Annotated in this window: 44 protein-coding genes (2 of these 44 only partly in view); 22 read left to right on the top strand and 22 right to left on the bottom strand. The window is 72.0% G+C overall.

The window, feature by feature from the left end:
* The 10 genes from ACH4F2_RS29705 to ACH4F2_RS29660 all read right to left on the bottom strand — a co-directional run.
* Window positions 1-4,950, bottom strand: the 5' portion of a protein-coding gene (locus ACH4F2_RS29705) for an SDR family NAD(P)-dependent oxidoreductase (protein ID WP_398135833.1). 1,281 nt of this gene lie to the left of the window's left edge; only the first 4,950 of its 6,231 coding nucleotides appear in the window; the start codon lies at window positions 4,948-4,950; its stop codon lies beyond the left edge, outside the window.
* Complete coding sequence (locus ACH4F2_RS29700) at window positions 4,943-6,328, bottom strand: FAD-dependent monooxygenase (RefSeq protein ID WP_398135832.1); 1,386 nt, start codon at window positions 6,326-6,328, stop codon at window positions 4,943-4,945. Before ACH4F2_RS29700 ends, ACH4F2_RS29705 begins: the two co-directional genes overlap by 8 nt.
* Window positions 6,325-7,089 carry a 2-oxo acid dehydrogenase subunit E2 gene (locus ACH4F2_RS29695; protein ID WP_398135831.1) on the bottom strand — a complete coding sequence of 255 codons (765 nt, stop codon included), beginning with the start codon at window positions 7,087-7,089 and terminating at the stop codon, window positions 6,325-6,327. The genes ACH4F2_RS29700 and ACH4F2_RS29695 overlap by 4 nt, the downstream gene beginning before the upstream one ends.
* On the bottom strand, window positions 7,086-7,358 hold the full coding sequence (locus ACH4F2_RS29690; protein WP_398135830.1) for an acyl carrier protein: 273 nt from the start codon (window positions 7,356-7,358) through the stop codon (window positions 7,086-7,088). The genes ACH4F2_RS29695 and ACH4F2_RS29690 overlap by 4 nt, the downstream gene beginning before the upstream one ends.
* Entirely contained in the window at window positions 7,348-9,243 is a 1,896-nt protein-coding gene (locus ACH4F2_RS29685; RefSeq protein ID WP_398135829.1) for an HAD-IIIC family phosphatase, read from the bottom strand. Before ACH4F2_RS29685 ends, ACH4F2_RS29690 begins: the two co-directional genes overlap by 11 nt.
* Window positions 9,240-10,295: a 3-oxoacyl-[acyl-carrier-protein] synthase III C-terminal domain-containing protein gene (locus ACH4F2_RS29680; protein ID WP_398135828.1), complete on the bottom strand. Its 1,056-nt coding sequence runs from the start codon at window positions 10,293-10,295 to the stop codon at window positions 9,240-9,242. The genes ACH4F2_RS29685 and ACH4F2_RS29680 overlap by 4 nt, the downstream gene beginning before the upstream one ends.
* On the bottom strand, window positions 10,292-10,552 hold the full coding sequence (locus ACH4F2_RS29675; protein ID WP_398135827.1) for an acyl carrier protein: 261 nt from the start codon (window positions 10,550-10,552) through the stop codon (window positions 10,292-10,294). The genes ACH4F2_RS29680 and ACH4F2_RS29675 overlap by 4 nt, the downstream gene beginning before the upstream one ends.
* An 853-nt stretch (window positions 10,553-11,405) precedes the next feature.
* Window positions 11,406-12,290 (bottom strand): 4'-phosphopantetheinyl transferase family protein, encoded by an 885-nt coding sequence (locus ACH4F2_RS29670; protein ID WP_398135826.1) that lies wholly within the window; start codon window positions 12,288-12,290, stop codon window positions 11,406-11,408.
* Window positions 12,287-14,056 (bottom strand): acyl-CoA dehydrogenase, encoded by a 1,770-nt coding sequence (locus ACH4F2_RS29665; RefSeq protein WP_398135825.1) that lies wholly within the window; start codon window positions 14,054-14,056, stop codon window positions 12,287-12,289. Before ACH4F2_RS29665 ends, ACH4F2_RS29670 begins: the two co-directional genes overlap by 4 nt.
* A gap of 107 nt (window positions 14,057-14,163) precedes the next feature.
* Window positions 14,164-14,784, bottom strand: coding sequence for an alpha/beta fold hydrolase (locus tag ACH4F2_RS29660; RefSeq protein WP_398135824.1), 621 nt, complete (start codon window positions 14,782-14,784; stop codon window positions 14,164-14,166).
* Between the two features lie 302 nt (window positions 14,785-15,086).
* On the opposite strand from ACH4F2_RS29660, the gene ACH4F2_RS29655 reads away from it, so the two are divergent.
* Window positions 15,087-15,470, top strand: a complete 384-nt coding sequence (locus ACH4F2_RS29655; protein ID WP_398135823.1) for a DUF6059 family protein — start codon at window positions 15,087-15,089, stop codon at window positions 15,468-15,470.
* Between the two features lie 50 nt (window positions 15,471-15,520).
* Here ACH4F2_RS29655 and ACH4F2_RS29650 read toward each other — a convergent pair whose 3' ends face one another.
* On the bottom strand, window positions 15,521-16,783 hold the full coding sequence (locus tag ACH4F2_RS29650; protein WP_398135822.1) for a sensor histidine kinase: 1,263 nt from the start codon (window positions 16,781-16,783) through the stop codon (window positions 15,521-15,523).
* A 534-nt stretch (window positions 16,784-17,317) separates the two neighbouring features.
* Between ACH4F2_RS29650 and ACH4F2_RS29645 the strand changes: the two genes are divergently transcribed.
* The 6 genes from ACH4F2_RS29645 to ACH4F2_RS29620 all read left to right on the top strand — a co-directional run bounded on the left by ACH4F2_RS29645 (window position 17,318) and on the right by ACH4F2_RS29620 (window position 24,205).
* Window positions 17,318-17,647, top strand: a complete 330-nt coding sequence (locus tag ACH4F2_RS29645; RefSeq protein WP_398135821.1) for a hypothetical protein — start codon at window positions 17,318-17,320, stop codon at window positions 17,645-17,647.
* 42 nt (window positions 17,648-17,689) lie between these two features.
* Window positions 17,690-20,215: a TOMM precursor leader peptide-binding protein gene (locus ACH4F2_RS29640; RefSeq protein WP_398135820.1), complete on the top strand. Its 2,526-nt coding sequence runs from the start codon at window positions 17,690-17,692 to the stop codon at window positions 20,213-20,215.
* A gap of 195 nt (window positions 20,216-20,410) precedes the next feature.
* Window positions 20,411-21,016, top strand: coding sequence for a DNA-binding response regulator (locus ACH4F2_RS29635; protein ID WP_398135819.1), 606 nt, complete (start codon window positions 20,411-20,413; stop codon window positions 21,014-21,016).
* Window positions 21,017-21,167: 151 nt separating this feature from the next.
* On the top strand, window positions 21,168-21,944 hold the full coding sequence (locus tag ACH4F2_RS29630) for a BTAD domain-containing putative transcriptional regulator (RefSeq protein ID WP_398135818.1): 777 nt from the start codon (window positions 21,168-21,170) through the stop codon (window positions 21,942-21,944).
* Window positions 21,945-22,142: 198 nt separating this feature from the next.
* Window positions 22,143-23,906, top strand: coding sequence for a carboxyl transferase domain-containing protein (locus tag ACH4F2_RS29625; RefSeq protein WP_398135817.1), 1,764 nt, complete (start codon window positions 22,143-22,145; stop codon window positions 23,904-23,906).
* A complete protein-coding gene (locus ACH4F2_RS29620) occupies window positions 23,903-24,205 on the top strand; it encodes an acyl-CoA carboxylase epsilon subunit (RefSeq protein ID WP_398135816.1) in 303 nt (100 codons plus the stop codon). Before ACH4F2_RS29625 ends, ACH4F2_RS29620 begins: the two co-directional genes overlap by 4 nt.
* Window positions 24,206-24,381: 176 nt before the next feature.
* Here the strand turns inward: ACH4F2_RS29620 and ACH4F2_RS29615 are convergent, their stop codons facing one another.
* The gene (locus tag ACH4F2_RS29615; protein ID WP_398135815.1) at window positions 24,382-25,473 is read right to left on the bottom strand and encodes an acyltransferase domain-containing protein; all 1,092 of its coding nucleotides are present in this window, start codon (window positions 25,471-25,473) and stop codon (window positions 24,382-24,384) included.
* Window positions 25,474-25,924: 451 nt separating this feature from the next.
* On the opposite strand from ACH4F2_RS29615, the gene ACH4F2_RS29610 reads away from it, so the two are divergent.
* From ACH4F2_RS29610 to ACH4F2_RS29585, 6 genes are all read left to right on the top strand, one after another.
* Window positions 25,925-27,154: a DUF4190 domain-containing protein gene (locus ACH4F2_RS29610; protein ID WP_398135814.1), complete on the top strand. Its 1,230-nt coding sequence runs from the start codon at window positions 25,925-25,927 to the stop codon at window positions 27,152-27,154.
* Between the two features lie 148 nt (window positions 27,155-27,302).
* Window positions 27,303-28,055, top strand: a complete 753-nt coding sequence (locus tag ACH4F2_RS29605) for a GntR family transcriptional regulator (protein WP_398135813.1) — start codon at window positions 27,303-27,305, stop codon at window positions 28,053-28,055.
* 372 nt (window positions 28,056-28,427) lie between these two features.
* Window positions 28,428-28,619 carry an SPOR domain-containing protein gene (locus ACH4F2_RS29600; RefSeq protein ID WP_398135812.1) on the top strand — a complete coding sequence of 64 codons (192 nt, stop codon included), beginning with the start codon at window positions 28,428-28,430 and terminating at the stop codon, window positions 28,617-28,619.
* A 45-nt stretch (window positions 28,620-28,664) separates the two neighbouring features.
* Window positions 28,665-29,087 carry a (deoxy)nucleoside triphosphate pyrophosphohydrolase gene (locus ACH4F2_RS29595; protein ID WP_398135811.1) on the top strand — a complete coding sequence of 141 codons (423 nt, stop codon included), beginning with the start codon at window positions 28,665-28,667 and terminating at the stop codon, window positions 29,085-29,087.
* Between the two features lie 110 nt (window positions 29,088-29,197).
* The gene (locus tag ACH4F2_RS29590) at window positions 29,198-29,650 is read left to right on the top strand and encodes an ATP-binding protein (RefSeq protein WP_398135839.1); all 453 of its coding nucleotides are present in this window, start codon (window positions 29,198-29,200) and stop codon (window positions 29,648-29,650) included.
* A gap of 340 nt (window positions 29,651-29,990) precedes the next feature.
* A complete protein-coding gene (locus ACH4F2_RS29585; protein WP_398135810.1) occupies window positions 29,991-32,642 on the top strand; it encodes a SpoIIE family protein phosphatase in 2,652 nt (883 codons plus the stop codon).
* A 24-nt stretch (window positions 32,643-32,666) separates the two neighbouring features.
* Here ACH4F2_RS29585 and ACH4F2_RS29580 read toward each other — a convergent pair whose 3' ends face one another.
* Window positions 32,667-32,795, bottom strand: a complete 129-nt coding sequence (locus ACH4F2_RS29580; protein ID WP_398135809.1) for a hypothetical protein — start codon at window positions 32,793-32,795, stop codon at window positions 32,667-32,669.
* 181 nt (window positions 32,796-32,976) lie between these two features.
* On the opposite strand from ACH4F2_RS29580, the gene ACH4F2_RS29575 reads away from it, so the two are divergent.
* A complete protein-coding gene (locus ACH4F2_RS29575) occupies window positions 32,977-34,146 on the top strand; it encodes a hypothetical protein (RefSeq protein ID WP_398135838.1) in 1,170 nt (389 codons plus the stop codon).
* Here the strand turns inward: ACH4F2_RS29575 and ACH4F2_RS29570 are convergent.
* The 4 genes from ACH4F2_RS29570 to ACH4F2_RS29555 are packed head-to-tail and all read right to left on the bottom strand — an operon-like array spanning window position 34,143 to window position 38,005.
* Complete coding sequence (locus ACH4F2_RS29570; RefSeq protein ID WP_398135808.1) at window positions 34,143-34,913, bottom strand: succinate dehydrogenase/fumarate reductase iron-sulfur subunit; 771 nt, start codon at window positions 34,911-34,913, stop codon at window positions 34,143-34,145. The two genes, ACH4F2_RS29575 and ACH4F2_RS29570, sit on opposite strands and share 4 nt — an antisense overlap.
* The gene (locus ACH4F2_RS29565) at window positions 34,910-36,850 is read right to left on the bottom strand and encodes a fumarate reductase/succinate dehydrogenase flavoprotein subunit (protein WP_398135807.1); all 1,941 of its coding nucleotides are present in this window, start codon (window positions 36,848-36,850) and stop codon (window positions 34,910-34,912) included. Before ACH4F2_RS29565 ends, ACH4F2_RS29570 begins: the two co-directional genes overlap by 4 nt.
* Window positions 36,850-37,686, bottom strand: coding sequence for a hypothetical protein (locus tag ACH4F2_RS29560; protein WP_398135806.1), 837 nt, complete (start codon window positions 37,684-37,686; stop codon window positions 36,850-36,852). Before ACH4F2_RS29560 ends, ACH4F2_RS29565 begins: the two co-directional genes overlap by 1 nt.
* 28 nt (window positions 37,687-37,714) lie before the next feature.
* Complete coding sequence (locus ACH4F2_RS29555; RefSeq protein WP_398135805.1) at window positions 37,715-38,005, bottom strand: hypothetical protein; 291 nt, start codon at window positions 38,003-38,005, stop codon at window positions 37,715-37,717.
* 326 nt (window positions 38,006-38,331) lie between these two features.
* Here ACH4F2_RS29555 and ACH4F2_RS29550 point away from each other — a divergent pair, with 326 nt between their 5' ends.
* The 7 genes from ACH4F2_RS29550 to ACH4F2_RS29520 all read left to right on the top strand — a co-directional run bounded on the left by ACH4F2_RS29550 (window position 38,332) and on the right by ACH4F2_RS29520 (window position 49,876).
* On the top strand, window positions 38,332-40,608 hold the full coding sequence (locus ACH4F2_RS29550; RefSeq protein ID WP_398135804.1) for an ABC transporter family substrate-binding protein: 2,277 nt from the start codon (window positions 38,332-38,334) through the stop codon (window positions 40,606-40,608).
* A 358-nt stretch (window positions 40,609-40,966) separates the two neighbouring features.
* On the top strand, window positions 40,967-42,874 hold the full coding sequence (typA, locus tag ACH4F2_RS29545; protein ID WP_398135803.1) for a translational GTPase TypA: 1,908 nt from the start codon (window positions 40,967-40,969) through the stop codon (window positions 42,872-42,874).
* A gap of 703 nt (window positions 42,875-43,577) precedes the next feature.
* A complete protein-coding gene (locus tag ACH4F2_RS29540) occupies window positions 43,578-44,621 on the top strand; it encodes an ABC transporter permease (RefSeq protein ID WP_398135802.1) in 1,044 nt (347 codons plus the stop codon).
* Window positions 44,622-44,744: 123 nt separating this feature from the next.
* Window positions 44,745-46,541 carry an ABC transporter substrate-binding protein gene (locus ACH4F2_RS29535; RefSeq protein WP_398135801.1) on the top strand — a complete coding sequence of 599 codons (1,797 nt, stop codon included), beginning with the start codon at window positions 44,745-44,747 and terminating at the stop codon, window positions 46,539-46,541.
* 99 nt (window positions 46,542-46,640) lie between these two features.
* Window positions 46,641-47,618 (top strand): ABC transporter permease, encoded by a 978-nt coding sequence (locus ACH4F2_RS29530; protein ID WP_398135800.1) that lies wholly within the window; start codon window positions 46,641-46,643, stop codon window positions 47,616-47,618.
* 14 nt (window positions 47,619-47,632) lie between these two features.
* Complete coding sequence (locus tag ACH4F2_RS29525) at window positions 47,633-48,694, top strand: ABC transporter ATP-binding protein (protein ID WP_398135799.1); 1,062 nt, start codon at window positions 47,633-47,635, stop codon at window positions 48,692-48,694.
* A 60-nt stretch (window positions 48,695-48,754) separates the two neighbouring features.
* Window positions 48,755-49,876 (top strand): ABC transporter ATP-binding protein, encoded by a 1,122-nt coding sequence (locus ACH4F2_RS29520; protein WP_398135798.1) that lies wholly within the window; start codon window positions 48,755-48,757, stop codon window positions 49,874-49,876.
* Between the two features lie 143 nt (window positions 49,877-50,019).
* Here the strand turns inward: ACH4F2_RS29520 and ACH4F2_RS29515 are convergent, their stop codons facing one another.
* The 5 genes from ACH4F2_RS29515 to ACH4F2_RS29495 form a co-directional block, all read right to left on the bottom strand.
* Window positions 50,020-51,060 (bottom strand): ABC transporter ATP-binding protein, encoded by a 1,041-nt coding sequence (locus tag ACH4F2_RS29515; RefSeq protein ID WP_398135797.1) that lies wholly within the window; start codon window positions 51,058-51,060, stop codon window positions 50,020-50,022.
* Between the two features lie 25 nt (window positions 51,061-51,085).
* Window positions 51,086-52,123 (bottom strand): ABC transporter ATP-binding protein, encoded by a 1,038-nt coding sequence (locus ACH4F2_RS29510; RefSeq protein ID WP_398135796.1) that lies wholly within the window; start codon window positions 52,121-52,123, stop codon window positions 51,086-51,088.
* A 46-nt stretch (window positions 52,124-52,169) separates the two neighbouring features.
* The gene (locus ACH4F2_RS29505) at window positions 52,170-53,150 is read right to left on the bottom strand and encodes an ABC transporter permease (RefSeq protein ID WP_398135795.1); all 981 of its coding nucleotides are present in this window, start codon (window positions 53,148-53,150) and stop codon (window positions 52,170-52,172) included.
* Between the two features lie 102 nt (window positions 53,151-53,252).
* A complete protein-coding gene (locus ACH4F2_RS29500; RefSeq protein ID WP_398135794.1) occupies window positions 53,253-55,013 on the bottom strand; it encodes an ABC transporter substrate-binding protein in 1,761 nt (586 codons plus the stop codon).
* A gap of 77 nt (window positions 55,014-55,090) precedes the next feature.
* Window positions 55,091-56,119 carry an ABC transporter permease gene (locus ACH4F2_RS29495; protein WP_398135793.1) on the bottom strand — a complete coding sequence of 343 codons (1,029 nt, stop codon included), beginning with the start codon at window positions 56,117-56,119 and terminating at the stop codon, window positions 55,091-55,093.
* A gap of 516 nt (window positions 56,120-56,635) precedes the next feature.
* Here ACH4F2_RS29495 and ACH4F2_RS29490 point away from each other — a divergent pair.
* On the top strand, window positions 56,636-57,671 hold the 5' portion of the coding sequence (locus ACH4F2_RS29490; protein ID WP_398135792.1) for an ABC transporter substrate-binding protein. The gene runs 593 nt beyond the window's last position; the window shows 1,036 of its 1,629 coding nt (coding positions 1-1,036); its start codon is at window positions 56,636-56,638; its stop codon lies off the right edge, out of view.

Below are 57,671 nucleotides of genomic sequence, written 5' to 3'. Positions count from 1 at the left end.
GATCCGCGCGAAGCGGGCCGGGCGGCGGGTGATCAGACCGGCCACGTCGACGGCCGCGAAGCTGGTGCCCTTGGCGAAGCTGCGCAGGCCGAGGGTGCGCGAGGCGTAGATGTCCCGCTTGCCGACCTCGATGAACCGGCCGTCCTCGGCGAGCACGGCCAGGCCCTGCTCGATCGCCGCGCCCGCCAGCGAGTTGAGGACCACGTCCACGCCCCGCCCGCCGGTGATCCGCCGTACCTCGTCGGCCCAGGACAGGTCGCGGGAGTTCAGGACGTGCTCGATGCCCATCTCCCGCAGCGCCGCCCGCTTGGCCTCGGTGCCGGCCGTGGCGACGACGTGGGCGCCCAGGGCGCGGGCCACGCCGACCGCGGCCAGGCCCAGTCCGCCGGCCGCGGAGTGGATCAGTACCGTCTCCCCGGCCTCCAGCGCCGCCTTCTCGGCCAGGGAGTACCAGGCGGTGGCGGTGACCAGCGGCAGGGCGGCGGCCTGGGCGGGCGTCAGCTGCTCCGGAAGCGGCCTGACGTGCTCGGCGCGCGCCGTCAGGTGCGAGGCGAGGGCGCCGAACCCGCAGGCCACCACCCGGTCGCCGACGGCGGTCCCGGTCACCCCGGGGCCCACCGCGGTGACCGTGCCGGCGCACTCGCCGCCCAGCAGCCCGGCACCGGCGGAGTCGTCCGGGTAGGTGCCCATGGCCTTCATGACGTCGATGAAGTTGACGGCGGCCGCCTCGACCGCCACCTCGACCTGGCCGGCGGCCGGCGCGCTGCGGGCCAGTGGACGGAACACCATCCCCTCCCACAGGCCCGACGCGTCCGGGCGCAGCCGGAACGGCTGGGCCGCCCCCGTCCACGGCAGCCGTGCCGTGACCGGGTCCTCCTCCTCGCCGCGCACCAGCCGGCCCACCAGGCGCCGGTCGCCGCGCAGCACGGTCTGGTCCTCGGTGTCCGCTGACAGCAGCAGCGCGGTGAGCGGTCGGGTCCAGTCGCCGGCCGCGGTGCGCACGTCCACCAGCGACGCGGCGAGCTCCGGGTGTTCGCGGCGCAGCACCCGGCCGAAGCCCCAGTACAGCGCGGCCCCCGGATCGGGTGACTCGTCGGCGGACACCCCCTGCGCCCCGTCGGTGACCACCACGGTCCGCGGTGGCACCGGCAGCGCGGTGGCCGCCCGGACCAGGTCGGCGAGTCCGAGCAGCCCGGCCCGCTGGTCCGCGAGGCCACGCCCGGCGCCGGGTGCGAGGAAGACCAGCCCGTCCGGGGTGCCGCCCTCCCGCAGCCTCTCCGCCGCGTCCGGCCCGGCGGGCAGCACCGTGGCGGTGGCGCCTTCGGCGGTGAGCGCGGCGGCCAGTTCCCGACCGGTGCCGGCGGCGTCGTACAGCACCCAGTGGCCGGTGCGCACGGCGGGCGCCGCGGGTGTCTCGTCGGCGGCCCGGAACTCCAGCCGGTGCAGCCGCGCCGGGTCCACCCGCTGCTCGTCGCCCGCCTCGATGGTCTGGAACCGCAGGCCCGTCATGCCCAGTACGGGCCGGCCCTCGTCGTCGTGGCAGACCAGGTCGAAGGTGTCGTCGCCGGTGCGGTGCGCGTGCGCCGAGACGGCGGTGACGACCGCGTCCGGGCCCAGCGCGAGGTCGACGCGGGCCACGGCGGTCGGCACCACCGTGGCGCCGCCCGGCACCAGGGCGAGGGTGACCTGGAGCGCGGCGTCCCACAGCGCGGGGTGCAATTCGCCGGGGCGCACCCCGGCCAGGCAGGAGTCCGGCAGCCGTACGGTCCCGGCCGCCCGGTCGCCGGCCACGCGCAGTGCGGTCACGCCGCGGAAGGCGGGCCCGTAGTTCAGTCCGCGGGCCGCGCAGTCGGCGTAGAAGGTGTCGGCGTCCAGTTCCCGGGCGTCCGCGGGCAGCCCGGGCGGGGCCGGCAGGTCCCGGCCGCCGGCGCCCACGCGGGCGGTGGCGTGCCGGGTCCAGGCGTCCGCGCCCTCGGGCAGCGAGGTGAGGGTGAAGCCCGCCGAGTCGGCGCCGTCCTCACGCCACAGGGCACCGACGCGGACCGGCTCGTCGGTGAGCGTCAGATCGCTGCGGAACCGTACGGAGTGCAGGGCTTCGGGGTTCTGACCGGTGCGGGCCCGGGCGGCGGCCACCGCCAGCGCCAGCATCGCCGCGCCGGGCAGCACCACGGCGTCGTACACCCGGTGGTCGCGCAGCCAGGGCAGGTCGTGCGGGGACAGTTCGGTACGGCCCTCGTGGACGTCCTGCTCGGTGGCGGACGGGGTGAAGGCGAAGGCCAGGCCGCCGCCCGGCGCCGCGCTGCGCCGGGGCACGTCGGGCAGCCAGAAACGGGACCGCTGCCACGGGTACGGCGGCACGGCCGCCCCCGGCCGGGCGGGCAGCGCACCGAACGGAGTCAGGCCCTCCGTGTAGGCGCGGCCCAGCGCGCGGGTGAAGTCGGTGAGCGCGCCCTCCTCGCGGCGCAGACTGGGCAGCACCGCCACGGGTGTCTGTCGGGCGGCCGCCAGCTGCTCCACGGCCGGCGTCAGCACGGGGTGCGGGCTGATCTCCACGACGTGGGTGACCCCGGCGTCCAGCAGCGCGGACAGGGCGTCCGCGAACATCACGGGCCGGCGCAGGTTGGCGGCCCAGTAGGCGGCGTCCAGTTCCTCGCCGCCGACCTCCCGGCCGACCACCGTGGACATCATCGGCACGGCGCCGCGGCGGGGCCGCACGGGCGCGAGCACCTCGACCAGCTCGTCGGTGAGCTCGTCCATGTGGTGGCAGTGCGAGGCGTAGTCGACGTTGACCAGACGGCAGAACGTGCCGTCCGCCTCCAGCAGCTCCCGCAGCATCAGCACCGCGTCCGTGTCGCCCGACAGCACACAGGAGGACGGGCCGTTGTTCACGGCCAGGGACACGCTGTCCTCGAAGCCCTCCAGGGCCTTCTGCGCCTCCGCCACCCCGAGGTCGACGGCGAGCATCCGCCCCCGGCCCGCGGTGCGCTTGGCGAGCCGGCTGCGCAGCGCGATGATCCGCGCCCCGTCCTCGTAGGACAGGTGCCCGGCGATGGTCGCGGCCGTCACCTCGCCCTGGCTGTGCCCGACCACGACGTCCGGTGCGACGCCGGCGGCCCGCCACAGCTCCGCGATGCCCAGGGACATCGCCCACAGGGTCGGCTGGAGCATCTCGACGTGCTCCAGCCACTCGTCGCCCGCCGTGCCGGAGACGATGGCCTCCAGGTCCCACGGGAAGTGCGGGTCCAGAGCCCGGGCACAGCGCCGGATCACCTGTGCGAACAGCGGGGACTCGGCGTACAGCCGCCGGCCCATGCCGGCCCACTGCGAGCCCTGCCCGGGCAGCACGAAGGCGACCCGGCCGCGCTCCTTGGCCCGGCCCGTGACCACCCCCGGGATCTCCGCGCCGGGGTCGGCGGCGAACAGGCCCAGCCGGTCCCGCAGTCCGGCCACGTCAGAGGCGGTGACCGCGGCGCGCGCCGGGAAGTGGTCGCGCTCGTTGCCGAGCGACCCGGCCAGGCGTACGACACCGTCGGCGTCCTGGGGCAGCGCGGCGAGCACGTCCTCGGCGCGGCGGCGCAGCGCGGCGTCGCTGTGCGCGGTCAGCGGCAGCAGCAGCGCGCCGGGCGCGGGCACCGAGGGGGGCTCGTGCAGGGGCGGGGTGCGCAGCACCACATGGGCGTTGGTGCCGCCCCAGCCGAAGGAGTTGACGCCCGCGTACAGGGTGCCGTCGGCCGGCAGGTCGACCGGCTCGGTGGCGACCTTCAGATTGTGCTCCGCGAACGGGATCCTCGGGTTGGGCTCCTCGGCGTGCAGGCTGCGCGGGATGTGCCGGTGCCGCAGCGCCAGCACGGTCTTGACCAGCCCGGCCAGTCCGGCCGCCGCCTCCAGGTGACCGATGTTGCTCTTGGCGGAGCCGATGAGCAGCGGCCCGGAGCCGGCGGGGCGCGCCCGGCCCAGGGCGCTGCCCAGCGCCTCGGTCTCGATCGGGTCGCCGCGCAGGGTGCCGGTGCCGTGCGCCTCGACGTAGGCGAGCCGGTCCAGGGGGACGCCCGCCCGCTCGTACACCCGGCGCAGGAGGTCCGCCTGCGCCTCGATGTTGGGCGAGACCAGGCTGTGCCCGCCGCCGTCGTTGTTGACGGCGCTGTCCACGATGACGCCGTGGACGCGGTCGCCGTCGGCGATCGCCCGGTCCAGCCGCTTGAGCCAGACCCCGACCGCCCCCTCGCCGCGCACGAAGCCGTTGGCCTGGGCGGAGAACGCCCGGCAGTGGCCGTCGGGAGACAGGCCGCCGAAGTGGGTCAGCCCGATGGAGTTGTCGGGCGCCAGGATCAGGTTGACGCCGCCGACGAAGGCACCGTCGAGGTCGCCGGAGCGCAGCGCGCCCGCGGCCAGGTCCAGCGCGACCAGGCCCGAGGAGCAGCCCGTCGCCACGACCATGCTGGGGCCCCGCAGCCCGAGGAAGTACGAGATGCGGGCCGCGATGATGTCCAGGGCGCTGCCGACGGCGGTGTGCTGGGTGGTCGGGACGCCCCGCTCCTTGCGGTTGGACTGGTAGTCGTGCCACAGCGCGCCCACGTACACGCCGGTGCGGCTGCCGCGGACGGCGGCGGCCGGCACACCGGCGTGCTCCAGGGTCAGCCAGCCGATCTCCAGCATCAGCCGCTGCTGCGGATCGAGGTCCTCCGCCTCGCGCGGCGAGATGCCGAAGAAGCCCGGGTCGAACTGGTCGACGTCGTCCAGGAGCGCGGCCACCGAGGGGATCTTCCTGGCCGGGTCGAGCTGCGCGGAGGTGTCCCAGCGCTCCGGCGGCACCGGACGCACCGCCTCCGCGCCGTCGGTCAGCAGCCGCCAGTACGCGTCGATGTCCGGCGCGCCCGGGAAACGGCCCGCCATGCCGATCACCGCGATGGGCACCGGCGTCCGTCCGGTGGACAGGGACTCGTCAGTCATGCGTGCTCACCTCGAACGTGCTCGCGGCGGACGTGCTCGGGCCGGTCGTGCTCGGGCCGGTCGTGCTCGGGCCGGTCGTGCTCGGGTCTGCGGCGTCGGCCGCGCGCGGCCCGCCGGTGCGGGCGAGGGCCAGGTCGGCGTCGTCGATGGCGTGCTGGGCGTTGATGACCTTGTTGAAGACCCGGTACTTGCCGGGGAAGGCGTTGAGCAGGCGGAAGCGGAGCCGGCGCAGCCGCACCCCGCGCGGGTCGCCGACCGCGAGCGCCGCCTCCTGCATCCGCTGGAAGCGGGTGACGTGCGTCTTGTGCGCGCGCCGCGCCGCCACGAAGTCGGCCAGCTCGGCCCGGGTGACGACCCGTTCCGGGCCGCCGCGGGCGAGGGCGCGGGACAGGACCGGGACCAGTGCGATCGAGTCCTGCATGGCGAGGTTGACCCCCTGGCCGAGGATCGGCGTCGCGGTGTGCGAGGCGTCCCCGATCAGCAGCAGGCCGTCGCGCGCCCACTCCTCCATCTCCGCGGTGAAGATCTCCAGGAAGCCGGTGTCGTCCCAGGACCGCAGGTGCTCGTCGACGAGCGGCGCGAGCTGCGGGGAGATCCGCATGATGCCCTGCTTGAAGGCGTCGAAGCCGGCGGCGCGCAGCTCGCCCAGCCCCCGCTTGGGCAGGTTGTGGCCCACGCGCAGCGTGTCCGGGAAGGTCGGCAGGATCACCAGGTGCTTGTCCCGCTCGACGACGAGCTGGGCGGCGCTGCCCCACTCCGGCGGCCGGGGCAGCTTGAACGACAGGAAGTCGCGGGCCATCGGCTGGATGTCGGCGGCGAGTCCGGACGCCTTGCGGACCTTGGAGAAGCGTCCGTCGGCGCCGATGACGATCCGGGCGCGCACCGGTACCCGCTCCTCGCGGCCCCGGCCGAGGACCGCGCCGCGTATCCCGCCGCCCTCCTCGATGAGCGAGGAGAAGCTCCAGCCTTTCAGGTAGACGTAGCCCTGGAGGTCCTCCGCGGCCCGGTTGAAGATGCGGATCAGGGAGGGCTGCGGAATGTCGATGGGCAGCGGCTGGTCCTTGAACCGGCGGTAGTCGACGTGCAGTACCGGGCGGCCCTCGGCGACCGTGGTGACCGAGGTGGTCTCCAGGAAGCCGTGCGCGCGCAGGGCCGGGCCGAAACCCAGCCGGTTCAGCGAGGTCACCGACGGCGCGGCGATGGTCTCCCCGCGGAAGCTGCGCTCCAGGTCGGTCTGCTTCTCCACCAGGACGGTACGGATGCCGCGGCGGGCCAGCAGCGTGGCGAGCAGGGAGCCGGCCGGGCCGCCCCCGATGACGAGGACGTCGGTCTCGGCCGGCGCGCGGCCGGCCACGGGCGGGTTGGTGTGATCGGTCATGCCGGCTCCCAGTTCTCCAGCCGGCTCTTCACGCCGGCGAGGATTTCGGCGGCCATCGCGCCGTCGATGACGCGGTGGTCGAAGACGAGCGAGAGGGTCAGGACGGGCGCGACGACCACGCTGCCCGCACGTACGGCGGCGGCGTCGGCGATGTGGCCGACGCCGAACCCGAGCGTCCCGGAGATCAGCGGCAGGATCGCCCCGACCGGCTCGTGGCCGATCGAGGTGACCGCGAAGGTGCCCTGCAGCAGGGCCCGCCGCCCCGGGTCACGGGACATGACCCGGTACAGCAGCCGGAACGCGGGCAGCGGCAGCCGCTGGAGCCGGCGCACCCGCGCGAACGGCCCGTCCGGGTCCTCCACCCGGGCCTTCTTGTAGACGTCGATGGTGCTCTGCACCCCGTGCACGTCCATGTCCTGGACGTCCGGCACCGTGCCGGAGACCACGCAGCGCTGCCCGTCGACGGTCTTGTCGAACAGGACCTTGGCGTGCACGGACGGCGACACGCTGAGCCGCGGCGCGCGGCCGCCGCGGAACACGGCGCGCGCCTCGGGGTACTTGCCGAGGACGTCGGCGGCGGCCTTCACCACGTAACTGACGTAGGAGGCGGGCCGCTCGGCCGCGGCCCGCGCGGCCCGCAGCGCGGTGGCGTCCACGTCCGCCATGAGGTACACGTGCGCGGTGCGGCGCGTTTCCTCCAGGAAGACGTACGTCCCCCGCCGCGCCGCGGGCAGCGGGACGGTGGCCATCGGGGTGCTCACGGTGCCTGCTCCCCGGCGGCGGCCACCACCGCGCCGATGTCGCCCGCGGTCTCGGCCGCGGCGAACCGCTCGTAGTCGAGCGGGGCACCGGTCTCGCGCTCCAGGGCGACCAGGACGCGCAGCGCGTTGACGGAGTCCCAGCCCTCGACGGCGGACAGCGGGGTGTCCGCGCCGAGCGCGTCCTCGTCGGCGTCCAGCAGCCGGGCGATCGTCTCGACGACCGTCCGCTCGGCCGCGTCCAGGGCGGATGCTGTTCCCTCAGGGGGCATGGAAGGTTCCTTCGCCGGGGCCGATGCGCACCCATGCGGGCAGCTCGGCGAGTTGGGTGAGGTCGTGCCGGAAGTCGCCGCCCTGGCCGGTGAAGCCGAGCGAGGGGTAGAACTCCGCGAACCGCGCGTTCTTCGCCGTCGGCACGTGGCGCCCGCGTACGGCGGGGGCGCCCGCCTCCCGCGCGGCCCGCAGGACGAGCCCGACGATCGCGTCCTCCACGGACCGGGAGAACACCCGGCAGGAGAGCACGAAGTTCTCGATCAGCCAGGCGCCGTCCGGTTCGCGGACCAGGGTCAGCGCGGCGGCCAGGCCGTTGTCGCCGAACGCGTCGGTGACCCGGACGCCGTAGCAGCCGGCCGAGCCGTCCGCCACCGCCCGGGCCAGCTCGTCCGCGCCGTAGCGGATGCCGGTCAGGTTGAACTGGTTGGTCTTGCCGAAGAGCTGGGCGATCCGCGCGCCGTTGAGCGGGCCGTGGGCCTCCACGGTGATCGTGGTGCCCAGCTCGCGCAGGTAGTCCTCGACGTCGGTGACCGTCTCGCGCAGCCGCTCCCGCTCGGCGCGGGCCCGGTACATCGCCCCCCGGCCGCGGTCCTCCTCGGTCAGCCGCAGCTGGTTGAACCGGCCGGAGGAGGCGAGCGCGGAGGCGTAACCGGCCGGATCGGCCGGCAGGTCCACGACGGTCACCTCGGGACGCTGACGGGCCATCAGCCCGCGCTCGGCCGGATTGTCGTCGACGAAGACCATCGCGTCGGTGCCGATGTTCAGCTCGGCGGCGATGTCCGCGACGTTGCCGGGCTTGGCGTCCCAGTTGGCGCGGAACGCGGCGAAGTCCCCGGTGCGCAGCAGCATCTCGGGGTGCGTGTCGATCGCCTCGCGGGCCACGGCCTCGTCGTTCTTCGAGCACACGGCGAGAAGCACGCCCTGCCGCGACAGGTCCTTGGCCAGACGCTGCAGCTCGCTGTGGCCCGACCCGGGGAACGCACCGCCGATCTTCAGCGCGCCCACGCCGTCGTCACCGACGACCCCGCCCCACAGGGTGTGGTCCAGGTCGAGCACCAGGCACTTGGCGGACCGGCCCAGCCGGGCCAGCACCACGCGGGCGACCTCACGGGCGTAGGCGTCCAGGAACTGGGGGCCGTAGGCGTGCGCGGCGATGTGCCGCATGCGGTCGGTGGCCGCCCACCGGGCGCCGGCCCGTTCGGCGAGCGCGTCCGCGGACAGCACCACGGTGCCCGGGCGTCCGGCGAGGTCGAGCACGGCCGCGTTCATGCGCTGCCAGGCCGCCTCGACGCGCGCCCGGGTGGCGTAGTCGACGAACCGCTCGCGCCGGGCGGCGCTCAACGGCACGGTGTTCAGCACCGCGAGGGTGCCGAGATGACGCTCGTACGCCTGGAGCCAGGACGCCAGTTCGGCGGGGAACGCGGCACAGCGCGCCACCACCTCGTCGGCGTCCAGCGGGTCGGTGACCTTCTCGAAGACGGCGGTGTCGTCCAGGAGGCAGGCGGTCACGGCCGGCCGGTGCTCCCTCAGCGTCGGCGCGCCGGCCAGGATCTCCATCCGCCACTGGTTGAAGCCGGTGGCCGCCGTGTCGGGCTGGACGCCCTCGGCCAGCAGCGCGGCCGTCAGCAGGGGCGGTACGGGATCGGTGGTGGAGGAGCCGAGCAGCGCCAGGGGTACGGGGGTGAACGCCCCGGACTCCGCGAGTGCCGTGCGCGCCGCCCGGCCGCCGAGCAGCGCGCCGGCCGCCTCCCGGTCGAGGGGGTCGCCGAGTGCGGCCAGGACGGTGCGCACCCGGTGGGCCGAGCCGCCGAGTTCCCCGGCGCGTTTCAGGGCGCGCAGTTCCGTCAGGTCGCCGGCGGCCGGGCGGGCGGGGGCCGTGGTCATCGCACGGCTCCGTTCCGGTGGCGCAGGGCCAGGCCCGACAGGATCCACTTGGAGGACTCGACGTTCGCCACCAGCAGCCGGCCGCCGGTCCCGAGGCCGGACCGGATGCGCTGCATGGCCCGGTTGAGCTGGACGAAGGGCACGGCGTTGCCGTTGTTGCCGGTGTCCGCGACACAGTTGACGGCCTGCTCGGGCCGGACCCCCAGGCGCTTGCGGATGCCGTCGGTCATCACACCGTTGAGCTGGGGCAGCAGCACGTGCTCGACCTCGTCCAGCCGCCAGCCGGTCTCGGCCGCCAGCTCCTTGAAGATGGTCTCGGCGTGCTCCGGCACGTGGTGCTCGATGGCCTTGTAGTCCTCCTCGCCCCACGGTTCGCGCACCGGACCGTCGGGCCCGTCCGTCACCGGCGCGCCCTCGGTGCCGAACCAGCGGGCGACCTGCGCGGGCGAGCGGCCCATGCCGGTGGTCCGCAGGAAGAGGTGCTCGACCAGCAGCCCCGGCCCGTCCGGGTCGGCGTCGACGACGACCGCGCCGGCGCCGTCCCCGAACAGGGCGAAGTTGATCAGCTCGGCCGGTGACATGCCGGCGATCTCGCCGCTGGAGGGGAAGAGCTTCAGGCAGGTGTCGGCGCCGATCACCAGCCCCCGGCGCAGCCCGGAGGCCAGCAGCGCGCGGGCGGTGTAGAGGCCGGTGAGGGCGCCGGCGCAGCCCGACATCAGCTGGAAGGTGGGTACGTCGTTGAGGCCGATGCGGTCGGCGACCAGGTTCACGGTGGCCGGCATCAGGTGGTCGGGGGAGGCCGTCGTCAGCACCAGGAAGTCGAGGGACGCCACGTCGGTGCCGGCGTCGGCGAGCGCGGCGGTGGCCGCGGCCACCGCGAGGTCCGAGGTGCTCTTGGGGACGGAGGGCGGGGAGTCCGTCCGGCAGAAGTACCGGGAGCGGTTCCCGGTCATCATGTCCAGCCACTTCTCGTGCAGGCCGAAGCGCTCGGCCATGTCGCGGTTGGTGACCGGCTCGCCGGGGAGGACCTCGCTGAATCCGCTGAGCCTCATGCCGCCACCTCCGCGAGGACGGTGTTGACCAGGTCGAGCAGGGCGCGCGGTGTGTCCGCGGCGGCGATCCGGTCCCGGTCCAGCTCCACGCCGTACTCCCGCTGGATGCGGCCGGTGGTCTGGAGCAGCATCAACGAGTCGCACTCCAGGTCCTCGAAGACGACGTCGAGGGCCCGGGTGTCGATGACGCTCGCGGACCCGTGGTCCTGGAACTCGAGCATGATCGCGCCGAGTTCCCGGAGGGTGAGTTGTGCCATGGTCGGTTACCCCTTCGCAGGCGGCGGTTCGTCCGTTCGGCGTGGTCGGGTCGTGCCGGTGCGGCCCTGTCGTCCGTACCGCTCCTGCGGCGGCCCGGTGGGCCCGGCGGGCGCGGTGGATCCGGTGGGCCGGCGGGCCCGGTGGCGCGTGGTGCGGGGGCGGTCGCCGGATGCCGGGATGCTCCTCGCGGAGCACCTGCGCGCGCGGTGGAAAGTGACGAGTGCGGTCCGAACACGGTCCAGGGGCCGGGACAGTGGGCTTGTGGCCTCTGTCCCGGCCCGGGCGCCTCCGATGGACGCCGCCCCAGGTCCCGAAGCGGTCTCATCGGCAAGTCCACAGTGGCGGTGCGGGCTTGACACGACCTCGAGCCGGGGTGGAAGGGGCGGGAAGGGCGCGCGGGCCGGCTCGACGGCGCGGATTCCCCGCCACGGACGGGCGCGCGGGGGAGCCGCCCGGACGGCAGGACGGGGGCAGGCGGGTGGTGTCCGCGGCGGCAGGACGGGGCAGGGGGGTGTCCGGGCGGGGAGCGGGGCTCGCCGGCGGTGTCCCGGGCGGCCGTTGCCGTACGGGGCGGCCTGCGTGCGCCGCTGTCGGCACCGTTGCCGTACAAGAGCGGCCTGTACCCGCGGGTGCCGGCGCCGTTGCCGTACGGCCTGCCCCCGCCGGTGCCGTTGCCGGCCTGCCCGGTTCCGCGCCGGGGCCGACGCTGCACGACTCGGGCGGGGCCGACACCGTACGACTCGGCAGGGTCCGACACCGTACGGCTCGGCTTCGGCGGAGTCACCGCGCACGGAACCGGCCCCGTGCCGCCTCGGCGGGCGTCACGGGGCCGTCCGGGGTGTGCGCTGCGGCTCAGTGGTCCAGGGAGCCGATGGCCGCCAGGATCTGACGGTTCAGGGCCGTGCCGGCGCGGGTGTCCGGCTGGGCCGAGCGCCGGGTGTCCTGCAGCGCGATCGCCGCGAGATGGCCCGTGGGCAGGTCGAACGTGGCGAACCGCCAGGTGTCGTCGGTGACGGGCGTACCGTCGGACCGTTCGAGCAGGATCGTTTCGGCTGTCGTGCTCCCGTCGGCTCCCGCCGGCCCCGCGCCCGCCCCCGTGCGGAATCCGAACTCGGTGAACGGAAACCGCAGCCCCTGCCCCAGGGCCTTGCTGTACGCCTCCTTCAGCGTCCACAGCGACAGCAGCAGCCCGTTGCGCTCCTCGTCCGCCGTCGCCGCCAGCCGCAGCCGTTCCGGTGCCGTGCACATCAGGGTCTCCACGTCCCGCCCGCTCAGCCGCCGCCTGTGCGGCTCGGCGTCGATGCCGATCAGCCCCAGCGAGGTGATCCCGCACATCAGCAGGTCGCCGGTGTGGCTCAGGCTGACGTCGATCTGGTCGTGACCGCGCAGGTGCACCCGCCCGTTGAGCCCGTAGCTGAGCTCCAGGGAGTTCGGCTCCGTGCCCAGCGCCACCGCCGCGCTGTGCCGGATCAGCAGCCGGGTGGCCAGGAACCGGTCACGCAGCTGCTCGCCGTTCAGCTTGCTGTAGCGCGCCCAGTCCCGCCCGAGCAGGAAGCGTCGTTCGGCCTCCGGCGGCAGCAGCGGGCGCCAGTCGGCGAGCGAGGCGTGCACCAGGCCCACGCCGGAGGTGTCCAGGTCGTGCAGGAGCCGGGCCCAGGGCCCGGAGGGCCCGTCGACCCGGCTCGGCGGCGACAGGGGCGGCCGGGGCGGCCGGGGGCCGCCACCCAGCGGGCTCATCCCGCGCACCCGGAGCGCAGCAGGTCCAGGCTGTGCGGGACGCGGACCCGCTCCAGCACCTCGTCGCACAGCCGGCCCTCGATCGAGCGCGGCAGCGCCGGCACGGACCTGCCCACCCGGCGCAGCAGCCGGTGCAGGGCGAGCGCCGCCCACGCCGGGTCGGTGAGGAAGGCGTCGCCTCCCGCGCCCGCGTTCAGCCACACGCCGACGCAGGCCGCCGCGGCCAGTACCAGCGCGTACCGCTCGCTGAGCGGGAAGCTGTGGGTGTCCAGCAGTAAGCCGCCCGCGGAGGCGGTGAGCCTGCCCGCCTCCTCACGGATCCCGGCGGCCTCGGCGCACAGCCCGGCGACCAGTTCCCGCATCAGCTCCGCGTGGTCCTGCCCGGTGAGCGCGTCGGGCAGCCGGAGCGCGGCGTGGGCGAGGTAGTCGAGCAGTCCGTCGCCGCCACCGAACACGGCGAGCCGCTCGCCGTCCATGGGCGGCAGCGGCACCTCGAGCCGGAACAGATCGGCGGGGGTCGGGGCCGCGGCGGGCGCGCCGGGCGCCAGCGCCGGCAGGTAGGGCGCGATCACCGACTGGCAGATGGCGCTGCTGACGTGCCCGAACGTGATCGTGGACAGGTCCCGCAGGTGCTTGCGGAAGACGGCGTTGTGGCCCTGGTCGGCGTGGAACGCGTCGCCCATCACGGCCGACAGGTCGTACAGGGCCTCACTGACGATCTTGGGCACGATGTACTTGGTGACCGCCGTGAGCACGTCGCACTGGTCGGGCAGCAGATGCACCGAACGGCTCGCCGTCAGCGAGAGGCAGTCGGCGACCAGCAGGTCGACGAAGGTGCCGGCGATCGCCGAACGGGTGGACGCGTCCCCGGCCGGCCCGCCGAACTCCCGCTCCTGCGCGGCGCGGACGGCCGCCCGCAGCGCGGTGTCGGCGAGCCCGATGGTCATGGACGGGAGGACGGCGTGCACGGCCGGGTAGGCGCGCAGGCTCAGCGCGACGCCGTCGCCCCACGTGCCGACCAGCGACTCGCCCGGCAACGGGCAGTCGAGGAACTCCAGGCCGGCCGCCTGCACGCCCCGCACCCCGGTGGTCCGGTGCCGGCCGAGGGCACGCACGCGCGCGGGCGGCACCATGGCCGGGTCGAACATCAGGATCGAGTAGTCGGTGTCCCCGTCACCGGTGCGCACGAAGCCGATGACGAGTTCCGCCGTGTGCGCGTTGTTGATGGCGTTCTTGCGGCCGTTGAGCCGCAGCATGCCGTCGTCGCTCCAGGCGGCGGTGTACTCCTGGGAGTGGAACGCGGACTCGTGCTCGAAGCGCTGGCAGGCCACTCCCACCGTTCCGCCCCGAAGGATCACCGAGGCCATCCGGCCGCACTGGCGCGCGTCGCCGTTCAGCCAGACCATCTGGGCGCCCAGGAAGGGGGTGAAGCCGTGGCTGAAGGCCAGGGCCGGGTCGCGCCGGAAGACCGGCCGCATCACCAGGCCGAGCAGGTCGGCACCGGCCATCCGCCCGCCGAGAGACTCGGGCACCAGCTCGGCGGGCAGACCGAGGCTCTGGAACCGCCGGACGCCGACCGCCGAGGTCTGACCCGCGCGGTCCGCCTCGAGGACCGCGTCGAACCCCATCGGGTTGTCGGGGTGCCACGGATCGCCCAGGCCGTCCTCGATCTCGTCGAGGCGCGCACGTAGCCGGGTCAGCCGGTCGGGCCGCCATTGTGTGTCGCCGCCGGTGACGGCGGCGATGATGTCGTCGTGTTCCTGCATGGTCACCCCAGGGCGGTCGCGTAGGACAGTCCCTCGCACGGTGACCCCATGGGCTGGAGGCCGCCTCGACCGGGAGTCGAGGCGGCGCCCACGGCCGGTCGGCGGCATCAGGCCCGCCGCCGTGGCCGCGTCACCCCGTCCACCAGCCAGCGCCGTACCGCGCGGCTCGACGGCTCGGTGCCGCCCCCGGCCGGGAAGGCGCGGAACTCGCTGTGCGCCAGGGCGAGCCTGAGCAGGGCCAGGTCCTGCGGCGGGGTGAGCGGATCGTCGGCCGCGTAGGCGACGCGCACCAGCCCGTTCAGCGCGTAGAGCGTCTCCGGACGCAGCGCCAGAGCGCCGAGCACCTCGGGCAGCAGGTCCCGGCGCCCGGCCCCGGTCATCCGTACGAGGGAGTCCAGATCGGCCTTCGGCAGGGACAGCAGCAGCTCCGGTTCGTCGAACAGCCGGGCCACCGGCGCGCCGACGAGCTGGACGACCCGGATCCGGTCGTCCCGGGCGGCGGCGTCCAGCGCGAGCCGCCCGCCGAGGCCGAAGCCGATCACGTGGACGTGCTCGGTCAAGGCGGCCCGGGCGCAGTCGTCGACGATCCGGGAGAGCGTCGCCTCGAAACGGCCGGGGCACAAGGGCGCCGCGGCCGGCGCGGTGGCGACCACGGCGTGTCCGCGGCGCACCAGCCGGGTCAGCAACGGTACGTACCGGTGCGGCCCGCCGAGGCTTCCCGTGATCACGACGACCAAGGGCCTCGGTCGTCGCCGGTCCAGTCCTCCGCTCCACCACACCGGCCTCTGGCCCGCCATCAGTCCCTGGCCACGTGACCGGTAACAGGGCTGGTCATCACTTACTCCTCCCACGGCGGCACGACGGCCCGCGGATCCCGGAAACCGGGCACGAGTGTTCCCGTAGCGGCTCGAGAGCCGCTGAAGCCGGAGGCGGGGGAGGGCGGCGTCCGCGTCGAGCCCGGTTCGAGCCGGACGTGAGCGCACCGGGGAACGCTCACGGGAGGGGGCGGGCTCGGCAGAAGGAGACGGGTGTGGGACGCGGACGAGGCCGTGGGGTGGTGCGCCGGGCGGTGCGCGCCGTGCAGGCCGTCTACCGGGCGCTGGTCGTCTACGGAGCGTGCTGGGTGCCGCTTCCGGAAGAGGAGCTGCGACGGTTCCTGGACGGCGGGTACGCGGGCGCCGGTCAGCGCGGCGCGGACGGCGTACCGTCCGACGGGCACGGGCACGGGCACGGGCACGGGGACGAGCACGAGGACGGGCACGGGCACGAGGACGGGCACGGGCACCGGACGGGGTGGTCCGCGCGCGGCGTGCGGTTGACGGGACCCGGCCCCGGGCATCCGGAACGGTTGCGGCGGGACATCCCGCTCACTCCCCTGGAGCGGCGGCTGCGGCGGGAGCTGGACGCGCGCTGAGCGGGGCAGGCCGGACGGCCGGACGGCCGGACGGTCGGCCGGTCGGACGGTCAGACGGTCAGCCGGGGTGAGGCCTCCCGGGGTTCCGCCGCGTCCGCGACCGGCACCGCGTCCGCCGGCACCCGGACGACCAGCCGGAAGACCCCCGCCTCGTCGCCCTTGCCGCGCCCCACGCGCAGCCCGCCCCCGACCGTGGCGACCCGGGCGGCCAGGTTGCCGAGCCCCGTGCCGCTGGACGCGGTGCTCGCCGGCATCGAACTGCCCGCGCCGACGCCGTCGTTGACCATCTCCAGCTCGACGAACGCCTCCTTGCCGTCCATCGACGTGGTGATCGAGCAGGTGCTGGACTGGCTGTGCCGCAGCATGTTGGTCACGCCCTCGCGCAGCACCGTCGCCAGGATGGTGTTGGCAGTGGAGGACAGGCCGGTGACGGACACGTCGATACGGGCGTCTATGCCGGCCGCCTTCAGGACGGAGCGGGCCGACTCCGCCTCCACCAGCAGCGACATGTCCCGGTAGCCGCGCGCCACTTCGCGCACGTCGGCCAGCGCCTGCCGGGCGATCGTGAGCACCTCGGCGACCTCGTCCCGGGCCCGCTGCGGGTTGCTGTCGATCAGCCGGGCGATCAGCTCGTTCTTCAGCGTGATGGAGGAGAGGCTGTAACCGAGCAGGTCGTGCAGGTCGCGGGCGAACCTCAGCCGTTCCCGGGCCACCGCCATGCGGGCCAGCTCGTCACGGGACGCGTGGATCGCCGCGGCCAGGGCGGCGAGCCGGGCCACCGCGAAGAGGACCAGCCCGGTGAGCGCCGTCGACACACCCATGTACGCGACGTTCACGGCACCGAGTGACTGGAATGCCGAGATCACCACGACGGCGGCCGTGGTCAGACCGAACAGGGCCCAGCCGGTGCCCCGCGGCAGCAGGAGCAGTAATGATCCGGCGAGGAAGCCGGCCATGCCGCCCCACTGCCAGCCGAAGGCGACGAGCGGGGTGAAGGTCAGCACGGCCTGCAGCACGAGGCTCCACGGCAGCACGCGGGCGCGGAGCGCCGCCGTGTGCGGTGCGGAGTGGAGGTACTGCAGGACTGCGAGCACCGGCGGTACTCCCACGCACGTCATGAGTTCCGCGCCGCCGGGAGCGGAGTCCAGCACGTTCACCAACTGCATGAGCAGGTAGCCCGCGAAGACCACGACGACGAGTACCGAGGCGATGGCCGGGCTGGGGGCCGCGGAACTGACCGCGGACAGGTCCGGGGCGGCGGAACCGGTTCGCTTCGGCGGAACTCTGCGTTTGCGTTCGGCCTTCTGCGACACCAGACCTCCAGTTGTCCTGGATCCCCCGAACCGGCGTCCGAATCATAACGGAGGTGAGCATCCTGTGGAGGGTGCGCACATGGCTTCCCGAGAGATGCCTGATTTCCAGTAAAAGGTCCTGCTCACCGGTCCGGTTGACACGGGAATATGGCGACCAGTGAAGAATTCACATCCCCACACGTGAGCCGATAACTGGCTCGGGGCCAGCGGGATTGCGTTAACTCATGCCCAGCACAGAGGCGCAGCACCTTCGCAGCACCGAGCGCAGCACAGATCGCAGCACCGATCGCAAGGACAGGCCGGCGCCCCCGGACGGCCCGGCGCGGAGGAAGTAATTCCGACACCGCGTCCAGGGCCCCCGCTCCTCGGCGCCGCCCAGGCGGCCGGCGGCACTCCGTACGACGCCCGGCCCGCCGGCCGGCGGTACGACCGCGCGCCGGCGTGCGACAGCCGGGACGCAGCGCACAGCACGTCCTATGCAGCACCGACGACGTCCGGCGCCCGTGCGCGCCGTGCGAACCCAAGGGAGTCACCATGAACCAGTCCGCTTTCGCCGACCGGCAGTTCGACTCGTTCCTCGGCACCCCCGACGACGAGCTCAGGTTCGCCGAGCTGATGACCCACGCGTTCCTCGACCCGGCGACCGCCGAGCGCTACGCCACCTCGCCCTCCTCGGTCCTGGCCGAGTTCGGACTCGCGGTCGGCGCCGGCGCCCGGACGCCGGCCCTGCCGCGGCCCGCCGGGGAGGGCGTCGTGCGCGAGGACTTCTCCGGACTGGGGGACGCGGGCGTGTGCCTGCTGACGCTGTGCATCGCCGACACGGAGTACGGCACGGTCACCGGAACGGCCGCCGCGACCCGCTGAACCCGCTGAACCACACGACGACAGGGGGAGAGAGCATTGCGAGTGGGGTTCAGAAGACACGTACGCGCCGAGGTCGTCCCGGGCGAGGGCACGTACGTCGTGTCCGAACGGGGCATCGTCGCCTTCGAGGACGACCGCGTGGAAGTGATCGCTCCGCTGCTGGACGGCACGAGGGACTTCCGTACGCTGGTCGCCGACGCGGCACCCCGGTGCTCCGCGCTGGACGTGGCGATGGCCATCGGCCGGCTGAGCGAGGCCGAACTGCTCAGCGGCGTCCCCGGGCCACCGATGACCGGACCGGCCGGCGGGCCCGGCGGGGAGCCGGCCCCCGCGGACACCGGCCAGAGCCTGAGCCCGGGCCTGAGACCGAGCCCGAGCCGGATCCCGAACGCGCACCCGAGTCCGGTCCTGAGCGGGATCGCGAACGCGCCCCTGAGTCCGGCCCTGAGCGGGATCGCGAACGCGCACCCGAGTCCGACCCTGAGCCGGATCCCGAACGCGCACCCCAGTCCGGTCCTGAGCCCGAACCCGAACCGGAACCAGAACCAGAACCAGAACCCGAGCCAGAACGCGAGTCCGAGCGGCCCGCCCCAGAACCCCGCCGCACCCCACCGGCCGGGTCCCGCCGGGCCGGCCCAGGCCGGGTGTGCCGCCGAGGCCTACTGGGAACTGGCGGGAGCGCCCGGACCGTCGAGTTCCCTCGTGGTACGGGTCGAGGCGCTGGGCGGGGCCGACGCGGGGGCCGCCGCCCGGGCGTGCGCCGCCTCCGGCCTGACCGTGACCGACGACGCCGCGGACGCCGGTCTGACCCTGGTCGTCTGCGACGACTACCTCGACCCGGCGCTGCGTGCGCTGGACGAGCGGCAGCGTGCGGCAGGCCACCCCTGGCTGCTGGCCAAGCCGCACGGCACCACCCCCTGGGTCGGCCCCCTCTTCCGGCCCGGCGCGTCGGCCTGCTGGCAGTGCCTGGCCCACCGGATGGCCGGTCACCGGGCCACCGAGGCCCACCTGCGTGCCCGCCTCGGCCGCTCCGTACCGCACCCGCCGGCCGAGACGTCCGCGAGCCTCATGATCGGCCACCAACTGGCGGTCGCCGAGGGACTGAAGTGGCTGGCCGGCCACCGCTATCCGGGCCAGGACGGCGTGCTGACCTTCGACACCATCGACTTCACCAGCCGGCTGCACCCGCTGCGCGCACGACCGCAGTGCCCGGGCTGCGGCGACCCCGCGCTGGTGGCCCGCCGGGTGCTCCGCCCGGTGACGCCGGTCTCGCGGCCGAAGGCCGAGCGCACCGGCAACGGGCACCGGGCCGTCACCGCGGAACAGACCCTGCGCACCTACGAGCACCTGATCAGCCCGATCACCGGAGTGGTCAAGGCGGTCGAACGCGACCCGCGCGGTCCCGCCGAGTTCAACTCCTTCCGCGCCGGACACAACCACGCCCGCGGCGCCCACGGTCTGACCGGTGCCGCCTCGCGGCTGCGCGGCGAGAGCGGCGGCAAGGGGATGACCGAACTCGACGCGCGGGTCAGCGCGTTGTGCGAGTCCCTGGAACGGCACTCGGGCACCTTCCAGGGCGGGGAGCCCGTCGTACGGGCGAGCTGGCACCAGGTGGCGGACCGCGCCGTGCACCCCGCCGACTGCCTGCTCCACCACCCGCGCCAGGGCGTCACCCCCTTCGACGAGGACGCCCCCGCCGACTGGACACCCGTGTGGTCCCTGACCCGCGGTGAGCAGCGTCTGCTGCCCACGGCACTGCTGTACTACGACGCGCCGCGCACCCCCGGGCTCGGCTGCGTCCGGGCCGATTCCAACGGCAACGCGGGCGGCACCAGCCTGGAGGACGCCGTCGTCCAGGGCTTCCTGGAACTCGTGGAGCGCGACGCGGTCGCCCTGTGGTGGTACAACCGCACCCGGCAGCCCGGCGTCGACCTCGACTCCTTCGAGGAGCCCTGGACCGACCGGATCCGTGCCGTGCACGCCGCACTGGGGCGTGAGGTGTGGGCCCTCGACGTCACCTCGGACTTCGGGATCCCCGCCTTCGCGGCGGTCACCCGGCGCGTCGGCGGTGCCACCGAGGACGTCCTGTTCGGCTTCGGCGCCCACTTCGACCCGTCCGTGGCGCTGTGCCGCGCACTGGCGGAGATGAACCAGATGATGCCGGCCGTCGTCGGCGCCGGGCCCGGTGGGAGCGGCTACGGGTGCCCGGACGAGCGGCTGACCGAGTGGTGGCGCACCGCGACCGTGGCCGGGCACCCCTATCTGCTGCCGGACCCCGCCACCCCGCCCCGTACCCGTGCCGACTACCGCTACACGCCCCGCGCCGACCTGCTGGACGACGTCACGGCCATCCGCGCGGCCGTCGCCGAACGGGGCATGGAACTGCTCGTCCTCGACCAGACCCGGCCGGACATCGGCCTCCCGGTGGTCAAGACGATCGTGCCCGGAATGCGGCACTTCTGGGCCAGGTTCGCGCCCGGACGGCTGTACGACGTCCCCGTCGCGCTCGGCCGGCTCGCCGAGCCGACACCGTACGAGCGGCTCAATCCGGTGCCGATGTTCCTGTAGGCGTCGTGTGGATTTCTCGTAAGCGCCGGACGAATGTTCCAGCGCGTCCGGTATGTCCCGCCAACTGTTCAAAATCGCGGCAATACGGGGAACCCGACTGTCCACGAGCCCCTCTCGTCATCGGTTCCGGCACGTACTGTGGCTTCCGGCCAACTCCGTGCGGGGGCGCGGACGGCCGGAGGGGGGACACGACTCGTGATCAGGATCCTGATTGCGGAAGACATGTGCATGCTGCGGCGGGCGCTGGTGGAACTCATCTCCATGCAGCCCGACATCGAGGTCGTCGCCGAACTGGAGTCGGGCGCGGACATCGTCCGCGAGGCGGAGGCCCGCAAGCCGGACGTGGCCGTCCTGGACATCGAACTCCCGGTCCTGGACGGCCTGTCCGCGGCCCAGGAGATGCACGAACGCGGCCTGGCCACCCAGGTGCTGATCCTCACCAGCCTCGGCCGGCCCAACCATCTGCGCCGGGCCCTGGACGCGAACGTCCGGGGCTTCATGCTCAAGGACGCCGGACCGGACCGGCTGGCCGACGCCATCCGGTCCGTCGCACGAGGAGACCGGGTCTTCGACCCGCAGCTGACGCTCGCCGCCCTGGACCACGTGGAGTGCCCGCTCACGCCGCGCGAGACGGACGTGCTGCGGCTCGCCGCGTCCGGCGACGACGTCGGCGACATCGCCAAGAGCCTGCACCTGTCCGTGGGCACGGTGCGCAACTACCTGACGACGGTCGTCTACAAGCTCGGCGCCCGCAACCGCGTCGACGCGATCCGCATCGCCCGCTCGTCGGGCTGGCTCTGAGCACCGGCGGGTGAATCCCTCACGGTGCGGCCGTGAGGGATTCACCCGTGATCCGGGTTCCGCTCACTGGCCCGCCGTGTCCGCCGCGTGCGACGGTCGGTACGCCAGGGGACCACCGGTCCACGGGGCGACCGTCCAGGGAGGGACACCCTTGAAGCTCACCGTGCTGGGCCCGTTCTCCGCCGCCATCGACGGTGCACCGATCGTCCCCACGGCGGCCAAGCCGCGCCAGATACTCGCCCTGCTGGCGGTGCAGGCCGGTCAGGTCGTCACCGTCCCCTCCGTCATCGAGGAGGTCTGGGGCGCCGCCGCCTCCCCGAAGGCCCACGTCAGCGTGCAGACGTACGTCCTGCGGCTGCGTACGTTCATCGGCCGCGCCCTGGGCGACCCGGCCGCCGCCCGCGAGGTGCTGGTGACCCGGCCGGGCGGTTACGCACTGCTGACCGGACCCGACACCGTGGACGCGCACGTGTACGACCGGCTGTGCGCCGAGGCGCAGACCGCGGTGGAGCGGGGCGACGACGCCCGCGGGGCCCGGCTGTTCCGGACGGCGCTCGAGCTGTGGCACGGCGAGGCCTTCGCCGGCGTGCGCACGGGTGCCGTGCTGGGCCTGGAGGCCATGCGGCTGGAACAGAGCCGGACCGGCGTACTGGAACGCCGTATCGCCGCGGAGCTGCGGCTCGGCGCCCACGAGCGGCTGCTGCCCGAACTCGCCTCTCTCACCACGGGCCACCCGCACCACGAGGCCCTGCAGGCGCTGTACATGACGGCGCTGGACCGCTCCGGCCGGCCGGGGGGAGCCCTCGCCGTCTACGACGTCCTTTGCCACCGCCTCGACGAACGGTTCGGCCTGCTGCCCTCGCTGGAACTGCGCCGCCTGGCGGACGACGTGCGCACCCGGGCGACGGCGACGGCCGCCCGCGCGTAGCGCACTCTCCGGATGCCCCCGGGGCGTGTCTCGAGCGTTCCCCTAACGTCCCTCCAGCGACCCGCTGTGTGCTGGGTGGTGCCGGTCCCGCGCGGTGGGAGCCCTCGGCCCCGAGCCGGCGCAACCCCACGGGAGACCGGCCGGGCAGTACCGCGGCCGACCCGCGGAGAACCGCCGACAGGAAGGTGAGCGGGGGACATGAGCGTCTACGAGGTGGAACGGCCCGCGCCGGGTCCGGCCGAGGCAGCGGCGTCCGTGCCCGGTGCGGCCGGGGTGCCGGCGTCCGTGCCCGGTGCGGCCGGGGTGCCGGCGTCCGCGCCCGGTCCGGCCGAGGCAGCGGTGTCCGCGCCCGGTCCGGCCCGAGCGGTGGCCACCGGCGCCGGGCAAGGGCCGCCCGGGCCGTCCGTCCCGCCCGACCTGCGTGAACTGACCGGCCGGCTCGCCGCACTGAAGGCGCTCGCCGCCGCCGGGCCCGGTGAGGCGGCCACGCAGGCCCAGCACCGGCGGGGCAGGCTCACCGTCAGGGAGCGGCTGGACCTCCTCTTCGACGAGGGCACGTTCCGCGAGATCGAGACCCTGCGCCGGCACCGGGCCACGGGATTCGGGCTGGAGGACCGCAGGCCCCACACCGACGGCGTGGTGACCGGCTGGGGCCTGGTGGAGGGGCGGCGGGTCTTCGCGTACGCCCACGACTTCCGGATCTTCGGCGGCGCCCTCGGCGAGGCCCACGCGCAGAAGATCCACAAGGTGATGGACCTCGCCGAGACGGCCGGCGCACCCCTGGTGAGCCTCAACGACGGTGCCGGCGCCCGCATCCAGGAGGGCATCTCCGCCCTCGCCGGGTACGGCGGGATCTTCCAGCGCAACGTCCGCTCCTCCGGTGTCGTACCGCAGATCAGCGTCATGCTCGGCCCGTGCGCCGGCGGCGCCGCCTACTCGCCCTCGCTCACCGACTTCGTGTTCATGGTGCGTTCCACCTCGCAGATGTTCGTGACCGGCCCCGACGTGGTGCGGGCCGTGACCGGTGAGGAGGTCACCCACGAGGAACTGGGCGGCGCCGAGGTGCACGCGGCCCGCTCCGGGGTCGCCGCGTTCGTCCACGACGACGAGGAGAGCTGCCTCGCCGAGGTACGCCACCTGCTGACGCTGCTGCCGTCCAACAACCGCGAACTCCCCCCGGAGACGGAGCCCGACGACCCCGTGGACCGGCGCTGCGAGGCGCTGCTCGACCAGGTGCCCGCGGAGCCCCGCCGCAGCTACGACATCCGTCCGGTGGTCGCGGAGATCGTCGACGACGGCGACTTCACCGAGGTGCACGAGCTGTGGGCGCCGAACGTGGTCTGCGCACTGGCCCGCCTGGGCGGCCAGACCGTGGGTGTCGTGGCCAACCAGCCGTCGGTGTCCGCCGGCGTGCTCGACATCGACGCCTCCCAGAAGGCCGCCCGGTTCGTGCAGTTCTGCGACGCGTTCAACATCCCGCTGGTCACCCTCGTCGACGTACCCGGGTTCCTGCCGGGCGTGGGCCAGGAGCACGACGGCATCATCCGGCACGGCGCGAAGCTGCTGTACGCCTACTGCAACGCCACCGTGCCCCGCGTCCAGGTGATCCTGCGCAAGGCGTACGGCGGTGCGTACATCGTGCTCGACTCCCGCTCCATCGGCTGCGACCTGTCCTTCGCCTGGCCCGGCAACGAGATCGCCGTCATGGGCGCCGAAGGCGCCGCGGGTGTGGTCTTCCGCAAGAAGATCGCCGCCGCCGACGACCCGGAGGCGACCCGGACGCGACTCATCGAGGAGTACCGCGCCGAACTCATGCACCCCTACTACGCCGCCGAACGCGGCCTCGTGGACGACGTCATCGACCCCGCCGACACGCGCAGGGTGCTCATCGACGCGCTGGCCATGCTGCGCGCGAAGCACCGTGCGGGCCCGGCCCGCAAGCATGGGAACCAGCCACAATGACCCCACGGACGACCACTTCCACGCCCTCGCCGACGGCCGCACGGACCGCTCTGGCGCCCTTCCCGCTCCCCCCGGCCGTCGCGGTCGCCGACGCCTCGGCCGCCGAGCAGCTCCCGAAGCCGCTGCTGGTCTTCCGCGGGGACCCCACCCCGGACGAGGTCGCCGCGGTCACCGCAGCCATCCTGGCGGTCCTGCCCCGCCGCGCCCCCACGCCCCCGGTCCCGGCCCGCGCCCGCGCCCGCCGGGCCCGCTGGACCCCGTCCGAGGTACCGACGGCGTCCTGGCAACGGGCGAGCTAGAAGCCCGCCCCGGGCCGTACGGCCCCTCAGAACCCGTGCCCCGGTCGACATCCCCCGCGACCGGGGCACGATCACGCCCGGGCGAGCCCGCCGGGCCGGTGCCCGCGTGTCCGGGCGAGGCGGCCGTCCCGGCCGCCTCGCCCGGAGGTGTCGCGCCCGCGCCGGGCAGAGCGCGCTCACGGCGAGAAGCGAGCGGGCCCGGACGAGTCCGGGACGTGGCCGGCACCGGTGCGGGCGGCGGCGGGGACACGGGCGGGGTCGGCGGCCGGCAGGAGGCGGCGGGCGGCCTCGGCCAGCTGGGCGCGGTCGTGTTCCGCTCCCGCCCGCACCGCGCTCAGCGGGACGACCGTGCCGGCGCCCCGGGCGACGGCGGGGTGGCGACGGGCGATGGCCGACAGCCCCTGCCCGGGCCCGGCCTCCACCACGAGGAACGGCCCGGGCCCCAGTGGGCCGTCCGCACCGAGGAGATGACCGAGCGCCGCACCGAAGTGCACCGGCCGGGAGGGCTGCATGGCCCAGAACCGCGGATCGCGCACGAGGGGTTCGCCCAGCTCCCGCCCGGTGTACCCGGACACCACCGGGGTGTGCGGCGGGCGCAGCGAGATCCGCCGGTAGGCGGGTACGGTCGCCGCGCAGGCGTCCGCCACCGACGGGCTGTGGTACCCGGCGGTGGCCTTGGCCGGCATCCAGGGCGTGCCGTCCTCGGTGAGCCGGGCGGTGACCTCGCCCAGGTCCGGGTCGGGGCCGGCCAGCATGACCTGGGTGGGCGCGTTCACGGCGGCCACCACGACCCGGGGAGTGAGCCGCCCGGCGACCTGGGCCGCGCTCGCCGCCACCGCGACCATGCCGCCGGGCGGCGCCCCGGCCAGGGACTCCACCCGCGCGGCGAGTACGTCCACGGCGTCGTCCAGGCTCATGATCCCGGCGAGCACGGCGGCCGCGTACTCACCGGCGCTGTGCCCGAGATACGCGGCCGGCCGCACCCCCCACGAGGCGAGCAGCGTGCCCAGCGCCACGTCCAGGCCGAACAGCAGGGGCTGCGCGCGCCGCACGTCGTCCAGCGGGACGGCCGGCGTGTCGCCGAGCCAGTCCGCCCTGACCCGGGCGCCCTCGTCGCCGAGCCGCCCGAACACCTCGTCCAGCACCCGGGTGAACACCGGCTCGGTGCCGTACAGCCCGCGCAGCATGCCCGGGTACTGCGAGCCCTGGCCCGGCAGCAGCACGACCACCGGCGGGGCGGCGGACTCCCGTTCCGGGACGGCGCTCACCGGGCCCCGCCCCCGCGCGGAACCACGGCACTGTCGGGGCTGCCGTCGCCGCGGGCCTCCACGGCTGCGGGTGTCGCTGCGTCGGTGGCTGTCATCACCAAAGTCCTCTCCCTGCGGAGTGCGGATCGCGGATCGCGGGTCGTGGGTCGCGGAGTGTTCCGCACCGGAGGGTTACGGCAGCGGATAGCGCTGAGGTGGAGAAGCTCTGAAGAACCGTCCGGCCGACGGGGCCCGCCCGCCGCCGAGAACACAGCGCCGCCGCTCGTGGGGGCCGCCCAGCGGGCGGCGGGACCGTTGCCCGCCCGGACCGCCGCGCTCGTCGTCCGCATACCGCCCCCGTCCGGCGCGCGCTTAGCATGCGCTCTGTGAGCGGCCGGCCCCCGTCGGGCCCGGCCCGCCCCCCGTCCCGCGGCGCCTTCGCGTCACCGCCCGAAACAGGAGCACGGTACACGTGTCCATACCGCCGCCGCCCGGCCCTCAAGAGCCCCGTTACGAGGGCCAGTTCCCACCGGGCCCGTTCCCACCGGGCCAGTTCCCGCCCGGGCAGCACCCGCAGGGGCCGTACCCGCCGCAGGGACCGTACCCCCCGCACCAGCCCTACCCGGGTGCCTGGGGGCAGCCCTACGGGACGTACCCCCGGCAGCCGCCCGTCAACGGTGTCGCCATCGCCGCGTTCGTGCTGGGCGTCTTCTGCTTCGTGCCGGCGGTCGGGCTCGTGCTGGGGCTGATCGCGCTGGCCCGGATCAGGAAGAGGGGCGAGCGGGGCAAGGGGTTCGCCGTGGCCGGATCCGTGCTGTCCTCCGTGGGGCTGGCCCTGTGGGTGGTCTCCCTCTCCACGGGCGCCGCCGGCGACTTCTGGGACGGCCTGCGGGACGCCGCGAGGGGCGAGGGCACCGCCTACGCGCTCTCGGTGGGCCAGTGCTTCACCTCCCCCAGCGGTTCCCTGCGGGGGGTGACGTACGACGTCGACGAGGTGCCCTGCGATCAGGAGCACGACGGCGAGGTGTTCGCCTCCTTCGAGCTGCCGGGCGGGGCCTTCCCCGGAGAGGACGCGATCGCCCGGACCGCCGACGAGCGGTGCTACGCGCTCCACGACGGCTACGCCATGGACAGCTGGGCCCTGCCCGCCGACGTCGACGTGTACTACCTGACGCCGACCTCGCAGAGCTGGCGCTCGGGCGACCGGGAGGTCACCTGCCTGTTCGGGAACACGGACGAGCGGGGCTCGCTGACCGGCTCGCTGCGCAACGACGGGACGACGCTCGACGCCCATCAGTTCACGTACCTGAAGGCGGCCGGTGTCCTGAACACGGCCATGGACTCGGTGCCCACGTCCGAGAACTACGAGGACGACCCGATCGTCCACCAGGCGTGGGCGGGCCGCGTGGCGCGCGCACTCACCGAGCAGAGCGGGATACTGCGCCAGCACTCCTGGCCCGCCGGCGCCGCGCAGCCGGTCGCCGAGCTGGCCGGGAACCTGGACAAGGCGCAGAAGGAGTGGGCCCGGGCGGAGGTGGCCACCGAAGCCGACCTCTACTACACGCATCTCGACGCGGGGTGGGGCTTCCTGGACGCAGACAGGATGGTCACCACGCGCGAGGCGCTGGGCCTGCCCACGACGCCGCCCGCCCACGAGCAGTACGACGACGGCACGGGAGAGGTACCCGACAGGGAGGTGTGACGTTCGGCCGCAGCGGGGAGAAAGGGCCTGCGTAATGCCTCCCGGCGCCCCACGTCATCACATCGAGTGATTCTCTGGCCTTTGCTTGCCTGGTACAACCTGCGGTTGCCACGCTGTTGCTGTCTGTACAGCCTGATGGGAGCGGCCAGTGACTTTCGGTGAGCAGCCGGCGTATCTGCGTGTCGCGGGTGATCTCCGCAAGAAGATCGCCGACGGCCTGCTGCCGCCCCACACCCGCCTCCCGTCCCAGGCGCGGATCCGCGAGGAGTACGGCGTCTCGGACACCGTCGCCCTGGAGGCGCGCAAGGTGCTGATGGCGGAGGGGCTGGTCGAGGGCCGCTCCGGTTCCGGGACGTACGTGCGCGAGCGGCCCGTGCCCCGGCGCATCGCCCGCTCCGGCTTCCGGCCGGCCGGCGGCGCCACCCCCTTCCGGCAGGAGCAGGCCGACGGCGAGGCGCGCGGCACGTGGGAGTCGCGCAGTGAGCAGGCCGAGGCGAGCGGCGTCGTCGCCGAGCGGCTCGGGATCAAGGCGGGGGACCGTGTGATGTGCACGCGGTACGTCTTCCGGGAGGGCGGCGAGGCCATGATGCTCTCCACCTCCTGGGAGCCGCTGGACCTCACCGGCCGCACGCCGGTGATGCTCCCCGAGGAGGGGCCGCTCGGCGGCATGGGCGTCGTGGAGCGGATGGCCGCCATCGACGTCGTCGTCGACAACGTCACGGAGGAGGTCGGCGCCCGCCCCGGCCTCGCCGAGGAACTGCTCGCCCTGGGCGGCGTCCCGGGGCACGTGGTCCTGGACATCCAGCGCACGTTCTACGCCTCGGGCCGGGCGGTCGAGACGGCCGACGTGGTCGTTCCGGCCGACCGGTACCGGGCGGCGTACCACCTGCCCGTCAAGTAGCGGCGCCGCCGGGGGAGTTCACCCTTCCCCGGTGGTGTGAGATGGCGCACGCCTCCAGTGCGCCTCCCGCGCCCCCTTTCCCGTGCCCGTACGGGTTTCCGTACCCCGCGCCGCCGTCCGCGCTGCGCCGGCATCCGGTCGTTCCCGCAGGTCGTCCCGTCGCTCCCGGCGCGCCTCCGGCCGGAAGCACCGGCGTGCGGAGGCGGCGCGTTTCGCGTCGTGCGCCCCGTCGTTCTGGCTGGTTGCGTACCTCTTTGTGTAAAGCCGTATTCGCTGCGTGAAGGTTAGGCGTAGGCTCCGGCATATGCGGACTGGGGTTTCCTCGGCGGGCGGGGCGCGGCGCAGGCCGTGGACGGGAAGTGGAGGGGCGCGATGAACGACGGCACGGTCACCCTGCCCTGGCTGGTCTTCCGGCAGGACGACAACGGCAATCGCTACCGAGTGGGCAGGTACGCGACCCGGGCCGAGGCCCAGAGGATCGCGGACACCCTCGACGGCCGCGGCCACAAGCAGCTCTACTGGATCGAGAAACTCGGCGTGAACGGCACCGGCGTGGCGGACTGACCGCACCGGCAGGACCGGTCGGTGCACCCGCGTAGGCTCCGGCGCATGACGGAACGGATCGTGGTGGGCGCCGCCCTGACCGACGGCGGACGCCTGCTCGCCGCACGCCGCAGCGCGCCGGCCGAGCTGGCCGGACGGTGGGAGCTGCCCGGCGGCAAGGTGGAGGCGGGTGAGACGCCCGAGGCGGCTCTCGTGCGGGAACTGCGCGAGGAACTCGGCGTGACGGCCGAACCCGGAGAGCGCGTCCCGGGGCAGTGGCCGCTGAGACCCCCGTTCGTCCTGCACGTGTGGACCGCGCGCCTACTCCCCGGCTCCGCCGGCCCCGAGCCCCTCGAGGACCACGACGCCCTGCGCTGGCTCACTCCCGCCGAGATCTGGGACGTGCCCTGGCTCGACCAGGACGTGCCGGCCGTCGAGCGGGCCCTCACCCACCTGGGGCTGGAGGCGACGGACGCGCGGGGCGCGTGAGCGGTGGGCCGCGAGCGCCCCTGTACGCCGTTGGTGCCACAGTGCGCCCCTCCGGGCGATACCCGGACTCGCATATCGGGTATGTGCCAATTAACCCCATGAAACCGGACATGGGTGGGGGGTTGTCGGCCGGGGAAGTGATCGGCGTGATCGACAGCGAAGGCGGCTGTGCCGAATGGGTCTTCCCCGCGGCACCGAACGCCGTGCGGACCGCCCGCTCCCTCGTCCGCCGCACACTGCACGGCTGGGACCTCGACAGCGTCGGCGACATCGCCGCCCTGCTGGTCAGCGAGTTGGTCACCAACGCCCTCCGGCACGCGACCGGCCCCATCGGCGTCCGCCTGGTGCGCCGCCCCGCAGGACCGGACGCCGGCCTCCTGGTCGAGGTCTCCGACCCGCTTCCGGAGCTGCCGCACGAGCGCGTCGCCCACCCCGGCGACGAGGGCGGACGAGGCCTGCAACTGGTGGCCTCCTCCGCGAGCCGCTGGGGAACCCGGCCCGGGGAGGTGGGCAAGACGGTGTGGTTCGAACTCGCCGTGCCGGACGGACCGGGTGGCTGGTGACACACCGCTCCCGGCGCACCGCGACCGGGTGGCTGATGACACACCGCTCCCGGCGCACCGCTCCCGACGTACCCGTTCCCGCCGTGCCGAAATGTCCCGACAACGGGCCCCGTCCCGCCGGTCAACCGGTTCAGGCCAGTGGCAGTTGTGGAACTACGTGATTCGATGCCGTGTCCGCTGGTTAGAAGACTGGAAGTGTTGTCACGGTCCGGACCGAAAACCATCGGGACCGTGCTGTGATCGTGAACACCGTGTTGTGCGGCACCGTAGTGCTGGATACTGCGGGCAGCCGCCCCCGGTGACCGGTGCCGGACGCGGTGAGCTGGAGGGGACGGTTCGCGTGAGCGAGATACCAGCGAGGGCCTCGGAGCCCGAGGGCCCGTCGGGCGGCCCGTCGGACGGCGCGCCGTTCGGTGACGCGGTGTGGCAGAGCAGCCCACCCGGCTCCATCTACGACTACATCAAGGTCGCGTCCTTCTCCATCGGCCCCGACGGGCTCGTCGACCAGTGGAGCCTGCGCGCGGAGCAGCTGCTCGGCATCCGGGCCGAACACGCCGTGGGCACCGACCCCATCGAGGCCTTCGTCGACCCGGACCTGCGGGAGCGGGGCCAGCGCAAGATGGCCGAGATCCTCGACGGACGGGAATGGACCGGCGTGGTCCCCTTCCGCGTGCCGGACGACGGCGCCGACGGCGGGCAGCGCCGGCGCGGACAGCGCGGGCTGGCCGAGGTCTACGTCATGCCGACCCGCACGGAGGACGGGGAGAAGGCCGCCGTCTGCATCGTCGTCGACGTCCGCGTCCTGCGCAGCATCGAGACCGACCTCGCCGCCTCGCAGGCCATATTCGGCCAGTCTCCGTTCGGCTTCCTCCTGATCGACCCCGAGCTGCGGGTGCGCCGCGCCAACCAGCGGTTCGCCTCCGTCTTCGGCGGCACACCCGACGACCACCGCGGCAAGGGCGTCCACGACTACCTGCCGCGCGCCGAGGGCGACCGGGTCTCCGCGACCCTGCGCCGGGTGCTGGAGACCGGCGAATCCATCACCGACATGCACGTCACCGGCTTCGCACCCGGCACCGAGGAACGCCGCCACTGGTCCGTCAACCTCTACCGCGTGCACAGCGGTTCCGGCCGCCCCATCGGCGTCGCCTGGCTCGGCACCGACATCACCGCCCGCCGCGAGGCCGCCCGCGAGGCCGCCGCCGCCCGGCGCAACCTCGCCCTCCTCAACGAGGCGGGCGCCCGCATCGGCAACTCCCTCGACCTGGAGACCACCGCCCGCGAACTCCTCGGCGTCGTCGTCCCCGGCTTCTGCGACCTTGCCACCGTCGACCTCTACCAGGGCCTGCTGGTGGGCGACGAGACCCCGCCGGGCCTCGCCGACGGCAGCGCGGAACTGCGCCGCGTCGCCTTCTCCAGCGCCGTCTCCGACGTGCCGTTCCACGGCACCGGCGAGCGGGTCAAGCTCGGTGCCGTCCACCACTACCCGTTCAACTCGCCCTGCGCCGACGCCCTGCGCACCGCCCGCCCGCGCACCGTCCCCGCCGAGGACGGCGGCCTCGTGCAGTCCACGCTCGCCGTGCCGATGGTCGCCCACGACACGGTCGTCGGACTCGTGCAGTTCGCCCGGACCAAGGGCAGCGAACCGTTCGGGGACCGCGACCGCGACCTCGCCGTGGAACTGGCCGCGCGAGCCGCCGTCTGCATCGACAACGCACGCCTCTACCGGCGTGAGCACGAGCGCGCGCTGATACTGCAGCGCTCCCTGCTCCCGCCCGGCGACCCCGAGGCATCCGGCCTCGACATCGCCTGCCGCTACCTGCCCGGCAACGCGGCCACCGGCCGGCCCAGCGAGGTCGGCGGCGACTGGTTCGACGTCATCGAACTGCCCGGACACCGCACGGCGTTGGTCGTCGGCGACGTCATGGGCCGCGGCCTGCGCGCCGCCGTCGCGATGGGCGAGCTGCGCACGGCCGTCCGCACCCTGGCCGGACTCGACATCGAACCGGCCGAAGTGCTCTCCCAGCTGGACGAGATCGCCCGCGGCCTCGGCGCCCCCGGAGGCGTCCAGCAGGCGACCCGGGCCGCCCGCCGCCCCCGCGAGGCGGACCTCTCCGAGGTCTACCTGGCGACCTGCATCTACGCCGTCTACGACGCGGTGACCAGGCGCTGCACCTTCGCCAACGCGGGCCACCTGCCCCCCGTACTGGTGGAGCCCGGCGAGTCCGCGCTGATGCTGGACGTGCCGCCGGGCCTGCCGCTCGGCGTCGGCGGGGAGCCCTTCGAGGAGGTGGAGGTCGAGCTGCCCGAAGGCTCCCTGCTCGCCCTCTACACGGACGGACTGGTCGAGAGCCGCGACCACCCCCTCGACGAGGGCCTCCAGGCCTTCGTGGGCGCGCTCACCGACCCGCCCGCCCCGGCGCCCGGCCGGCACCCCGCGACGACGGCGCCGCACGCCGGCACCCAGCGGGACCTTGAGGACGTCTGCGACCAGGTCCTCAACACCCTCGACAGCCACCACGCCGAGGACGACATCGCCCTGCTGATGGCCCGCGTCCAGGGCCTGCCCAGCGAGTCCGTCGGCGACTGGACCCTGCCGCGCGAGCCGCGCAGCGTCGGCCGGGCCCGCGAGCTGGCCCGCGCCAGGCTGCTCGACTGGGACATGGAAGAGCTGGTCGACACGACGGAACTGCTCGTCAGCGAGCTGGTCACCAACGCCCTGAGGTACGGCGAGGGCGAGATCAGACTCCGCCTCCTGCTCGATCGCACCCTGGTCTGCGAGGTCTGGGACTCCGGCCTGGTCCAGCCCCGCCGACGCCGCGCCCGCGACACCGACGAGGGCGGTCGCGGCCTGCAACTGGTCGGCCTGCTCAGCGCGGCCTGGGGCTCACGCCGTACGCCGCGCGGCAAGACGGTCTGGTTCGAACTGCCGCTGCCGGGCGCCGACACCCAGCTGACGGACCCGGCGGAGGCCCTGCTGAGCCTGTTCTGACGGGCACCGGCGCGCCCCTCCGCGTCACCTTCCGGGGCGGGCGGGTGTCGTACGGGTCCGGGCGCGCCGGACCCGGCGCACGTGACCGTATCCGGCCAGCAGCAGGGCCGCCCCGGCCGTGACAAGGGGCGGCACCAGGTCGGCGGAGATCACGGCGCCGCGCTCCCGACCGCAACCGGAACACCGGTTCGAGTCGTCCACGCTGGCAACACCGGCCACGGCCGGTCCCGGCTGACGCATGGCATCACATCCGGAGCGTACGAGCGCGAACGGGCCACCGCGACCGGGGACGGCCGACAGGGAGGGGAACGCCGTGGACCACACCGAACCGAGCATGGACCCGGACACGGAACCGAGAACCACCGGCCGGCCGGCCGCCCACGGCGAGGAGCCCCCACAGGGGCGGCCCGCGTCCGACGACGACAGCCGTACGGGGGGTGCGGAACGGAGCCCGGACGCCGGAGGCGAAGCCGAGGCCACCGGACACACCCGCCGGCGCCGTCGGATCCGCCGCGTCCGCCGGACGGCCCTGACCGTCCTCCTCGTCCTGCTCCTCCCCCTCCTCACCGCCGAGACCGCCCTGCGCGTCAACTACATGGGCGACCCCGCCGACGGCACCCACACCAGGAACCGCGACGCCATGTGGCTCGGCCACGCCTGGGTCGACGGCCGCAAGGACGACGCGGACCTCGCCGCCTTCGCCCGCCGCGTCGAGACCACCGGCATCCGCGACCTGTACGTCCACACCGGCCCGATGGAGCACGACGGCACCCTGCCCGCGTCCCTGTACCCGAAGGCCCGCTGGCTGATCGACGCCGTCCACCGCGAGCTGCCCGGCGTCCGCGTCCAGGCCTTCCTCGGTGACGTCCTCGCCACCGAGAGCGCCGACGGCATGCGCCTGGAGCGGGCCGCCACCCGCGCCGCCGTCGTCCGCAGCGCCGGCCAGGTCCTGGACGTGGGCTACGACGGCGTCCACCTCGACCTGGAACCCCTGCGCTCCGGCGACCGGAACTACCTCTCGCTCCTCGACGACCTGCGCGAGACGACCCGCGCCCGCGAGGCGCGGCTGTCCGTGGCCGCCCACCAGATCGACCCGCTCCCGGCCCTCCACTCCGTCTTCGGCGTCTTCACCGAGAACCCCAAGTGGTGGTCGCAGGAGTTCTTCGGCCAGGTCGCCCGCCGCGTCGACCAGATCGCCGTGATGACGTACGACACCGCGCAGCCGCTGGAGGGCACCTACGGCGGCTACGTCGCCCAGCAGACCTCACTGGCCCTGGAGGTCACCCCGCCCACCACCCACCTGCTGATTGGCCTGCCCTTCTACCACGAGAGCAACTTCGACCACTGGGGCCACGCCGAGACCGTCGCCGCCGCCGTCCGCGGCGCCCGCCTCGGCCTCTCCCGGACGGACGCCGGCCGGGAGCTGTTCGGTCTCGCCCCGTACATCGACTTCGCGGCGACGGAGACGAACTGGAAGGAGTACCGGGAGGGCTGGGTCCGCTAGGACGACCGGCGCCTGATCTTCGACCCCAGCCACACCAGCGGGTCGTACTTGCGGTCCACGGCCCGCTCCTTCAACGGGATCAGCGCGTTGTCCGTGATCCTGATGCCCTCGGGGCAGACCTCCGTACAGCACTTGGTGATGTTGCAGTAGCCGAGGCCGTGCTCGTCCTGGGCCGTGCGCCCCCGGTCCAGGCCGGTGTCGCCGGCCGCGTCCAGCGGGTGCATGTCCAGTTCGGCGACGCGCATGAGGAAGCGCGGCCCCGCGAACGCCGGCTTGTTCTCCTCGTGGTCGCGGACGACATGGCAGGTGTCCTGGCACAGGAAGCACTCGATGCACTTGCGGAACTCCTGCGAGCGGTCCACGTCCTCCTGCGTCATCCGGTACTCGCCGGGCCCGAGGTCGGCGGGCGGGACGAAGGCCGGGACCTCGCGGGCCTTGGTGTAGTTGAAGCCGACGTCCGTCACCAGGTCGCGGACGACCGGGAAGGCCCGCAGGGGCGTGACGGTGACCGTCTCCTCGGGGGCGAAGACGGACATGCGGGTCATGCACAGCAGCCGCGGCCGCCCGTTGATCTCCGCGGAGCACGAACCGCACTTGCCCGCCTTGCAGTTCCAGCGCACGGCGAGGTCGGGGGCCTGGGTGGCCTGGAGGCGGTGGATGATGTCGAGGACCACCTCGCCCTCGTTCACCTCGACGCGGAAGTCCTCCAGGCCGCCGCCCTCGACGTCGCCCCGCCACACCTTGAAGCGGGCCTCGTAGCCGCTCATTCGGAAAGCTCCTCCTCGGCGAGGTACTTGGCCAGCTCGTCCTTCTCGAAGAGGGCGAGCAGGTCGGGCCGGACGGGCTCGGTGGTCTGCCGTTCCAGAGTGATCCGGCCGGGCCCGGGATCCGCCGCCGGACCGCCACCCGGGCCGGCCAGCGTGCACAGCAGGTTGGCCGGGCGCCACCGGCGGTCCATCGACGGATGGTCCTCACGGGTGTGCCCGCCGCGCGACTCGGTGCGTTCCAGCGCGGCCCGCGCCACGCACTCGCTGACCAGCAGCATGTTGCGCAGGTCCAGGGCGAGGTGCCAGCCCGGGTTGAACTGCCGGTGCCCCTCCACGCCGGCTCGGCGGGCCCGTAGCCGCAGCTCCGCGAGCTTCTCCAGGGCCTGCTTCATCTCCGGCTCGCGGCGGATGATGCCGACCAGGTCGTTCATCGTCTGCTGGAGTTCCTGGTGGAGGGTGTACGGGTTCTCCGGCGGACCGTCGGCGGGCTGCCCGGACTCCGCCTCGGCCAGGAACGGACGCAGCGCCTCCGCGGCGGCGGCGTCGACCTGTTCGTCGTCCACCCGGGGCCGCGCCCCGCCCTCCCGCCCCGCCGCGTACTCGGCGGCGTGCCGGCCCGCCCGGCGCCCGAAGACCAGCAGGTCGGACAGCGAGTTGCCGCCGAGCCGGTTGGAGCCGTGCATGCCGCCGGCCACCTCACCGGCCGCGAACAGCCCCGGCACCCCGCGTGCGGCGGCCGTGTCGGAGTCGACGGCGATGCCGCCCATCACGTAGTGGCAGGTGGGGCCGACCTCCATCGGCTCGGCCGTGATGTCGACGTCGGCCAGCTCCTTGAACTGGTGGTACATCGAGGGCAGCCGGCGCTGGATCACCTCGGCGGGCATCCGCGTCGAGACGTCGAGGAAGACGCCGCCGTGCGGGGAGCCCCGGCCCTCCTTCACCTCGGCGTTGATCGCGCGCGCGACCTCGTCGCGGGGGAGCAGCTCCGGGGGCCGGCGGTTGTGGTCCGGGTCGTCGTACCAGCGGTCGGCCTCCTCCTCCGTCACCGCGTACTTGTCCTTGAAGACGTCGGGCACGTAGTCGAACATGAACCGCCTGCCGTCGGAGTTCCGGAGCACCCCGCCGTCGCCGCGCACCGACTCCGTGACGAGGATGCCCTTCACCGACGGCGGCCAGACCATGCCCGTCGGGTGGAACTGCACGAACTCCATGTTCAGCAGCGGCGCCCCGGCCAGCAGCGCCAGGGCGTGGCCGTCCCCGGTGTACTCCCACGAGTTCGACGTCACCTTGAAGGACTTGCCGATGCCGCCGGTGGCGATCACCACCGAGGGCGCCTCCAGGACGAAGAACCGGCCGCTCTCCCGCTCGTAGCCGAAGACGCCCGACACCTGGCCGCCCTCCTTGAGCACGCGGGTGACCGTGCACTCCTGGAAGACCCTGAGGCGGGACTCGTAGTCGCCGGTCTCCGCGAAGTCCTCCTGCTGGAGCGAGACCACCTTCTGCTGGAGGGTGCGGATCAGCTCCAGGCCCGTACGGTCGCCGACGTGCGCGAGGCGCGGGTACTCGTGGCCGCCGAAGTTGCGCTGCGAGATCCGGCCGTCCTTCGTACGGTCGAACAGCGCGCCCCAGGTCTCCAGCTCCCACACCCGCTGCGGGGCCTCCTGGGCGTGCAGCTCGGCCATCCGCCACTGGTTGAGGAACTTGCCGCCGCGCATGGTGTCGCGGAAGTGGACCTGCCAGTTGTCGCCGGAGTTGGCGTTGCCCATGGCGGCCGCGATGCCGCCCTCGGCCATCACGGTGTGCGCCTTGCCGAACAGCGACTTGCAGATCACGGCCGTACGGGCACCCCGCTCGCGGGCCTCGATCGCGGCGCGCAGCCCGGCGCCGCCCGCGCCCACCACGACGACGTCCCATTCCTGCCGGTCGACCACGGACATCAGAACAACCTCGGATCGTCGAAGGCACCGGACGCGACGAGATACACGTAGAAGTCGGCGAGCGCCACGCTCACCAGGGAGGCCCAGGCGAGCTGCATGTGCCGGGCGTTGAGCTTCCCGACCAGCTGCCACATCCGGTAGCGCACGGGGTGCCGCGAGAAGTGCTTGAGCTTGCCGCCGACGATGTGCCGGCAGGAGTGGCAGGACAGGGTGTACGCCCAGATCAGCACGATGTTGGCCAGGAAGACGAGGGTGCCCAGGCCCATGTGGCCCCACGCGTAGTCCTCGTCGCGGAAGGCGAGCACGGTGTCGTAGGTGAGGATCAGCGCGACCAGGAGCGCGGCGTAGAAGAAGTACCGGTGGAGGTTCTGCAGGACGAGCGGGAAGCGGGTCTCACCGGTGTACTTCTTGTGCGGCTCGGCCACCGCGCAGGCCGGCGGGGACGCCCAGAAGCCCCGGTAGTAGGCCTTGCGGTAGTAGTAGCAGGTCAGGCGGAAGCCGAGCGGGAAGATCAGGATGATGATCGCGGGGGAGAGGCCCCACCAGCTGCCGAAGAGCTCCCAGTTGGGCCCGGAGCGCATCGGCTCGCAGTTCTCCGCCAGACAGGGCGAGTAGAAGGGCGAGACGTAGGGAGCCGCGTAGTAGTCCGCGTTCGCGAAGGCCCGCCAGGTCGAGTAGACGACGAAGGCGAGCAGGCCCGCGGCGGTGGCGGCGGGTGCCAGCCACCAGCGGTCGGTGCGCAGGTGCGGGGCGCGGATGGCGGCGCGCGTCGGGGTGTGGACACCGGCGCCTTCGGGATGGGGTTCGGTGGCTGGCGGTTCCGTACCAGTGGCCACTGGGCGACTCCGGTCGGTCGGGTCGGGTTCAGGGTGCGCGTCGGTCGCGGGCGCCGAGGCCCTCGTCGTCCGAGTCCGTCCACAGCGAGCCGTCGTACGGCGTGTCGGGGATCGTGACGAGGTCCGGACGCCTGGGCGCGTCCGGTACCGCTGCCGCCGCCCGCAGCAGCGCGACGCTCTCGCGCAGGTGGTCGGCGTCGGTGCGGACCCGGCGGACCTCCAGGCCGCCGCTGCCCAGCCGCTGCTCCAGCCGGGTCACCGACCGGGACAGGTCGTCGAGACTGCGTTGGATCGATGCCAGGTCGTCGTGCACGGACATGACGTGACCTCACTTCCGTCGGACACGGCACGCGTCCGGCCTTGGGTGGCGACGTTCATGCGCCTGAGAGTGTCGCGCGTCACACCTGTCGCTGGGAAGGGATGTGCGGCGATTGGCCGGGGCGTGTCGGTGCATCGCGGGTGGCGTTGGGCCGCACGGGTGGGCTTGAGCACCGCTGTCGTCGTGTCTCCCGGCGTCGCCGAACCGTTTCCCCTTCAGTGGCCGCATACCGGTCCGTATACAAATGATCAACGCCAAATATCGTGTATGAGGCAAAAGCCGCACAGAGTGACCGTCACGCCCGCGGCCTTCCGGAGGTAGCAGAGATGTCCCACGTCGGCGTCGGACCGCGCGCGGTCATGCGCTCGGTCGCCTTCCTCACCGCGGGCGTGCTCGCGGTCCCCGCGCTGGCCGGCTGCAGCTCCGAGGACCCGTCGGGCAAGCCGCTCGCCGGGCAGGACATCGCCTCCGCGGACCGCGCCCGGATCTCCGACGGCGGCACCCTGCGCTGGGCAGTGGACTCCGTACCGGACACGCTGAACGCCTTCCAGTCCGACGCCGACGCCACCACGGCCCGCGTCGCGCAGGCCGTGCTGCCGTCGATGTACCGGATGGACGAGTCCGGCCGCCCGGTGCGCAACCCCGAGTACCTGGAGTCGGCGAAGGTCGTCGACACCGAGCCCAAGCAGGTCGTCGTCTACAAGCTCAACCAGCAGGCCGTCTGGAGCGACGGCCGGGAGATCGGCGCCGCCGACTTCGCCGCCCAGTGGCGTGCCCTGTCCGGCAAGGACAGCGCCTACTGGACCGCCCGCAACGCCGGCTACGACCGGATCGAGAAGATCGAGCGCGGCGCCGGCGACCTGGAGGTCAAGGTCACCTTCGGCCGGCCCTACGCCGACTGGCAGTCCCTGTTCACGCCGCTGTACCCGAAGAGCGTCACGGGCACCCCCGACGCCTTCAACGACGGCGCGCGGCGCAAGCTGGAGATCACCGCCGGCCCCTTCGCCCCGGACGAGGTCGACACCGAGAAGGACGAGATCGTCCTCACCCGCAACCCGCGCTGGTGGGGCGACCCGCCCAAGCTGACCCGGGTCGTCCTGCGCGCCGTACCGCGCGACAAGCGGGTCTCCGAACTCGTCGCCGGCAAGCTCGACCTGGCCGAGGTCGACCCGGACACGGCCGAGCAGGTCGCGCTGGCCGCCGGGCCCGGGGACGCCGGCACCGGCACCCCGCTCATGGGCCCGGAGGGCACCCCGGCCGCGGGCCCGGCCGGCTCACCGTTTTGGGGCACGCGGGGCGGGGCCGCCGCTCAGGCACTGCGGTCGTGGGCGATCGCCCACGGCTCCGACGAGGAGGCCGCCGAGGAGGAGGTCCTCGCCCGGGAGAAGCGGCGCAAGGCCCTGGCCAAGTTCGAACGCCGGCAGAAGGCCCTCAGCGGCTTCGAGCTCCGCAAGTCGCTGGAGCCCGCCTACACCCAGCTCGCCCTGAACGGCGCCGACGGCCCCCTCGCCGACGAACGCGTCCGCAGGGCCGTGGCCCGCGCCCTGGACCGCGAGAAGCTGGCCCGGGCGGTGCTGGAGCCGCTGGGCCTGCCCGCCGAGCCCGTGGGCAGCCACCTCGCGCTGTCCGGCCAGGCCGCCTACGCCGACGGCAGTGGCGCGCTCGGCGACCAGGACGTCAAGGAGGCCCGGGCCCTCCTCGCGGACGCCGGGTGGGTGCCCGGCGGCCCGGTGAAGGAGCAGGAGGACGGCGAGGAGGCGGCCGGGGCCGAGAAGTCCGAGGACGGCGAGGACGAGCAGCCCTCCGAGGGCGGCGACGACGGAACGTACATCGTCGGCGAGGACGGCGGGGACCGCTCCGAGGACGGCGAGGGCACCGAGGAGGACGAGAAGAACCCGGACGGCGAGGAGGACGGGGGCGGCACCGACCAGGAGAGCGGCGAGAAGCACAGCAGCGGCAGGAACACCGCCCGGGGCGGCGCCCCCGGCGCCTACGCCCCCAAGGGCACCGCCGCCCCGGCGGCGGCCCCGCTCGCGAAGGACGGCAAGGCGCTCACCCTGAGCTTCGTGCTCCCCTCGGGCCCCGGCTCCGAGACCCTGCGCACCGTGGCCGACCGCATCTCGGCCATGCTGGAGGAGATCGGTATCGGCACCGACATCACCAAGGTCCCGGACAAGAGCTACTTCAAGGACCACATCGCCTCCGGCGAGTACGACCTCGCGCTCTACTCCTGGCCCGCCTCCGCCTTCCCCGCCACCGACGCCCGCCCCATCTACGCCAAGCCCGTCCCGGCCGCCGACGGCTCCCTGAACGTCGCGCAGAACTACACCCGGGTCGGCACCGACCAGGTCGACCAGCTCTTCGACCAGGCCATGGGCACGCTGGACCCGAAGAAGGCCCGGGACCTGCTCCGCAAGGCCGACTCGCGGATCTGGGCGGCGGCCGGCTCCGTCCCGCTCTACCAGCGCCCCCAGCTCGTGGCGGCCCGGAAGAACCTCGCCAACGCGGGCGCCTTCGGTCTCGGGAGCCCGGTCCACGAGGACATGGGCTTCCTGGAGAAGGGCGCCCGGGGCTCCCGCCCGTCGGCGTCTCCCTCCTCCTGACCGGTGTCCCGGAGGTCCCGACGGGGTGTCTTTACCGTCCTGGCCGGGTGTCCCGGACGTCCTGGCCGGGTGTCCTGGACCGTCTTGGCCGGGTGTCCCGGACCGATCTGGCCGGATTTCCCGGACGTCCTGGCCGGGCGTCCCGAACCCTCCCCACCTGGTGATCCGGAACGTCCCGACGAGGAGTCCCGTACCGCCGTGACCCGGTGTCCCCGGCCCCCGCGCGCAGCACCCGGCACGCCCCAGTCCCCGGGGCCCCGTACCATTGGGTGAGGCCGTGGCATGTACCGCCCGGCAGGCCCGCGTGACAAGGACGTACGCGAGGGCCGACCTCACACCCTCCGGGAGTACGCCTCATATGGCCACGCGCCACGACATCCGCAACGTCGCCATCGTCGCCCACGTCGACCACGGCAAGACCACCATCGTCGACGGAATGCTCAAGCAGGCCGGTGCCTTCGCCGCGCACCAGCTCGACTCTGTCGACGACCGCATGATGGACTCGAACGACCTGGAGCGTGAGAAGGGCATCACGATCCTCGCCAAGAACACCGCGGTGAAGTACCACCCGAAGGACGGCGGGGACCCGATCACGATCAACATCATCGACACCCCCGGCCACGCCGACTTCGGTGGCGAGGTCGAGCGCGGTCTGTCGATGGTCGACGGCGTGGTCCTGCTCGTGGACGCCTCCGAGGGCCCGCTGCCGCAGACCCGCTTCGTGCTGCGCAAGGCCCTCAGCCAGCGGCTGCCGATCATCCTCTGCATCAACAAGACGGACCGTCCGGACGCCCGGATCGACGAGGTCGTCAACGAGACGTACGACCTCTTCCTCGACCTGGACGCCGACGAGGAGCAGATCGAGTTCCCGATCGTCTACGCGTGCGGCCGGGACGGCGTCGCCTCCCTGACCAAGCCCGACGACGGCACGGTCCCGTCCGACTCCACCAGCCTGGAGCCGTTCTTCTCGACGATCCTGGACTACATCCCGGCCCCGACCTACGACGAGGCCGCCCCGCTCCAGGCGCACGTGACCAACCTGGACGCCGACAACTTCCTCGGCCGTATCGCCCTGCTCCGCGTCCACCAGGGCGAGCTGAAGAAGGGCCAGACGGTCGCCTGGATGAAGCGCGACGGGTCCGTCAGCAACGTCCGCATCTCCGAGCTGATGATGACCGAGGCGCTCACCCGCAAGCCCGCCGAGAAGGCCGGCCCCGGCGACATCTGCGCCGTCGCCGGTATCCCGGACATCATGATCGGCGAGACCCTGGCCGACCAGGAGAACCCGGTCCCGCTGCCGCTGATCACGGTGGACGAGCCCGCGATCTCCATGACCATCGGCACCAACACCTCCCCGCTGGTCGGCCGCGGCGCCACCGGCAAGGGCGCCGACAACAAGGCGGTCGTCAAGGACCGCAAGGTCACCGCCCGCCAGGTCAAGGACCGCCTGGACCGCGAGCTGATCGGCAACGTCTCGCTCCGTGTCCTGGACACCGAGCGTCCCGACGCCTGGGAGGTGCAGGGCCGCGGTGAGCTGGCGCTGGCCATCCTGGTCGAGCAGATGCGCCGCGAGGGCTTCGAGCTGACCATCGGCAAGCCGCAGGTCGTCACCAAGGAGGTCGACGGCAAGACGCACGAGCCCGTCGAGCGCATGACGATCGACGTGCCCGAGGAGCACATGGGCGCGGTCACGCAGCTCATGGGCGTGCGCAAGGGCCGGATGGACAACATGTCCAACCACGGCTCCGGCTGGGTCCGCATGGAGTTCGTGGTCCCCTCCCGCGGTCTGATCGGCTTCCGCACGGAGTTCCTGACCCAGACCCGCGGCACCGGAATCGCGCACTCCATCCACGAGGGCCACGAGCCCTGGTTCGGCACCCTGACGACCCGTAACAACGGCTCGCTGGTCGCCGACCGCTCCGGTGCCGTCACCGCGTTCGCGATGACGAACCTCCAGGAGCGCGGCGTGCTCTTCACGGAGCCCGGCACCGAGGTGTACGAGGGCATGATCGTCGGCGAGAACTCCCGCGCCGACGACATGGACGTGAACATCACCAAGGAGAAGAAGCTCACCAACATGCGGTCGTCCTCGGCCGACTCGTTCGAGGCGATCGTCCCGCCGCGCAAGCTCTCGCTGGAGCAGTCGCTGGAGTTCTGCCGCGACGACGAGTGCGTCGAGGTGACCCCGGAGGCCGTTCGCATCCGCAAGGTGAACCTGGACGCCCGCGAGCGCGCCCGCGCCGCGAGCCGCGCCAAGCACGGCTGATCGACCGGCGGCCGGCACGCACAGCCGGCCCGCAGCGAGGCCCGGGTGCCCCCATCATGGGGGCACCCGGGCTTTTTTCAACCCGTTTTCCGGGGCCCGGACATCTCTCCGGAGCCCTCTGAGTGCCCTCCGGTGTCCGAAACACGGAGATCGACGCCCGATAGCCATGTAACACGTCCGTTTCGCGGCCTTCTCGTCCCGAACAGTTTGTCCAGATTTTGGAAGATCTTCCTTTCAGCTGTGACTGAATTGAGATTTAAAGACGGTGGTCGGTCCTTCTGGTCATGGCAGATAGTTAGCCGCGTAGCGCTCGGGTCAATGGGTCTCGCGCTGTGGGGACAGCGCCCGACTCACGAGCACCAAGGGGGTGTCTGACCTTCCGTCAGGGGTGTCGGAAGGCAGATGTGTGCCCCCTCCTGTCGGTGAGCACGTGGAGTCATGAGGAGGAGCCCCATGCGCGGTGTCACGAACACCAGGTGGGTCACACGGTCCGTCGCCCCCAACTTCGCCCCGTCGGGCGGCGATCGACTCTGAGGAGCGGGCCGGGCCGCTGACGTCCGGGCATCCGGCTACGCGCGTCCGGCTGCGGGTTTCCCGCGTTCCCCGGGCTCTCCCGACGCTTCTTCATGATCCGTTCCGTGATCGCGCACACCCTGCGCCGGTCACCGGTTCGGCACACCCACACCTGTGAAATGGGCGAACTGTGACAAGTCCAATCGACATTGAGGGCGGCGGAACGCCGGCCGCCGTCGACGGCGCACCGGAGCCGGCTCGAAAGAGCGAGACCAGCAGTCTCGAGGGCCGTTCTCCCGGGCAGTTGATGTGGCTGCGCTTCAAGCGCGACCGGACCGGAGTCGTCTGCGCCTGGATCGTGGTCTGCTACTTCCTGATCGCCGCGCTGGCACCGGTGATCGCCAAGCTGTACGGGAAGAACCCGTACACCCTGTACGGGCAGGACCCCGAGTACGCGACCGACACTCCCGTCCTGGACGAGTTCGGGCTGCCGCTCGGCTACTTCGGCGGTGTCTCCGGGGACCACTGGTTCGGCGTGGAGCCGCAGTTCGGCCGCGACGTCTTCACCATGCTCCTGTACGGCATGCGCACCTCGCTGTACATGGCGCTGGGCGTCACCACACTGCTGATGCTGACCGGTGTCCTCATCGGCCTGGTCGGCGGCTACTTCGGCGGCCGGACCGACTACTTCCTCGGCCGGTTCACCGACTTCTTCCTCTCCTTCCCGCAGCAGCTCTTCTTCATCGCCTTCATGCCGGTGGTGACCTCGTTCTTCGTGGACCCTCGGGACGAGACGCCCACCTACTTCCGGGCACTGGCCATCCTGATCGTGCTGTGGCTGCTCGGCTGGATGGGCATGGCCCGGCTGGTGCGGTCCACCGTGCTGTCCCTGCGGGAGCGGGAGTTCGTCGAGGCCGCGAGGGTCGCCGGCGCCTCGCCCTGGCGGATCATCCGCAAGGAGATCCTGCCGAACGTGGTCTCGCCGATCCTGATCCAGTTCACGTACCTGCTCCCCAGCACGATCCTCGGCATCGCGTTCCTCTCCTTCGCCGGCGTCGGCTTCGTCGAGCCGACCCCCGACTGGGGGCGCATGTTCGCCACCGGTGCCAAGGTCGCCGAGCAGGACCCGGCGTTCATGTTCTTCCCGGGTGTGGCGCTGGTGGTCTTCGTCCTGTGTTTCAACCTCCTCGGAGACTCCGTGCGGGATGCCCTCGACCCCAAGTCAGGACGGTAGGAGGGGTCCATCGGTGGGGGGACTGCCGCCCCTGCGCCGGCCCACCGGCCGCGTCAGGCAGTGCACAGCAGTGCTCAGCAGTGCTCAGTGGATAACAAACCCGACAGGCAGGTGCATCACCACATGAAGTCGTTCAACTCTCGCACTGCGCGCGCCGTCATGGTCGCTCTCGCGGCGGGCTCGCTGGTCCTCACCGGATGCTCGGAGAACAAGGGCGGCGGCGACTCCGGCAAGGACTCGAAGAAGGACCAGAAGGAAGCCAAGGTCCAGTCCAACGCCGTCACCTACGCCGACGCCGCCGCGTCCACCGGACCGGCCAAGGCCGTCCCCGGTGCCAAGCCCGGCGGCACCGTCATGGTCTACCAGGAGCAGGGCCTGTCCCACCTGGACCCCGGACAGATCTACGTCTCCGATGCCGGCCAGGTCGCCAACCTGCTCTTCCGCGGCCTGACCAACTTCCAGGAGGACGGCAAGGGCAACGTCTCCGTCGTCGGCGACCTCGCCACCGACTCCGGCAAGTCCTCCAACGGCGGCAAGACCTGGACGTTCACGCTCAAGGACGGCATCAAGGACCAGAACGGCAACCCGATCACGTCCGCGGACATACGGCACACCGTCGAGCGCCAGTACGCGAAGTTCATCTTCGACGGCCCGACCTACCTCCAGACCTGGCTGAGCGGCCCCAAGTACCGCGACGCGCTGCCCGACGGCGGCTACGGCGACAAGCACCTGCCGGACACCGTCCTCCAGACGCCGGACGACAAGACCGTCGTCTTCCACTTCGACACCGCCCGTCCCGACCTGCCGCAGACGCTGGCCATGCCGGGCTACACCGTCGTGCCCGAGGAGACCGACACCAAGGAGAAGTACGACAAGGCCCCGGTCGCCACCGGCCCGTACAAGATCGCGGACTACAAGGTCGGCAAGTCCATGAAGCTCGTCAAGAACGAGAACTGGGACCCGAAGACCGACGCGGTGCGCCATCAGTACCTGGACGGCTACGACTTCGACTTCGGTGTCACGGAGTCGACCCAGACCAAGCGCCTGATCGCCGACCAGGGCGACGCCAAGAACGCCATCATGCTCACCGGCGGCGTCGAGGCCACCCAGATCCAGGACGTCATCACCGACCCGGCCGTCAACAAGCGCACGATCAAGGGCTACCAGCCCTACGTCATGACGCTGACGTTCAACCTGGACCGGGTGAAGAACAAGACGGTCCGCGACGCCATCACCCACGCGGTCAACTCCAAGTCGCTCATCGCCGGTGAGGGCGGCGCGTACGGCGGCGACGTCGCGCCCAACCTGTTCGCCCCGACCCTGCCGGGATACGAGGCCGACTACGACCCGTACGGCCGGCTGAAGACGCCGTCCGGGAACATCGAGAAGGCCAAGGAACTCCTCAAGGACGTCCCCGCCGCCGAGAAGAAGCTCGTCTTCGCCTACCGCAACAGCGAGCAGGGGCAGAAGCGGAAGGTCGCCATCGAGGACGCGCTGGGCAAGGTCGGCCTGGAGGTCGTCTCCAAGGAGATCGACGCGGCCAGCTTCTACGAGCAGATCGGCAAGCTCAAGAACCCGTACGACATCTACATCACGGGCTGGGGCCAGGACTGGCCGTCCCCGGGCACGGTCGTCACGCCGATCTACGACGGTGACCAGGTCGCCGACGGCGCGCCGAACTACTCGCACATGAACGACCCCAAGGTCCAGGAACTCATCAAGAAGGCCCTCACCCAGCAGCCGACCGAGGCCGCGGCGACCTGGAAGGAAGCCCACCGCTACATCCTGGAGAAGGTCAACCCGGGCGCTCCGCTCTGGTACACGAAGACGTTCCAGCTGTACGGCTCGAACATCGGCGGCGCGCGCTACAGCACCGAGGCCAGCTACATCGACGTCAACGGCCTGTTCCTCAAGTCGTAACTCTCTACGGCTGACTGCGGGGGTGCGCACCAGGCGGAGCGCACCCCCAGGGTTCCGTGAAAATTCCCGACCACCTCCGCAGAGAGCAGCCATCCCGCCATGCTTCAGTTCATCATCCGACGCGCGGTCGGTGCCGTCGTCACCCTGTTCCTGATCGGTGCCGCGACGTTCTTCCTCTTCGTCGCCGCCCCGTCCGACTACGCCTCCCTGGCCTGCGGCAAGGACTGCTCGGGCGCCAGACTGGAGGAGATCCGCGAGGTCCTGGGGCTCAACCTGCCGATCGCCCAGCAGTTCTGGGACTTCATGTCCGGCATCGTCATGGGACGTGACTTCCCCACCGGTCACTGCTCCGCCCCGTGCCTCGGACAGTCCTTCTACTCGGGCGAGATGGTCTGGACCGTCATCAAGGACCGCTTCCCGCTCACCCTGTCGCTGACCGTCGGCGCCACGATCGTCTTCCTGATCGTCGGCCTCGGTACGGGCATGCTCGCCGCCTTCCGGCGCGGCTCCCACGTGGACAAGGTGGCCACCGGCGCCTCGATGGTGCTGAGCTCCTTCCAGATCTACTTCCTCGGCCCGATCGCCCTGGCCGTCCTCGTCTACGGCACGGGCGTCATGGAGGACCCCAAGTACGTCCCCATCACCGAGGACCCGGTCGGCTGGCTGGTCGGCCTGTCCATCCCGATGGTCGTGATGGCCACCATCTTCACCGCCCAGTACACCCGTATGTCGCGCTCCTCGCTGGTCGAGCAGCTGGCGGAGGACCATGTGCGCACCGCCCGGGCCAAGGGCATGTCGCAGAAGTACGTCTTCTTCCGCTACGCCTGGCGCGGCTCGCTCATCCCCATCGTCACCATCCTCGGCATCGACCTCTCCAGCCTGCTCGGCGGGGCCGTCGTCACCGAGCTGACCTTCTCCCTGCAGGGCATCGGCCGGCTCGCCGTGGACGGCGCGGTCAACAAGGACCTGCCGCTGACCATGGGCGTCATGCTGGTCGGGGCCTTCATGATCCTGATGCTGAACATCCTCGTCGACATCGCGTACGCCTGGATCGACCCGCGCGTCCGGCTTTCCTAGGAAGAGGGCATCGAGTGACCACACTGACCAAGACCGAGGGCGCGCCGCCGCCCACCGGGCCCGAGGGCTTCCTGTCGGTCAGGGACCTGAGCGTGCGGTTCGCCACGGAGGACGGTGTCGTCAAGGCGGTCGACGGTCTCTCGTTCGACGTCGAGCGGGGCCGGACCCTGGGCATCGTGGGTGAGTCCGGGTCCGGCAAGTCCGTGACCAACCTGACGATCCTGGGCCTGCACAACCCGCGGACGACCACGGTCGACGGCGAGATCGTCTTCGACGGCAAGGAACTCGTCACCGCCACCGAGCGGGAACTGGAACAACTGCGCGGCAACCGGATCGCCATGATCTTCCAGGACCCGCTGACGGCCATGTCCCCGTACTACACGGTGGGCCGGCAGATCGCCGAGCCGTACCGCAAGCACACCGGCTCCTCCAAGCAGGAGGCCTGGAACCGTGCGGTGGAGATGCTGGGCAAGGTCGGCATCCCCAACCCGGCCCAGCGCGCCAAGGACTACCCGCACCAGTTCTCCGGCGGTATGCGCCAGCGCGCGATGATCGCGATGGCGCTGGTCTGCGACCCCGACCTCCTCATCGCCGACGAGCCGACGACCGCGCTGGACGTGACGGTGCAGGCGCAGATCCTCGACCTGCTCAAGGACCTCCAGCAGGAGTTCGGCTCGGCGATCGTCTTCATCACCCACGACCTCGGTGTCATCGCCGACGTGGCCGACGACATCATGGTGATGTACGCGGGCGGCGCGGTGGAGCGGGGCAGCACCGACCAGGTGCTCAGGGCGCCACGGCACCCGTACACCTGGGGCCTGCTGAACTCGATGCCCCGCCTGGATTCCGACCTCAGCGCCGCGCTCGCGCCGATCCCCGGCACCCCGCCGTCGCTGCTCACCCCGCCGTCCGGCTGCCGTTTCCACCCCCGCTGCACCTTCCAGGACCGGGTCGGCGGCAACCGCTGCGTCACGGAGCGGCCGCTGCTGGGCTCGGACCGGTCCTCCGCGTGCCATCTGACGGCGGAGCAGAAGCGGACCGTCTTCATCGAAGAGATCAGGCCCCGACTGGGGTAGGGCCGGCCGGCCGACGGGCCGCACGCCCACAAGGAGGACCTGCCGCATGAAAGAGGAGCCATGAAAGAAGACCTCGTCCTCCCCGCCCCGCGCGAGGCCGCGGCCGGTGGATCAGGGGAACCGCTGCTGGTGGCGGAGGGCCTGACCAAGCACTTCCCGGTCAAGGGCGGTTTCCCCGTCCGGCGGACCGTCGGCCAGGTCCAGGCCGTCGACGGCATCGACCTGACCGTGCACCCGGGCGAGAGCCTGGGTCTGGTGGGGGAGTCGGGGTGCGGCAAGTCGACGACCGGCCGGCTGATCACCCGCCTGCTGGAGCCGACCGCCGGCAAGATCACGTACCGGGGCCGGGACATCTCCCATGCCAAGCGCAAGGGGCTCGCGCCGATCCGGTCCGAGATCCAGATGATCTTCCAGGACCCGTACTCCTCGCTGAACCCCCGGCAGACGGTCGGCAAGATCATCTCCGGCCCGATGGAGATCAACGGCATCAACCCGGCCGGCGGCCGGGAGAAGCGCGTCCGCGAGCTGCTGGAGATCGTGGGTCTCAACCCCGAGCACTTCAACCGCTTCCCGCACGAGTTCTCCGGCGGCCAGCGCCAGCGCATCGGTGTGGCACGGGCGTTGGCCCTGGAGCCCAAGCTGATCGTGGCCGACGAGCCGGTCTCCGCGCTCGACGTGTCCATCCAGGCCCAGGTGGTGAACCTGCTCCAGAAGGTGCAGAGGGAACTGGGCATCGCGTTCCTGTTCATCGCCCACGACCTGGCCGTGGTGCGGCACTTCTCACAGCGCGTCGCGGTCATGTACCTCGGCAAGGTGATCGAGGTCGGCGACCGGGACTCGATCTACACCCGCCCGCGTCACCCCTACACCCACGCCCTGCTGTCCGCCGTGCCCGAGGTGAACCTGACGGACGGCGAGACCGGACGGCGCGAACGCATCCGCCTGGCCGGCGACGTGCCGTCCCCGATCAATCCGCCGTCGGGCTGCCGCTTCCGCACCCGGTGCTGGAAGGCGCAGGACAAGTGCGCGAGCGAGGTGCCCCCGCTGGTCCGGATCGACGGCAACCGCGACGGCCATCTCACGGCCTGCCACTTCCCGGAGGAGCCGACGATCGCCGACCGCGGGGAGGACATCGTCCTCGACCCGGCGCTGACCGCGCTGGAGGAACCGGACAAGGACTGATCCGAGCCGGCAGCGAACAGACCGAGGGCCCGCGCCTGGGGAGGCGCGGGCCCTCGGTTTCCCTGGAGCGGACGTTCCGGGCTCGGGTCAATGGGCCGAAGAAGGTCCGTTCCGCGGGCGGTGCCGACAGAAAAGGGGTGTTGTCAGGCAGCCGCCTCGGGGCTCTTGGTGAGACGGGGCGAGGGTACGTCATCCGTCTCGGGGTAGTGGCATGCGGTCAGGTGCCCGGCCTTGTTGCCCTCCACCTGCACCAGCGGAGGCGCCTCGGAGGCGCACTTGTCCGTCGCCTTCCAGCACCGGGTGCGGAAGGGGCAGCCCGACGGCGGGTTGATGGGTGAGGGCACGTCGCCGACGAGCCGGATGCGCTCGCGGGGCGTGTCCTCCACCGTGGCCTCGGGCACGGCGGACAGCAGGGCGCGCGTGTAGGGGTGACGCGGGTTGTCGTACAGGTCGTCGCGGTCGGCGATCTCCATGATCTTACCGAGGTACATGACCGCGACGCGCTGTGAGAAGTGCCGCACCACGGCCAGGTCGTGGGCGATGAAGACGAAGGCGATGCCCAGTTCCTTCTGCACCTTCTGGAGCAGGTTCACCACCTGGGCCTGGATGGACACGTCGAGCGCGGAGACCGGCTCGTCGGCCACGATCAGCTTCGGCTCCAGGGCCAACGCCCGTGCCACACCGATGCGCTGGCGCTGGCCGCCGGAGAACTCGTGCGGGAAGCGGTTGAAGTGCTCGGGGTTGAGACCCACGATCTCCAGCAGCTCGCGGACGCGCTTCTCCCGGCCGCCGGCCGGGTTGATGCCGTTGATCTCCATCGGGCCGGAGATGATCTTGCCGACCGTCTGGCGCGGGTTGAGGGACGCGTACGGGTCCTGGAAGATCATCTGGATCTCGGACCGGATCGGCGCGAGCCCCTTGCGCCCCGCGTGCGTGATGTCCTGGCCCCGGTACGTGATCTTCCCGCCGGTCGGCTCCAGCAGGCGGGTGATCAGCCGGCCGGTCGTCGACTTGCCGCACCCCGACTCGCCGACCAGGCCCAGGCTCTCGCCCTCGCGCACCTGGAAGTCCAGGCCGTCCACCGCCCGGACGGCCCCGACCGTACGCGGGATCGGGAAGCCGCCCTTGATCGGGAAGTGCTTGGTCAGGCCGCTGACGTCCAGGAGCGTTTCCGCGTTGCTCATGATGGTGAATCCTGTCTCTTGTACGTCAGTTGTGCCGGGATGCGGCGAAGTCGGCGAACAGCTCGTTGCGCTGCTCCTGGGGGAGGTGGCAGGCGGACCCCCGGCCCTTGACCACGTCGAGCGCGGGCTGCTCCGAGGAGCACAGTCCGCCGCCGACCTTCTCGACGAAGGCGCACCGCGGGTGGAACCGGCAGCCGGTGGGCGGGTTCAGCAGCGAGGGCGGCGAGCCCGGGATCGGCTCCAGCGGCACGTCGACCGGCCCGTCGAGGCTCGGCATGGAACTCATCAGGCCCAGCGTGTACGGGTGCTGCGGGTCGCGCAGCACCTCCTCCTTGGTACCGCGCTCCACGCACCGGCCGCCGTACATCACCAGCACGTCGTCCGCGATGTCCGCGATGACACCGAGGTCGTGGGTGATGAAGATGATGGCCGTGCCGAACTCCTGCTGGAGGTCCTTGAGCAGGTCCATGATCTGCGCCTGGACCGTCACGTCGAGGGCCGTGGTCGGCTCGTCCGCGATGAGCAGCTCGGGGTCGCAGACCAGCGCCATGGCGATCATCGCGCGCTGGCGCATACCGCCGGAGAACTGGTGCGGGTAGTCGTCCACCCGGGTCTCCGGCTGCGGGATCCCCACCCGCCGCAGCATCTCGACCGCCCGCTCCCGGGCCTCCTTCTTGGAGGCGCCGGTGTGCTTGCGGTACGTCTCGCTGATCTGCTTGCCGATGGTGTGGTACGGCGACAGCGAGGCCAGCGCGTCCTGGAAGATCATGGCCATCTTGTTGCCGCGCAGCCGCTCCAGCTCCCGCTCGGAAGCGGTGAGCAGGTCCTTGCCGTCGAGGAGGATCTCGCCGTCGATCGCGGTGCGGTCCGGGTCGTGCAGGCCCAGGATCGTCAGGTTGGTGACCGACTTGCCCGAGCCGGATTCGCCCACGATGCCGAGCGTCTTGCCCTTGGCGAGGTCGAAGGAGAGCCCGTCGACGGCCTTGACGGTGCCGTCCTCGGTGGAGAAGTGGACCTTCAGGTCCCTGACGGAGAGGAAGGGCTGCTGTTCGGTGCTCGTCACGCGGACGCTCCAGGAGGTGATGCGGGGGGTAGGGGGCAGGCGGAGGTCAGGCGAGCCGGATCCGCGGGTCGATGAGGGCGTAGACCGCGTCGACGACGATGTTGAAGATCACGATCGCACCGGCCGCCAGCACGGTGACGCCGAGCAGCATGGGCAGGTCGCTCTGGTTGACGGACTGGATCGCGAGCCGGCCGATGCCCTGGAGGCTGAAGGTCGTCTCGGTGATGATGGCGCCGCCGATCAGCACACCGAGGTCGATGCCGAAGAGCGTGACGATCGGGCCCATCGCACCGCGCCAGGCGAACCGGAAGAAGACGTTGCGCTTGGACAGGCCCTTGGCCCGCGCGGTGCGCACGTAGTCCTCGCTGAGCTGCTCCACCATCTGGGAGCGCGTCATACGCGTGTAGTTGGCGGTGAAGATGACCGCCAGCACCAGCCATGGCAGGAGCAGACCGGAGACCCAGGCGGCCGGGTTCTCGGTGAGCGGCGTGTACGACGGCTGGCTGAGGACGCCGAGCTCCGAGACCAGGAAGTACATCGCGATGTAGCCGACGAAGTAGATCTGCAGCGAGGAGCCGAGCAGCGACACGGAGCTGGCGAACTTGTCCAGGAACTTGCCCTGCTTGAGCGCCGCGAGCATGCCCGCACCGACGCCGACGATCAGGAAGACGACGGACGCGCCGAAGGCCAGCGAGAGGGTCAGCGGCAGCCGGTCCATGATCGTGCCGAAGACGGGCTCGTTGTTGGCGAACGAGTAACCGAGGCACGGCGCGTCGCAGTAGCCGTATCCGGCGTAGTCGCGGCCGGCGAAGATGCCGACCAGCCAGTGCCAGTACTGCATCAGGATCGACTCGTCGATGCCCAGGTTCTCCCGGATCTGCGCCAGGTTCTCCGGTGTGCAGTTCTTGCCGCAGGACATCATGGCGGGGTCACGCGGAACGGCATAGAAGAGCCAGAAGGTGATGGCGCTGATGATCAGCAGGATGACCATCGCGCCGGAGACTCGGCGGACTAGGAAGCGGAGCATGGGGCGTGACTTTCCGGACGGGGCGCCGTCGCCGGGGAGGTGTGAGGGGGTGGGCCGCAGGGGCGGCCACACGGGTGGTGGCCGCCCCCGAAGCGCGTGTGCTTACTTCTTCGCGTAGAGCTTGCAGAGCGCGACGCAGGTGTTGCCGGCGTCGTACACGACGTTGCCGACCTTGGACCCGTACATCCAGTTGCGGATCTTGTGGTAGTCCGGCACGACCGGCGCCAGCTCCATGATCTGACGGTCGATGGCGCCCCAGGCCTTCTTGGCTTCCTCGGGATTCGCGATCTTGGAGGCGGCGTCGATCGCCTTGTTGACGCCCGTGTCGTTGAGCTGGGCGTAGTTGTTGCCGCCTTCACGGACGGACTTGCCGTGCCAGCAGGGGTAGAAGACCGAGTAGCCGTTCGGCCAGTCCGGGCTCCAGCCGGCGGCGAACAGGTCGTAGCCGTTGTCGAGCTTGCCGATCTGGGTGTAGAAGGTCGACTTGTCGACCTGCTTGTTGACGACCTGGAAGCCGGCCGCTTCCAGGGCGTTCTTGATCGCGACGGCCTGCTTCACCGAGTTGTCCGACTGCTGGTAGGCGATCACCAGCTTCTGACCGACCTTGCCGGCCTCCTTCAGCAGCTCCTTGGCCTTGGCCGGGTCACCGCCGGGCTTCTCGGTCGTGCCGTACAGGTCGAACTTGGCGTAGCCGGGGGTCACCGGGCTGAGGATCGTGGTGGCGATCTCGCTGCCGGAGGCGCCGCCCTTGATCGTCTGCAGCTGCTGGTGCGGCCACGCCCAGTTGATGGCCTGGCGCACCTTGAGGTCGGTGATGCGGGTGGTGTTGATCGGCCAGTAGTAGGTGACCGTGTCGACCTGGGTGAGGACGCGCTTCTTCAGCTCGGCGTCGGTGAGCACCTGGGCGACCCGCTCGGGCGCGACCTCGTTGAAGATCGACATCGTGTACTGGTCGTTGCCCCGGTCCGCGAGGTAGCGGTCGGTGGAGGCCAGCAGCTCGAAGCCGAACTGGAAGTGGAACTTGTCCGGGTACGCGTTGCGGATCGGGTCCGTCTTCGGGTCCCAGTGCTCGTTGCGCACGTAGGTCATGGACTTGCCGGGGCTGCGGCTCTCGACCTTGTACGGGCCGCAGGAGAACGGACGCTTGTCGTACTTCTCCTTGGTGTCGTGCTTCTGGGGCACCAGGGAGTAACCGCGCATGCCGAGGGTGTAGTTGAAGTCACCGCGCGCCTCGTTGAGGCGGAAGGTGATGGTCCGGCCGTCGATCTCGATGGAGTCGAGGTGCTTGCCCTCGTAGGGGCCCTTGTACTTGTCGCCGCCCTCCAGCCACGTCTGGACGTAGTGCGGGCCCTCGGTGATGAAGGAGGCGAAGAGGCGCTCGAAGGTGTGACGGACGTCGTCCATCGAGACCTCGGAGCCGTCCTCCCACTTCAGGCCGTCCTTGATGGTGAAGGACCAGGTCTTCCCGCCGTCCTTCATCGTGCCGGCGTCGGTGGCGGCGTCGCCGACCAGGGTGGTGGCGCCCTTGTCGTCGATCTTGTAGCCGGTCAGGCCGCGCATGATCGGGACGGTGATGGCGCCCTCGGTCGAGACGTAGATCTGCGCGGGGTCCATGTGGTCCATGTCGAACTGGTCGAGCGAGTAGATCGTCCCGCCCTTGACCGCGCCCTTGACCTCGGGGGCCGGACCGGTGGAGTCGGCCTTCGTGCCGACCGGGATGTCCATGGTCTTGCTGCCGCTGACCTTGGGGCCGCTGTTCTTGGCCGAGCCGCCCTTGTCTTCGCCGCCGCAGGCGGTCAGGACCGAGGACGAGGCCGCGACGACACCGGTCGCTATGAGGAAGTTTCTACGGGAGAAAGCCATGATGCACCCCAAGAGTGGTCATACGGGACGGAGAAGGCCGGCCGGACTCCTGTGTACGGACCGGAGGAGGGAACGGATCAGCGCTTGGACTTCGGGTCGAGCGCGTCGCGCACCGAGTCGCCGAGCAGGTTGAAGGCGAGCACGAAGATCACCATCGAGACGCCCGGGAAGAGCATGAAGGCGAGGTCCTCGGTGTAGAACTGGGCACCGCGCTGGATCATGACGCCCCAGTCCGGGGTCGGGTCGATCATGCCGACCCCGAGGAAGGCCAGACCCGCCTCGGCGGTCACGAACGCCGGAAGCATGAGCGTGGACTGGATGATGATCGGTGTCCACAGGTTGGGCAGCAGTTCCTTGAAGACGATCCGCCCCGGCGACGCTCCCGTGACCTTGGCGGCCTCCACGAACTCCCGCTCGCGCAGGGCGAGTACCTGCCCGCGCAGCAGCCGGGCGAGGGAGGCCCAGCCGAAGCCGGACAGCACGATGATCAGGGCCGCGGCCCGCAGCCCGGTGGGGATGTTCTCGTCGGGGGCGACGAAGACGCCGTACACGACCGGCATGAAGGCGATGAAGAACAGCGTGGAGGGGAACGACAGCAGGATGTCGATGACCCGCCCGACGAGGTAGTCCGTCTTGCCGCCGAGATAGCCCGCCGTGATGCCGATGACGATGCCCAGCAGGGCGGTGGCCAAGGTGGCGGCCACCGCGATGCCCAGCGAGTTGCGGATGGCGTAGAGCAGGAAGGTGAAGACGTCCCGGCCGAGCTGCGGCTCGACGCCGAACCAGAACTCCGAGCTGATGCCGCCGTTGGGTCCGGCCGGGTACGCGAAGGCGTCGAGCAGTTCGGGGCGCTGGCTGGCGTACGTGGTGTACGGGTCCTTGCCGTACAGCTTGGCGATGAGCGGCGCGGCGAGCGCGATCACGAAGAAGAAGATCACGATGCACGCGGATATGACGCCCGCGCGGTCGCGCTTGAAGCGCTTCCAGGCCAGGCGGCCCGGGGAGCGGCTCTCGCTGCCCTGAGGGGTGGTGGGCGTGGGCGACGTGGCGACGCTGTCGTCGGTCACCTCGAGCGGGGCAGCCGCTGCTGGAGTTGGGGGGGTCATGGTGCTCCTGGCCCAAGGGAGGGTCTGATGACTCCGCAGGGCGTCCCCCTACGGGCTACGCCGGACTTTTTCAACGCAATTCGTTCAAGGTCAATAAAATCCGGAGCTAGTTGGCTTTCTCTTTACCTTCTTTACCTTTTCTTGGTTGAACCGTAGTTACGCGTGTAGCGCACTGTGATCGATCTGTGCTCTACATCGGGCTATCCGGACGAAGCAGGCAAGGCGTTCGTTATGCGGACGCTAGGTCGTCGGAATGCGTACACCGGGGGTTCGCAATCCAACGGTTCGGCATCGGATCGTGAAGATCTGTTGCACGGAAGTTCAAGATCCTTTGTCGCGGGCTGTGGAGGGCGGATCCCACGTCCCATCGGGCGGTGCCGGTGTGATGTCGGGTTCCTCCAAAGGGGGATCTGCGTGTGCGATATGCACCTTTTGCCCTGATGCTGGCCGGTAATGGATCAGCGGACGAGCCGACGGACGAGCCGGCGAACGAGTCAGGGCACGAGGAGGCACCCCATGCGCGGACCCAGGCACGCCAGATGGGCCGCGTGCGCGGCGGCGGCAGCCCTCGCGGCGACCGCCTGCGGAGGCGGAGGCGGGGGCGGCGGCGGAGGCACGAGCGCGGTCCTCAGCTCTTCCTGGGGCGACCCGCAGAACCCGCTGGAGCCGGCCAACACCAACGAGGTGCAGGGCGGCAAGGTCCTCGACATGATCTTCCGGGGGCTGAAGAAGTACGACCCGAAGACCGGCGAGGCGCAGAACATGCTCGCCGAGAAGATCGAGACCTCCGACTCGCAGAACTTCACCGTCACCGTCAAGGACGGCTGGACCTTCAGCGACGGCGAGAAGGTCACCGCCCAGTCCTTCGTGGACGCCTGGAACTACGGCGCGAGCCTGAAGAACAACCAGCGCAACGCGTACTTCTTCGCGTACATCGACGGCTACGACAAGACCCACCCGGAGAGCGGCGAGCAGAGCGCCGACACGCTCTCCGGGCTGAAGGTCACCGGCCCGCGCACCTTCACCGTCAGGCTCAGCCAGAAGTTCTCGACGTTCCCCGACACCCTCGGCTACCCGGCCTTCGCCCCGCTGCCCCGGGCCTTCTTCGACGACCACGAGGCCTGGCTGAAGAAGCCGGTCGGCAACGGCCCGTACATGGTGGACAACTACGCCCGCGGCTCCCAGATGTCCCTGCGCAAGTGGGAGCAGTACCCGGGACCGGACAAGGCGCGCAACGGCGGCGTCGACCTCAAGGTCTACACGGACAACAACACCGCCTACACCGACCTGATGGCCGGCAACCTCGACCTCGTCGACGACGTCCCCGCCGCCCAGCTGAAGAACGTCGAGAGCGACCTCGGCGACCGGTACATCAACACCCCGGCCGGCATCATCCAGACGCTCGCGTTCCCGTTCTACGACAAGGACTGGAGCAAGCCCGGCTCCGAGAAGGTCCGCAAGGGCCTGTCCATGGCGATCGACCGCGAGCAGATCACGGAAACGATCTTCCACCGGACCCGCACCCCGGCCACCGACTGGACCTCACCCGTCC

The sequence above is a fragment of the Streptomyces sp. NPDC017890 genome (assembly GCF_044328675.1).
Lineage (GTDB): Bacteria > Actinomycetota > Actinomycetes > Streptomycetales > Streptomycetaceae > Streptomyces.
Note: the sequence above shows the minus strand (reverse complement) of the source record. Positions and strands in the feature narration are given on the sequence as shown.

What these genes read in the sequence shown, in the direction of transcription:
- ACH4F2_RS29680 (WP_398135828.1), bottom strand. Translation starts at nt 10,295, where the DNA reads ATGAGGCTCAGCGGATTCAGCGAGGTCCTCCCCGGCGAGCCGGTCACC.
- ACH4F2_RS29700 (WP_398135832.1), bottom strand. Translation starts at nt 6,328, where the DNA reads ATGACCGATCACACCAACCCGCCCGTGGCCGGCCGCGCGCCGGCCGAG.
- ACH4F2_RS29670 (WP_398135826.1), bottom strand. Translation starts at nt 12,290, where the DNA reads ATGAGCCCGCTGGGTGGCGGCCCCCGGCCGCCCCGGCCGCCCCTGTCG.
- ACH4F2_RS29530 (WP_398135800.1), top strand. Translation starts at nt 46,641, where the DNA reads ATGCTTCAGTTCATCATCCGACGCGCGGTCGGTGCCGTCGTCACCCTG.
- ACH4F2_RS29515 (WP_398135797.1), bottom strand. Translation starts at nt 51,060, where the DNA reads ATGAGCAACGCGGAAACGCTCCTGGACGTCAGCGGCCTGACCAAGCAC.
- ACH4F2_RS29590 (WP_398135839.1), top strand. Translation starts at nt 29,198, where the DNA reads ATGGGTGGGGGGTTGTCGGCCGGGGAAGTGATCGGCGTGATCGACAGC.
- ACH4F2_RS29595 (WP_398135811.1), top strand. Translation starts at nt 28,665, where the DNA reads ATGACGGAACGGATCGTGGTGGGCGCCGCCCTGACCGACGGCGGACGC.
- ACH4F2_RS29665 (WP_398135825.1), bottom strand. Translation starts at nt 14,056, where the DNA reads ATGCAGGAACACGACGACATCATCGCCGCCGTCACCGGCGGCGACACA.
- ACH4F2_RS29575 (WP_398135838.1), top strand. Translation starts at nt 32,977, where the DNA reads ATGGACCCGGACACGGAACCGAGAACCACCGGCCGGCCGGCCGCCCAC.
- ACH4F2_RS29495 (WP_398135793.1), bottom strand. Translation starts at nt 56,119, where the DNA reads ATGACCCCCCCAACTCCAGCAGCGGCTGCCCCGCTCGAGGTGACCGAC.
- ACH4F2_RS29685 (WP_398135829.1), bottom strand. Translation starts at nt 9,243, where the DNA reads ATGACCACGGCCCCCGCCCGCCCGGCCGCCGGCGACCTGACGGAACTG.
- ACH4F2_RS29690 (WP_398135830.1), bottom strand. Translation starts at nt 7,358, where the DNA reads ATGCCCCCTGAGGGAACAGCATCCGCCCTGGACGCGGCCGAGCGGACG.
- ACH4F2_RS29600 (WP_398135812.1), top strand. Translation starts at nt 28,428, where the DNA reads ATGAACGACGGCACGGTCACCCTGCCCTGGCTGGTCTTCCGGCAGGAC.
- typA (WP_398135803.1), top strand. Translation starts at nt 40,967, where the DNA reads ATGGCCACGCGCCACGACATCCGCAACGTCGCCATCGTCGCCCACGTC.
- ACH4F2_RS29555 (WP_398135805.1), bottom strand. Translation starts at nt 38,005, where the DNA reads ATGTCCGTGCACGACGACCTGGCATCGATCCAACGCAGTCTCGACGAC.
- ACH4F2_RS29505 (WP_398135795.1), bottom strand. Translation starts at nt 53,150, where the DNA reads ATGCTCCGCTTCCTAGTCCGCCGAGTCTCCGGCGCGATGGTCATCCTG.
- ACH4F2_RS29570 (WP_398135808.1), bottom strand. Translation starts at nt 34,913, where the DNA reads ATGAGCGGCTACGAGGCCCGCTTCAAGGTGTGGCGGGGCGACGTCGAG.
- ACH4F2_RS29550 (WP_398135804.1), top strand. Translation starts at nt 38,332, where the DNA reads ATGTCCCACGTCGGCGTCGGACCGCGCGCGGTCATGCGCTCGGTCGCC.
- ACH4F2_RS29565 (WP_398135807.1), bottom strand. Translation starts at nt 36,850, where the DNA reads ATGTCCGTGGTCGACCGGCAGGAATGGGACGTCGTCGTGGTGGGCGCG.
- ACH4F2_RS29520 (WP_398135798.1), top strand. Translation starts at nt 48,755, where the DNA reads ATGAAAGAAGACCTCGTCCTCCCCGCCCCGCGCGAGGCCGCGGCCGGT.
- ACH4F2_RS29625 (WP_398135817.1), top strand. Translation starts at nt 22,143, where the DNA reads ATGAGCGTCTACGAGGTGGAACGGCCCGCGCCGGGTCCGGCCGAGGCA.
- ACH4F2_RS29645 (WP_398135821.1), top strand. Translation starts at nt 17,318, where the DNA reads ATGAACCAGTCCGCTTTCGCCGACCGGCAGTTCGACTCGTTCCTCGGC.
- ACH4F2_RS29500 (WP_398135794.1), bottom strand. Translation starts at nt 55,013, where the DNA reads ATGGCTTTCTCCCGTAGAAACTTCCTCATAGCGACCGGTGTCGTCGCG.
- ACH4F2_RS29535 (WP_398135801.1), top strand. Translation starts at nt 44,745, where the DNA reads ATGAAGTCGTTCAACTCTCGCACTGCGCGCGCCGTCATGGTCGCTCTC.
- ACH4F2_RS29675 (WP_398135827.1), bottom strand. Translation starts at nt 10,552, where the DNA reads ATGGCACAACTCACCCTCCGGGAACTCGGCGCGATCATGCTCGAGTTC.
- ACH4F2_RS29620 (WP_398135816.1), top strand. Translation starts at nt 23,903, where the DNA reads ATGACCCCACGGACGACCACTTCCACGCCCTCGCCGACGGCCGCACGG.